The 54,846-nt window shown below is 38.0% G+C and carries 52 protein-coding genes and 1 riboswitch; of the genes, 32 read left to right on the plus strand and 20 right to left on the minus strand.

From position 1 onward, the window contains the following. The first annotated feature begins 379 nt into the window (after nt 1-379). The 4 genes from FZF09_RS02370 to FZF09_RS02385 all read left to right on the plus strand — a co-directional run bounded on the left by FZF09_RS02370 (nt 380) and on the right by FZF09_RS02385 (nt 4,347). Complete coding sequence (locus FZF09_RS02370; RefSeq protein WP_158734939.1) at nt 380-2,263, plus strand: cation:proton antiporter; 1,884 nt, start codon at nt 380-382, stop codon at nt 2,261-2,263. A gap of 246 nt (nt 2,264-2,509) precedes the next feature. Beyond that, nucleotides 2,510-3,400, plus strand: a complete 891-nt coding sequence (locus FZF09_RS02375; protein ID WP_158734940.1) for a diacylglycerol/lipid kinase family protein — start codon at nt 2,510-2,512, stop codon at nt 3,398-3,400. A 128-nt stretch (nt 3,401-3,528) separates the two neighbouring features. Next, nucleotides 3,529-3,621: riboswitch (cyclic di-GMP riboswitch) on the plus strand. A gap of 28 nt (nt 3,622-3,649) precedes the next feature. Further along, the gene (locus tag FZF09_RS02380) at nt 3,650-3,781 is read left to right on the plus strand and encodes an anti-repressor SinI family protein (RefSeq protein WP_233269376.1); all 132 of its coding nucleotides are present in this window, start codon (nt 3,650-3,652) and stop codon (nt 3,779-3,781) included. 239 nt (nt 3,782-4,020) lie between these two features. Continuing rightward, complete coding sequence (locus FZF09_RS02385) at nt 4,021-4,347, plus strand: helix-turn-helix domain-containing protein (RefSeq protein WP_158734941.1); 327 nt, start codon at nt 4,021-4,023, stop codon at nt 4,345-4,347. A 162-nt stretch (nt 4,348-4,509) separates the two neighbouring features. Here FZF09_RS02385 and FZF09_RS02390 read toward each other — a convergent pair whose 3' ends face one another. After that, entirely contained in the window at nt 4,510-4,638 is a 129-nt protein-coding gene (locus tag FZF09_RS02390; protein ID WP_233269377.1) for an anti-repressor SinI family protein, read from the minus strand. A gap of 18 nt (nt 4,639-4,656) precedes the next feature. Further along, nucleotides 4,657-5,034: a helix-turn-helix domain-containing protein gene (locus tag FZF09_RS02395; RefSeq protein WP_158734942.1), complete on the minus strand. Its 378-nt coding sequence runs from the start codon at nt 5,032-5,034 to the stop codon at nt 4,657-4,659. A 312-nt stretch (nt 5,035-5,346) separates the two neighbouring features. On the opposite strand from FZF09_RS02395, the gene FZF09_RS02400 reads away from it, so the two are divergent. The 7 genes from FZF09_RS02400 to FZF09_RS02430 all read left to right on the plus strand — a co-directional run bounded on the left by FZF09_RS02400 (nt 5,347) and on the right by FZF09_RS02430 (nt 10,150). Next, entirely contained in the window at nt 5,347-5,901 is a 555-nt protein-coding gene (locus FZF09_RS02400) for a signal peptidase I (RefSeq protein WP_158734943.1), read from the plus strand. 154 nt (nt 5,902-6,055) lie between these two features. Beyond that, nucleotides 6,056-6,697 carry a TasA family protein gene (locus FZF09_RS02405; protein ID WP_091586048.1) on the plus strand — a complete coding sequence of 214 codons (642 nt, stop codon included), beginning with the start codon at nt 6,056-6,058 and terminating at the stop codon, nt 6,695-6,697. A gap of 101 nt (nt 6,698-6,798) precedes the next feature. Continuing rightward, nucleotides 6,799-7,713 carry a hypothetical protein gene (locus FZF09_RS02410; RefSeq protein WP_158734944.1) on the plus strand — a complete coding sequence of 305 codons (915 nt, stop codon included), beginning with the start codon at nt 6,799-6,801 and terminating at the stop codon, nt 7,711-7,713. Beyond that, a complete protein-coding gene (locus FZF09_RS02415; RefSeq protein ID WP_158734945.1) occupies nt 7,710-8,249 on the plus strand; it encodes a signal peptidase I in 540 nt (179 codons plus the stop codon). Before FZF09_RS02410 ends, FZF09_RS02415 begins: the two co-directional genes overlap by 4 nt. Before the next feature lie 36 nt (nt 8,250-8,285). Continuing rightward, nucleotides 8,286-9,203 (plus strand): LPXTG cell wall anchor domain-containing protein, encoded by a 918-nt coding sequence (locus tag FZF09_RS02420; RefSeq protein ID WP_158734946.1) that lies wholly within the window; start codon nt 8,286-8,288, stop codon nt 9,201-9,203. Nucleotides 9,204-9,226: 23 nt separating this feature from the next. After that, complete coding sequence (locus FZF09_RS02425; protein ID WP_158734947.1) at nt 9,227-9,886, plus strand: class D sortase; 660 nt, start codon at nt 9,227-9,229, stop codon at nt 9,884-9,886. 15 nt (nt 9,887-9,901) lie between these two features. After that, entirely contained in the window at nt 9,902-10,150 is a 249-nt protein-coding gene (locus FZF09_RS02430; RefSeq protein ID WP_158734948.1) for a hypothetical protein, read from the plus strand. Between the two features lie 137 nt (nt 10,151-10,287). On the opposite strand, the gene brnQ is transcribed toward FZF09_RS02430, so the two are convergent. Further along, nucleotides 10,288-11,595, minus strand: coding sequence for a branched-chain amino acid transport system II carrier protein (gene brnQ, locus FZF09_RS02435; protein ID WP_158734949.1), 1,308 nt, complete (start codon nt 11,593-11,595; stop codon nt 10,288-10,290). Nucleotides 11,596-11,914: 319 nt separating this feature from the next. On the opposite strand from brnQ, the gene nhaC reads away from it, so the two are divergent. Together nhaC and FZF09_RS02445 are read left to right on the plus strand one after the other, a co-directional pair. Next, entirely contained in the window at nt 11,915-13,306 is a 1,392-nt protein-coding gene (gene nhaC / locus FZF09_RS02440; protein WP_158734950.1) for a Na+/H+ antiporter NhaC, read from the plus strand. Between the two features lie 145 nt (nt 13,307-13,451). Then, a complete protein-coding gene (locus FZF09_RS02445; RefSeq protein ID WP_158734951.1) occupies nt 13,452-13,865 on the plus strand; it encodes a hypothetical protein in 414 nt (137 codons plus the stop codon). Nucleotides 13,866-13,920: 55 nt separating this feature from the next. On the opposite strand, the gene FZF09_RS02450 is transcribed toward FZF09_RS02445, so the two are convergent. Together FZF09_RS02450 and FZF09_RS22595 are read right to left on the minus strand one after the other, a co-directional pair. After that, a complete protein-coding gene (locus FZF09_RS02450) occupies nt 13,921-14,859 on the minus strand; it encodes a DMT family transporter (RefSeq protein ID WP_158734952.1) in 939 nt (312 codons plus the stop codon). A gap of 386 nt (nt 14,860-15,245) precedes the next feature. After that, nucleotides 15,246-15,419 (minus strand): SE1832 family protein, encoded by a 174-nt coding sequence (locus FZF09_RS22595; RefSeq protein WP_199256742.1) that lies wholly within the window; start codon nt 15,417-15,419, stop codon nt 15,246-15,248. Between the two features lie 457 nt (nt 15,420-15,876). Between FZF09_RS22595 and FZF09_RS02455 the strand changes: the two genes are divergently transcribed. From FZF09_RS02455 to FZF09_RS02465, 3 genes are all read left to right on the plus strand, one after another. After that, nucleotides 15,877-16,716 carry an ABC transporter ATP-binding protein gene (locus tag FZF09_RS02455; protein ID WP_158734953.1) on the plus strand — a complete coding sequence of 280 codons (840 nt, stop codon included), beginning with the start codon at nt 15,877-15,879 and terminating at the stop codon, nt 16,714-16,716. A gap of 2 nt (nt 16,717-16,718) precedes the next feature. Then, nucleotides 16,719-17,498: a hypothetical protein gene (locus tag FZF09_RS02460; protein WP_158734954.1), complete on the plus strand. Its 780-nt coding sequence runs from the start codon at nt 16,719-16,721 to the stop codon at nt 17,496-17,498. 77 nt (nt 17,499-17,575) lie between these two features. Further along, on the plus strand, nt 17,576-17,722 hold the full coding sequence (locus FZF09_RS02465; protein WP_158734955.1) for a hypothetical protein: 147 nt from the start codon (nt 17,576-17,578) through the stop codon (nt 17,720-17,722). A gap of 226 nt (nt 17,723-17,948) precedes the next feature. On the opposite strand, the gene FZF09_RS02470 is transcribed toward FZF09_RS02465, so the two are convergent. The 3 genes from FZF09_RS02470 to FZF09_RS02480 form a co-directional block, all read right to left on the minus strand. Then, nucleotides 17,949-19,985 carry an iron ABC transporter permease gene (locus FZF09_RS02470; RefSeq protein WP_158734956.1) on the minus strand — a complete coding sequence of 679 codons (2,037 nt, stop codon included), beginning with the start codon at nt 19,983-19,985 and terminating at the stop codon, nt 17,949-17,951. Between the two features lie 7 nt (nt 19,986-19,992). Then, nucleotides 19,993-20,991 carry an ABC transporter substrate-binding protein gene (locus tag FZF09_RS02475; RefSeq protein WP_158734957.1) on the minus strand — a complete coding sequence of 333 codons (999 nt, stop codon included), beginning with the start codon at nt 20,989-20,991 and terminating at the stop codon, nt 19,993-19,995. 573 nt (nt 20,992-21,564) lie between these two features. After that, nucleotides 21,565-21,996: a hypothetical protein gene (locus tag FZF09_RS02480; RefSeq protein ID WP_158734958.1), complete on the minus strand. Its 432-nt coding sequence runs from the start codon at nt 21,994-21,996 to the stop codon at nt 21,565-21,567. A gap of 97 nt (nt 21,997-22,093) precedes the next feature. Between FZF09_RS02480 and FZF09_RS02485 the strand changes: the two genes are divergently transcribed. After that, nucleotides 22,094-23,029, plus strand: a complete 936-nt coding sequence (locus FZF09_RS02485; RefSeq protein WP_158734959.1) for a ketopantoate reductase family protein — start codon at nt 22,094-22,096, stop codon at nt 23,027-23,029. 102 nt (nt 23,030-23,131) lie between these two features. Here FZF09_RS02485 and FZF09_RS02490 read toward each other — a convergent pair whose 3' ends face one another. Next, nucleotides 23,132-24,067: a peptidoglycan-binding protein gene (locus FZF09_RS02490; RefSeq protein ID WP_158734960.1), complete on the minus strand. Its 936-nt coding sequence runs from the start codon at nt 24,065-24,067 to the stop codon at nt 23,132-23,134. 423 nt (nt 24,068-24,490) lie between these two features. Between FZF09_RS02490 and FZF09_RS02495 the strand changes: the two genes are divergently transcribed. Next, nucleotides 24,491-25,861 carry a hypothetical protein gene (locus tag FZF09_RS02495; RefSeq protein ID WP_158734961.1) on the plus strand — a complete coding sequence of 457 codons (1,371 nt, stop codon included), beginning with the start codon at nt 24,491-24,493 and terminating at the stop codon, nt 25,859-25,861. 101 nt (nt 25,862-25,962) lie between these two features. Here the strand turns inward: FZF09_RS02495 and ytvI are convergent, their stop codons facing one another. After that, nucleotides 25,963-27,081 carry a sporulation integral membrane protein YtvI gene (ytvI, locus tag FZF09_RS02500; RefSeq protein ID WP_158734962.1) on the minus strand — a complete coding sequence of 373 codons (1,119 nt, stop codon included), beginning with the start codon at nt 27,079-27,081 and terminating at the stop codon, nt 25,963-25,965. 253 nt (nt 27,082-27,334) lie between these two features. Between ytvI and FZF09_RS02505 the strand changes: the two genes are divergently transcribed. Both FZF09_RS02505 and FZF09_RS02510 read left to right on the plus strand, forming a co-directional pair. After that, nucleotides 27,335-28,951 (plus strand): long-chain fatty acid--CoA ligase, encoded by a 1,617-nt coding sequence (locus tag FZF09_RS02505; protein ID WP_158734963.1) that lies wholly within the window; start codon nt 27,335-27,337, stop codon nt 28,949-28,951. An 18-nt stretch (nt 28,952-28,969) separates the two neighbouring features. Continuing rightward, nucleotides 28,970-30,535, plus strand: a complete 1,566-nt coding sequence (locus FZF09_RS02510) for a fatty acid--CoA ligase (protein ID WP_158734964.1) — start codon at nt 28,970-28,972, stop codon at nt 30,533-30,535. Between the two features lie 197 nt (nt 30,536-30,732). Here the strand turns inward: FZF09_RS02510 and FZF09_RS02515 are convergent, their stop codons facing one another. The 6 genes from FZF09_RS02515 to FZF09_RS02540 all read right to left on the minus strand — a co-directional run bounded on the left by FZF09_RS02515 (nt 30,733) and on the right by FZF09_RS02540 (nt 36,319). Beyond that, complete coding sequence (locus tag FZF09_RS02515) at nt 30,733-31,170, minus strand: DUF6884 domain-containing protein (protein ID WP_158734965.1); 438 nt, start codon at nt 31,168-31,170, stop codon at nt 30,733-30,735. A gap of 110 nt (nt 31,171-31,280) precedes the next feature. Next, nucleotides 31,281-32,216, minus strand: a complete 936-nt coding sequence (locus tag FZF09_RS02520; protein WP_158734966.1) for a PD-(D/E)XK nuclease family protein — start codon at nt 32,214-32,216, stop codon at nt 31,281-31,283. A gap of 220 nt (nt 32,217-32,436) precedes the next feature. Beyond that, nucleotides 32,437-33,447: an ABC transporter ATP-binding protein gene (locus FZF09_RS02525; RefSeq protein WP_158734967.1), complete on the minus strand. Its 1,011-nt coding sequence runs from the start codon at nt 33,445-33,447 to the stop codon at nt 32,437-32,439. Continuing rightward, complete coding sequence (locus FZF09_RS02530) at nt 33,419-34,453, minus strand: ABC transporter ATP-binding protein (protein ID WP_158734968.1); 1,035 nt, start codon at nt 34,451-34,453, stop codon at nt 33,419-33,421. The genes FZF09_RS02525 and FZF09_RS02530 overlap by 29 nt, the downstream gene beginning before the upstream one ends. A gap of 35 nt (nt 34,454-34,488) precedes the next feature. Beyond that, a complete protein-coding gene (gene nikB, locus FZF09_RS02535) occupies nt 34,489-35,409 on the minus strand; it encodes a nickel ABC transporter permease (protein WP_158734969.1) in 921 nt (306 codons plus the stop codon). A 19-nt stretch (nt 35,410-35,428) separates the two neighbouring features. Continuing rightward, the gene (locus FZF09_RS02540) at nt 35,429-36,319 is read right to left on the minus strand and encodes an ABC transporter permease (protein WP_158734970.1); all 891 of its coding nucleotides are present in this window, start codon (nt 36,317-36,319) and stop codon (nt 35,429-35,431) included. Between the two features lie 263 nt (nt 36,320-36,582). Between FZF09_RS02540 and FZF09_RS02545 the strand changes: the two genes are divergently transcribed. Continuing rightward, complete coding sequence (locus FZF09_RS02545) at nt 36,583-38,223, plus strand: glutathione ABC transporter substrate-binding protein (RefSeq protein WP_158734971.1); 1,641 nt, start codon at nt 36,583-36,585, stop codon at nt 38,221-38,223. 100 nt (nt 38,224-38,323) lie between these two features. Here the strand turns inward: FZF09_RS02545 and treR are convergent, their stop codons facing one another. From treR to mreBH, 4 genes are all read right to left on the minus strand, one after another. Then, nucleotides 38,324-39,037 carry a trehalose operon repressor gene (gene treR / locus FZF09_RS02550; protein ID WP_158734972.1) on the minus strand — a complete coding sequence of 238 codons (714 nt, stop codon included), beginning with the start codon at nt 39,035-39,037 and terminating at the stop codon, nt 38,324-38,326. 23 nt (nt 39,038-39,060) lie between these two features. After that, nucleotides 39,061-40,740, minus strand: a complete 1,680-nt coding sequence (treC, locus tag FZF09_RS02555) for an alpha,alpha-phosphotrehalase (protein WP_158734973.1) — start codon at nt 40,738-40,740, stop codon at nt 39,061-39,063. A gap of 146 nt (nt 40,741-40,886) precedes the next feature. After that, nucleotides 40,887-42,308 carry a PTS system trehalose-specific EIIBC component gene (gene treP, locus FZF09_RS02560; protein ID WP_158734974.1) on the minus strand — a complete coding sequence of 474 codons (1,422 nt, stop codon included), beginning with the start codon at nt 42,306-42,308 and terminating at the stop codon, nt 40,887-40,889. Between the two features lie 890 nt (nt 42,309-43,198). Then, nucleotides 43,199-44,206, minus strand: coding sequence for a rod-share determining protein MreBH (gene mreBH / locus FZF09_RS02565; RefSeq protein ID WP_158734975.1), 1,008 nt, complete (start codon nt 44,204-44,206; stop codon nt 43,199-43,201). Nucleotides 44,207-44,812: 606 nt separating this feature from the next. Between mreBH and FZF09_RS02570 the strand changes: the two genes are divergently transcribed. The 11 genes from FZF09_RS02570 to FZF09_RS02620 all read left to right on the plus strand — a co-directional run bounded on the left by FZF09_RS02570 (nt 44,813) and on the right by FZF09_RS02620 (nt 54,774). After that, on the plus strand, nt 44,813-44,950 hold the full coding sequence (locus tag FZF09_RS02570) for a hypothetical protein (protein WP_158734976.1): 138 nt from the start codon (nt 44,813-44,815) through the stop codon (nt 44,948-44,950). A gap of 505 nt (nt 44,951-45,455) precedes the next feature. Then, nucleotides 45,456-46,163 carry a phosphoadenylyl-sulfate reductase gene (locus FZF09_RS02575; RefSeq protein ID WP_158734977.1) on the plus strand — a complete coding sequence of 236 codons (708 nt, stop codon included), beginning with the start codon at nt 45,456-45,458 and terminating at the stop codon, nt 46,161-46,163. A gap of 27 nt (nt 46,164-46,190) precedes the next feature. Then, nucleotides 46,191-47,333 carry a sulfate adenylyltransferase gene (gene sat, locus FZF09_RS02580; RefSeq protein WP_158735042.1) on the plus strand — a complete coding sequence of 381 codons (1,143 nt, stop codon included), beginning with the start codon at nt 46,191-46,193 and terminating at the stop codon, nt 47,331-47,333. 34 nt (nt 47,334-47,367) lie between these two features. Beyond that, nucleotides 47,368-47,964, plus strand: coding sequence for an adenylyl-sulfate kinase (gene cysC / locus FZF09_RS02585; RefSeq protein ID WP_158734978.1), 597 nt, complete (start codon nt 47,368-47,370; stop codon nt 47,962-47,964). 42 nt (nt 47,965-48,006) lie between these two features. Then, the gene (cobA, locus tag FZF09_RS02590; protein WP_158734979.1) at nt 48,007-49,446 is read left to right on the plus strand and encodes a uroporphyrinogen-III C-methyltransferase; all 1,440 of its coding nucleotides are present in this window, start codon (nt 48,007-48,009) and stop codon (nt 49,444-49,446) included. Nucleotides 49,447-49,475: 29 nt separating this feature from the next. Beyond that, a complete protein-coding gene (locus FZF09_RS02595) occupies nt 49,476-50,240 on the plus strand; it encodes a sirohydrochlorin chelatase (RefSeq protein ID WP_158734980.1) in 765 nt (254 codons plus the stop codon). Then, nucleotides 50,227-50,685: a precorrin-2 dehydrogenase/sirohydrochlorin ferrochelatase family protein gene (locus tag FZF09_RS02600; protein WP_158734981.1), complete on the plus strand. Its 459-nt coding sequence runs from the start codon at nt 50,227-50,229 to the stop codon at nt 50,683-50,685. The genes FZF09_RS02595 and FZF09_RS02600 overlap by 14 nt, the downstream gene beginning before the upstream one ends. A 259-nt stretch (nt 50,686-50,944) precedes the next feature. Next, nucleotides 50,945-51,250 carry a hypothetical protein gene (locus tag FZF09_RS02605; RefSeq protein ID WP_158734982.1) on the plus strand — a complete coding sequence of 102 codons (306 nt, stop codon included), beginning with the start codon at nt 50,945-50,947 and terminating at the stop codon, nt 51,248-51,250. Beyond that, a complete protein-coding gene (locus tag FZF09_RS02610; RefSeq protein WP_158734983.1) occupies nt 51,186-52,661 on the plus strand; it encodes a M20/M25/M40 family metallo-hydrolase in 1,476 nt (491 codons plus the stop codon). The genes FZF09_RS02605 and FZF09_RS02610 overlap by 65 nt, the downstream gene beginning before the upstream one ends. Nucleotides 52,662-52,730: 69 nt before the next feature. After that, on the plus strand, nt 52,731-53,372 hold the full coding sequence (locus tag FZF09_RS02615; protein ID WP_158734984.1) for a thiamine diphosphokinase: 642 nt from the start codon (nt 52,731-52,733) through the stop codon (nt 53,370-53,372). A gap of 94 nt (nt 53,373-53,466) precedes the next feature. Next, nucleotides 53,467-54,774 carry a Na+/H+ antiporter family protein gene (locus FZF09_RS02620; protein ID WP_158734985.1) on the plus strand — a complete coding sequence of 436 codons (1,308 nt, stop codon included), beginning with the start codon at nt 53,467-53,469 and terminating at the stop codon, nt 54,772-54,774. The last annotated feature ends 72 nt before the right edge of the window (nt 54,775-54,846 follow it).

Here is a 54,846-nt window from a genome sequence, read left to right on the forward strand (position 1 = left end):
ATCGTTTTTGCATACTCACGCAACTGCGCAAGGAATTGATGGCAAAAAGGTCAGCCAGTGTGTCTGAGAAAAATAAATTAGCGATCTGTTTTTCTTATTATATAATTGACTTCCACTACGATAATGCTTTGTCTGAAAAGTTAATTAGTATAAAATGACCAAGAATAGAGTCTAATTTATTGCAAAGTAACGGTGAAATATTGTATTGTTTTGTTTCGGGAATACGGAGACATTATCTTTATTCCTTTAATAAAAAAAATACATATCGGCCGCGGAAGCTTATATGTGGAGTGGAGAGAAGCAGCAGTACCATAACAGTTTTTACGGGAAAGAAAAAAGAAGCTTCCGTTAAAAAAAGAAAAAAAGAAAGGAACCTGATATGTTTCATTCAATATTATCTCATCTCATGCTTATTGGCGTTATAGGTATCGGTTCACAATGGTTTGCTTGGCGCTTTCGTATGCCGGCTATTGTCGTAATGTCTGTTGCTGGTTTGTTAATTGGTCCTGTATTTGGAATTATGAATCCAAAAGAAGATTTTGGATCACTATTTAATCCCATTATTTCGATGGCTGTAGCCATTATATTATTTGAAGGCAGCTTAAATCTCGATTTTCGAGAAATTAGAGGGTTGGGGAAGTCAGTATTTCGAATTATTACATTAGGTGCGTTTCTTGCATGGATTCTAGGTTCATTAACAGCTTTTTTTATAGCTGGTTTATCTTGGGCTGTTTCCTTTGTTATTGGAGGGCTATTTATTGTAACTGGTCCAACGGTGATCCTTCCGCTATTACGGCAGGCTAAGCTAAAGCCTAGGCCTGCGGCGATACTAAAATGGGAAGGAATTGTCGTAGACCCGTTTGGAGCTTTACTCGCCGTATTTGCTTTTGAAATTATTCAATTTTTAACAAATGAATCGGTTACTGTAGAAGCTTTAATATTATTCTTTTTAGCCTCTCTTTTTGCTATAGCAGTAGGCTGGGGATGCGGTAAAGGAATCGGTACTATGTTTGAGCGCGGCTATGTACCTGAGTTTTTAAAATCTCCTATCGTATTTGCTGTGGTCATTGCTTGTTTTACTCTCGCGGATGAAGTGATGCACGAAACCGGACTGCTTGCTGTCACAGCCATGGGGATGACACTTGCCAATATGCATATTGCTTCGTTAAGTGATATGCGCCATTTTAAAGAAAATATATCAGTGCTGCTTATTTCAGGCATTTTTATAATGTTAACTGCTTCTTTAGAGAGAGAAACTCTTATGCAAATATTTGACCCTAATATTATTGCATATGTGATTCTCATGTTAATTGTCGTAAGGCCGCTTTCTATTTGGCTATCTACCATGAATACAGAACTGTCCTTCAAGGAGAAGGCGCTGGTAGGGTGGATTGCTCCACGTGGCATTGTAGCTTTAACCGTAGCTGGTTATTTTGCCAATGTTCTTGCAGAAGCAGGGTATCCAGGGGCATCTATTGTAACGCCGCTGACGTTTGCGCTTGTGTTTGCTACCGTTTGTGCTCACGGTTTTACACTCGGACCGATGGCAAATAAACTGGGATTATCACTTGAAGGCAAACCTGGTGTGCTTATAGTGGGTGGCAGTGCGTTTAGCACAGCTTTAGCTAGAGTGCTCAAAGAATCAGGTATACCTGTTTTGATTGCGGATACTTCCTTTGAATATCTTTTTAATTCAAGAAAAGCCGGGGTGCCGTATTATCGTGGAGAAATTCTTTCAGAACAGACAGAGTATTATTTGGATATGACCCCGTATGAAAAACTTATCGCTGCTACGGATAGGGACTCATATAATTCTCTTGTATGTACGACATTTGTACCCGAAATCGGCCGTAACGATTTATATCAGTTAAGCTGGCATGATGACGACCGCGAACATCCGAATGATCTGGTACAACGAATAGGAGGAAGAGTTTTATTTAGAAAAGGAGCTACGTATGAAGAGCTTAATCAAAAGGTGAAAAATGGATATATATTCCGTAAAACCAAATTAACGAAACAATATAGTTTTGGGAAATATAAGGACGAAAGAGAGCCAGATACCCTTCTTCTCTTTATCCTCAAGCATACAGGAAAAGTTGAGTTTTTTACTACGGAAGTCAATAACTTTAAACCCGAGCCTGGTGATACCATCATCAGCTTGAGTCCACCGGTCAAAGAACAGCAAAAAATAGATGCAAAATTAGATTCTCAACGTCAGAATGGAAATAATAATAATGGAGCAAAAAACGGACAGTCTTCTTAAAACTGTCCGTTTTCTCTCTTTTTCGCTTTATTCCGGAGGTAAATGTGCATCAGAAGGAGCCAATGCTTTCGTTGCGTAATGATGGATTCAGCAGTTAAACTGAAATATAATCACTGGTGTTTAATTTCTCGAATTGAATGTCTCTAGAATAAATGAATAAGAAGTAGGTGGATGCCCTGAAACGTAGGTGTTTCATTCTTATGATTTAGAGGTACAACGAAAATAAACTCAAAGGATGACGTGTAAATGTTTAAAAGTGCGCTTTTATTAATAAATGGGAATTCCGGTCAAGATGTGATTCAAAAAAACATAGAGCTGACAGCTGGCATATTAGCTTCATACATAGAAAAAGTAGTTATCCAACAAACGAAATATAAAGGTCATACAGAAAAAATTTGTAAAGAGGCAGCCAATCAGTTTGAGGTTATTTTTATAATCGGAGGAGACGGTACTCTTCATGAATGCGTGAATGGTTTAGCAGAGTTGGATAATCCACCTGTCACTGGGATATTGCCAGGAGGCACCTGTAATGACTTTTCAAGGTCTCTTCAGATTCCTCAGCCATTAAAAAGAGCGGCGGAAACATTAATCAAAGGCAAGGTGCGATACTTAGATATAGGAAGAATGAATGATCGGTATTTTTCAAATTTTTATGGAATAGGCTTAATTGCGGAAACATCTGAAAATATTAATGAAAATTGGAAAGGAGTACTTGGAAAAGTTAGTTATTTTATCAGTGCAATGCAAATGGTCAATAATACAAGGCCTTTTTCATTTACTCTAGAAACAAAAGAACAAACAGTAGAAGGAGAAGCGGTTATGGTACTTATTTCTAATGGGAATTTTATAGGGACGAATCAACTTCCATTTCAAAATAACGTAATGGATGATGGAGAATTTGATATTTTTATCATAAGCGAAGGAGGAGCAGCTTTATTACGGGAGTACTTTAATGCCAAAAATCCATTTGTGTGGGAAGCAGATCAAAGTGATGTACAACATTACCGCAGCAGTTATGTTCGTTTAGAAACCTCACAGCCAATGACAGCCGACACAGACGGGGAGTTATATATGACCACACCCGTTACTATAAATAATCAGCATCAAAAACTTCCTTTTCTAATTCCAAATGAATAAAATTTTGACAATCTTTTTTATGGTTTGGAGCATATTTTGACATTCTTTTTGCAGTTGCCAAGGTATAATAGTAGTAGGACAATTTAAACATAAGTGAACAAGGGGCTAACGTGATTTTTGCAGCGACCTTTAGTAAAGGGCAGCTCTGTTGAAAAAAACATATGCAAAATCACAGGTTTAAGGGTTGAAACGAATAAAACGAAGGTTGCTGGACTGCCTGGGAAATCATGTGTAAAAGGCGGTGGGAGGTTGAATGAAATAATGGTGCCAGCAAAGTTGGATCTAGAATGGGTGAAATTGATTAAAGAAGCGAAAGAGGCTGGACTAACAGTTGAGGAAGTGAAAGAGTTTTTATATCAGGAATATAAAAGTAAAAACTAAATAGTCTTGCTACAAGCCAAAGCGATTCAACTTGGCTTTTTTTTTATACTTTATTCGCTTGCCGCCATTTGGACTTGGCGGTAAGCCAAGTTTTTCTACTACTATAATAAAAGGCTTATTTAAAGTCATCTTTTTATTCCTATTAAAATTATTTTGAAAAGTCGTTCACTATATCATACTTTCATTCGTTATATGTTATAATATATTAATACATATGGATAAGTAAAGGAGTTTAAGAGATGATTGGGGACCGGGTGAAGAAATATCGCAAAGAGAAAGACTTGTCATTAACGGAGTTGGCTGAAAAAGCTGGGGTAGCAAAATCATATTTAAGTGCGATAGAGAGAAATATTCAAACGAACCCTTCCATTCAATTTTTAGAAAAGATTTCAAAAGTATTAAATGTATCTATTGATGCTTTAATAAAAGATGAACTAGATGTTGACGAAAAAGACTTGGATGATGAGTGGCTGGCAATAGTCCAAGAAGCAATGGATTCCGGAGTTTCAAAAGAGCAATTCAAAGAATTCCTGGAATTTAATAAATGGCGCACTCATAAACAGTAAATCTAATTAAATCTGATTGGAAAAACACTTTATCTCAGCGATCAAAGGATAAAGTGTTTTTACGTTTTATATGGATATTTAAAAGCATCGTGGTAAGAAAAGAGAGGTGAAAAGGCCCTCTCGAAGTTGATGTCTTTTTATAAAGGCATGGAACATAATAAGTTATTTCTTATTTTGTTCAAATCTTAAAAAAGATAGCACATCATATGGCGTTAATCCTATGTTTTTTGCTTCATTTATAAGCACGATCCACTCCTCATCAAGCTTCATATCGTGATTATTACCACTCATGCAAGACTTCCTCCCTATTTAGTTTATATTTTCCGTGCCACCTTGTTTTTTCTTTCTATTGTGTCTGCTCCATTTTTCATACTTGATGTATTCTTGAAAGTCTTTAAACTGCTGTTTACTTATCCCCGCATCAATGGCTTCTTGAATTAAGTTCAACCATTCTTCATCGAGGTCATGAGCTTCTTCATATATTGAAGGAAGAGAATCTTCTATTAATTCTTCTACAGTAATATCCATGACTGCTGCAATTTTTTTTAAGACTTCAATCGAAGGATTTTGTTTTACGTCTCTTTCAATATAGCTTAAATATGATTTAGATACGTCTGCTTTTCTAGAAAGCTCTGTAAGAGACATTCTTTTCGTTCGGCGGTAAAGTCTAATTTTCTTTCCTATCATATTCCCCCTCCCATTAATGAATGTTCAAAAGATTAAGATAATAACTGATCTCCTATGCGAGACATTACTATAATCAGTATTTAAATAAATCTAAATGAACATTGTGCTGCACCTTTATTGTTCATTATATAAAACAAAAATAATTTTTTAAAAAATGAAATAGTGAGAAAAAAAGAGTAAATACGTTATAAAGAACATTTCATGTGCTATATAAAGGAAATTTGGACTTTTTTCACGTTTTTCAAGAAAAATCATTCGTTATATACTGTGTTTGTATTCGATAAAACGAACGAAACAACAGGAGGTGACAAGATGGTCAAACGCTTTGTCAGCGTATCATTCAATAGTTTACTAGTTGTTCTCTTTGTTCTCTTTTTAGCAGCTGTATTTCTTATAGTGCAGGGGAGAATGAATCCAGATCAAGTACCATCGTTATTTGGCCATCACCCATTAACTGTCTTGTCAAATAGTATGGAGCCGGAGTTCTCGGCAGGGGACATGGTCATAGCAAAACAAGTTAATCCTGAAACAATTGAAACGGGAGATGTCATAACCTATTACGATGAGGAAAGTCAGATAATCACACACAGGGTGATAGAAACGACCACCGAAAATGGAGAGGCCGTCTTTCAAACCCAGGGTGATAACAATAACGTAGAAGATGATTACGTTGTTGCTGCAAATCAAGTAATAGGAACGGTTAATTTCTCGCTTCCATATGGAGGATATGCTGCTGAATTCTTAGGAAGTCCGCTCGGTATGGTGTTGTTCATTATCATTCCGGTGTTTGCTTTAGTAGGTATAACCATTTATGAACGTCTCGGAAAAGACGAAGAAGATAGTGAACAATCAGAGCAAACAATCTAGGGGAAGTCAACTTTATCTTACATAGGAGGTGAAATAGTTCTAATCGAAAGAAAGTCCCTGGATTTATACATCAATTTTTAAAGCATCTGCTTTAAAATGTCATCATCATCAAGAACTATAAACTTTTATTTAAAAACAATGAGGAGGAATTACAATGAAAAAGACAAAAAAAGCATTGATTGCAACAACAATGGCTGGGGTAATGGCAGTAGGAGCAGGTTTTGGAACATATTCTTGGTTTACCGATACTCAGTCTACTGATGGGGAAATTGAAGCAGGTACTCTCACGTTAAATGACCTCTCCGGATACACTGTTTTCGAAGATGATAACATTCAACCAATTGATCCTAATGTAACTCCGGACCTGATCACTGAAGGAGAAACTATCAAAGTAGAAAATACAGGTTCCCTTGAAATGGTACCACGTTTACAACTGGACGTTGACATTAAAGACGCTGATGGAAATGATGCTAATAGTACATTAAGTGATGAATATATGATTACAATGAATTTTGAAAGAAATGACATGAATTGGTCTGAAACAATTTCTGCAGATCAAGTAATTAACAACAGAGGATTTGTAGATCCTGACTGGTTCCCATCCGATGCTGGATTCAAGTATCCGTTAGGATCTGGAGATTCTTTTGATGTGAGTTTTGATGTATACCTAAATAAAGATGCAGAAAATGAATATCAAGGATCTTCTCTTACTGGTACGCTTACTGTAGAAGGCGGACAAAGTGTTGATGGTGCTGAATTCGAAGATGGTACTGAAACAGATGGTTCTGGAAACTAATAATAAATCAATATAAGTTTAAAAGACAAAGTAGCTGGTCTTCAGCTACTTTGTTCCATATCACTAGCACAGATTCACTTAAAGATTGGAGGTGCTGGGTGTTGAAAGGCTGGTTATCCCTTTTTATAACAGGAATATTTATGATTGCATTTGTTATCAATGGATTCGGAGCGTTCTCTTATTTTACGGCTGATACAAAAAGTTCTCCTGGAACGGTAAAAGCGTTTATCCCAAAAGATGGTATTGATATTGATAAAGAAGTAGATGGCTGTGCAGTTACCTTAACTCTCACCAATAAAACACACGTAGCCATTAATGATGTGCATATTAAAGCCGGACAAAAATCTCATCCTAAAAACAACTATGTCATTGATCCAGAAGAAATAAAAGATCTTTCTATCAGTGCCCATGATTCTGTTTCTACAACCTTTTTTACAGATCATCGAGAAGGGGTGCACTGTAACATTCAATGGGTATACTTTGACGTAACAGCCTTTGATGAAAAATTTGAAGACCATTTCCGGGTCAAAGTTCATAATCCACCTCCAAAAGAGGAGAAAGATGAGGAAGAGTCTGAGGAAAAATTAAAAGAAACAGAAGAAGAAACAGAAGAAGAAACGGAAGAAGAAACCAATGAAGAAATAGAGGAAGAAGAAGAGGAAACTGACGAAGAAAAAGATGATTCCGAAAAAGAAGAGAAAAATAAAAAGGAAAAAGATAAAGAGAAAGAACAAAAGAGCAAAGGTAAAGAAGACAATAATCAAGATAAAATCTCTAAGGAAGATAACAAAAATAAAAAAGAAGTAACAGATGAAAAGAAAGATAAAGCTAAAGATGAAGGCAAAGAAAAAGACAAAAATAAAGACAAAGATAGAGATAATGAAAAAGGTAACAAAGAAAGCAATGAAGGCAATTCACAAGAGAAAAAAGATACCGCAGAAAAAGAAGTGAAAAGCTCTGAGTCGAAAAGGGAAGACGACGAAGAGAATAATGGCGAAGATGAGGATGACCAATGAAGCTGATGAAAAAGCTGCTGGTGATCCTCAGCCTTTGCACCTTTTTATATGCAGCTTACCTATTCATATATAACAGTCAAAACCCGGACGAAATTCCAAAACTATTCGGATATCAGGCAGTAAAGGTATTGTCAGGAAGCATGGAACCGACTTTTTCTGCTGGAGACTTATTGTTTCTAAAGGACCCGGAAGAGGTGAAAGTTGGGACGATCATTCTTTTTAAAGACAATGATGCTCTCATTACCCATCGAGTAATAAATTTGGAATCTAATGATGGTTTTATCACAAAAGGAGATGCAAACTCTGTCCCGGACGCCAGTATCGTTGCTCCCCATGACATAAAAGGAGTTTATGCTTTTCATCTTCCTATGATGGGATACGTTATCGAGAGTGTTGCTAGTTTTTCCGGTGTGTTGGCAGGTGCGGTATTTATTCTAATGATTTGGTTTGGCAGCAATTATTCCCGCATTCTTAAATTAGTAGGGCTTAGAAAAAAATATGTTCGTTATAAACCGCAAGATATCGATATGTTATAAAAAGTTATATCATAAAAAACGAAAAGAGGGAGTGACGTGAAAAATATATTCCGAAATAAATGGGTTAAAGCAGTTACCTGCGGATTGCTTTTTTATTTTCTTTCTATTCATTCCGTTTATGCTGCAAAAACATTAGTTGAAGTTAACGATGATAATTTCATGAATATTAGCAATTTTGCCCCGGGCGGTTCATATGAGACAGGAATAGCTGTAAAAAATGTGAGCGAAAATCAAATAAAATATTCTATCACTGTAGAACAAAAAGGTGGATCCAAAAAATTCTTTGAAAATCTGCAGGTGGTTATAAAAACCAACAACGTTACACATTACGAAGGAAGCTTTGCTGAGGCAGATAAAATTGCGATGGGAACATTGAATAGTAACAACAGCATTCCTGTCACATTCAATGTACATTTTCCTGAAGAAAGCGGGAATGAATATCAAGGTCTTTCTGCTAATCTTTCTGTCAGAGTCGATGCTAAGAAAACCAACAACGATCCTGACCCAGATCCCCCTAAAGATGACCCTGATGAACCAGATAATCCTGGAAAACCGAAAGATCCAGAAGACCCAGAAGTCCCTTCCGATCCAAATAATCCAGAAGACCCTGAAAATCCAGGAAATCCTGATAATCCGGATGATCCTGCACCAGACAATCCTGATCAGCCAGATGAACCTGAAACGCCTAGTGATCCGGAGAATCCAGACAACCCTGAAAACCCACAAGATGATCCTGAAAAACCTGAGGAACCAGAAACAGAGGAGCCGGAAGAAGATAGATCTATTATTCCAGGAGGAAATGAGGGGCCGGGACCGGGACCTCTACCACAAACGGGTGAAACGGGCAGTATGCTGTTTTACTTGATTGGAATATTAGGAATGGCTGTGGGGGGTTACTTATATCACCACTCCCTGAAAGTTACATCGAAGCTGCGTTTAATGAGAAGAATATAACGGGATACAAAGGTGGCGGAAAAATGAAAGCAGCAGCAATCATAATTTTTTTGGCAGGGGCCTTTGTGTTTTTGTATCCCGAAGTGGAAGAATACACGGCTGATTCCAAACAGAAGCAGTTGTTGGAAGAATGGGATAGAGAACAAGAACCATTAGAAACAGAAGGTCAAAATGATGTGAGGAAAAGTTATAAGAAGCTAAATGATATTTTTGATAAAAATGAGAACACCACTTCAGCTGAAGAAGAGGTTGATGAATCTTTAGAACAAAATAAGCATTCACTCCCTTCAGCTATTGGTATCCTGCGTATTCCAGCTATAGATGCAGAACTTCCTGTGGTTGAAGGAGCAACTGAAGAAAAGTTACGTACAGCTGCTGGACATTTGGAGGGCACCGCTTCATTAGGAAAAGAAGGGAACAGTGCTATTGCGGCGCATCGAAGTCATACACACGGTCGAATGTTTAACAGGTTAGATGAAGTAGAGGCTGGGGATGACATTGTAATAGAAGATGAAACAGGAGAAAAAACGTATTCCGTTATTAATAAAATAGTCGTTTCTCCTGATGACACCTCTGTTTTAACGCAAGATACAAATGGGGAATCGATTGTAACACTTATTACATGCACTCCTATGAAAAACCCTACTCACCGTTTAATCGTTCAAGGCAAATATAATGATTAAGGAAGGTAGATAAATATGGTAAGACTTAGGGGAGGGAACTATTATACTTTTCTTTATGGACATACCATTAAACTCGTTTATTTAAAAAACAATGTCTGTGAGCTTCATATTAATGAGAAATATTTAGGGCTTTGTTCGTTTCAATATATTAAACGGCGAATAAACAACATAGAAAAACGTGTGAAAAAAAGAAAAATTATTTATCAAGGGGCTAATTTATGGGAAGAAGCCAAAACGGGAACGATGGTTAACATTATTATTTAAATAGAAGAATGCCCCTTACAGAGAAAATCTGTCAGGGCATTTTTTAATAGGTTGCAGTAAATGTTTTAAGATCGTCTTAGGGAGTCTTAACATGGTCTTTTTTTGCAGCTATTTAACTTTGCAGAAAGCTATTTCGTTCAGTCTGCTTGTGGTTTTCTTATAAAGCGGCTGATTATTATTCCAGCTGCAGCGGGCCAGATCCAGCCTAATCCTAGATCATATAAAGGCAATAAGCTATAGAGATGATTTAAAAAGGTTAATTCTATTCCTAATTCACGCAGACCATCATAAACGCTGATAAGAGCAGCTCCTATAACCGCACCTCTATAATAGGTTTTGCTAAGTGATGCTTTGTATTCAATTAATGACAACAGAATAAGAACAATTGCTATCGGGTAAATAGCTACAAGTACAGGAATAGAAATAGATATGATAGTATTAAGCCCTAAGTTGGCAGCGGCAAGGCTAATAATAGTAATGATTAATGTTAAAATATTATAACGTACCTTCGAAAAAACGCTATGAAAATACTGTCCGCATGCAGTCACAAGTCCTACGCAAGTGGTTAAACACGCAAGTGTAACGATAATTCCAAGTATGAGTGTACCTGTTATTCCAAACGTTTGGTTCGCAGCATACGAAAGGATTTGGCTTCCATTCTCAAAAGTTTGCTGCGGGGCACTCTGCACCCCTAACCATCCAATAGCTGCATACACAACAGCCAGTCCGATTCCGGCAATTATTCCCGCCATAGATGCCGTTTTAAGAATAGATTGTTTATTATTTATACCATGTTCTTTAATGGAAGAGATAATTACAAGACCAAATGCTAAAGCAGCTATTGCATCCATCGTAAGGTAACCCTCTAATACTCCACTTGTTAAAGCATTAGTGGAATAACCTTCTCCTGGAGCTTGTCCACCTGTAACAAATCCGCTCACGGCACTTCCAGCTACTAATAATACAATAGCAGCGAGCAGAATCGGTGTAATGATATTACCGATCCGCTTAACCATTTTTGATGGATTAAGACTAAGCCAGTAAACAACAATAAAAAACAAAATCGCATAAATAAATAAAGCCGCATCATATACATGATCGGAAAGAAAAGGCATAGCACCCATTTCAAATGACACATTCATAGCTCGAGGAATACCAAAAAATGGACCTATTGCAAGGTACAAAATAAAAGTGAAAATAATTGCAAAACGAATACTGACTCTTTTGTTAATCGTCTCCATGCTGCTGCCGTTAATGGCAATTGCTATAATTCCAAGGACAGGGAGGCCTACACCTGTAATGACAAACCCCAAAATGGCGATCCAGTAATTTGTCCCGGCTTCTTGACCGAGAAAAGGAGGAAAAATTAAATTTCCGGCTCCGAAAAATAACGCAAAAAGCATTAGCCCTATTAATACAGTATCTTTTCTATTTAGTTGTTCCATCTTGATAACCTCCAGCGTTTTAGGGTGATTCATTATTCCAAAAGACCATACTATCCTAACGCCGTACAAATCTTTTGTAAAGAAAATGTTTTCGGAAAAATATATTTTAGAAAAAATTGGTTTTGCTGAGTTTATATAAAAAATCAGTTTCTGTTAATAGTGTCTATTATAAAGATAAGGGGCTTTCTTTCATATTGACAAAATGGTAAATTATCATTACTTTAAATAAGGTGTTCATTTTACTTTAATACTAAAAAGTAAATACGTAAGCGGTTAAATTAATATATTAATATACATATTTTATCTAGGAGGAGCCATTATGGAGGACAAGCCTATAAAACCTCGCATTGGAAAAATAGAAGCTTTTGCTATATTATTAATTATTTTGCTTATTATTGGAGTAAGTTTAATTCGTTTTGAAGCACCTCCACACATTCCGATCTTTGTATCGATTGTTTTACTCATTTGTTATTCATTTTTAAAAAAAGTCAGTTGGAAAATCACAGAAAAAGGAATTGTTGATGGGGTAACTTCAGGAATCCTCCCTATTCTCATATTTATTTTAATTGGAGTTCTTATTAGCATTTGGATTAGTGCTGGTACTATTCCGACACTAATTTACTACAGCTTTGTCCTCATTTCGACTGATTTTTTCCTGCCAAGTGTTTTTGTCGCAACAGCAATTATCGGTGTATGTATTGGAAGCTCCTTTACTACTGCTTCTACGATTGGAGTGTCTTTTATGGCACTTGGGGGACTGCTCGGTATGAATCCTGCCATGACTGCTGGAGCTGTAGTATCTGGTGCTCTATTAGGAGATAAAATGTCTCCTTTGTCTGATACAACGAATCTGGCGTCGTCTGTTTCAAAAGTAGATCTGTTTGAGCATATTCGCCATATGCTATGGACGACCATCCCGTTATTCATCATCACGTTAGCCTTATATTTTGCCATAGGCAGCACTTCAGCTGACGCGGATACAACGACTATAGATGCACTAATGAACGAATTATATGGATACTACCCCATTCATCCGCTTACGTTGTTACCAGCAGTGGTTATAGTGTTTTTAGCGGTGCGTAAAATATCTGCGATTCCTTCTATGATTGCAGGTATTATATCTGGAATAGCAGTAGCAATTATTATGCAGCCTGGATATGCTATTGGGGATTATATGTTATTTATGCAAGATGGATTTACATCGCAGTCGGGAAATGAACAATTAGACGAAATGCTAAGCCGTGGCGGGATTCAAGAAATGATGTGGCCGGTGTCCTTATTACTTCTTACCCTGAGCATGGGTGGGCTGCTTTCGACGCTTGGTATTATTGACAAAGTGTTAGAAGCCATTTCATCTTTTGTGAAAACAACTGGCAGACTTGTTCTTTCTACTGCTTTAACAGGTATAGGAATTAATATATCACTCGGCGAACAATACATGTCCGTTATTTTAACAGGGGAAGCATTTGAACAGAAATACAAACAGATGGGCTTAGCAAGAAAAAACTTATCAAGAGTACTAGAGAATGCAGGCACACTCATAAATCCATTAATTCCTTATGGAGTAAGCGGAGTTTTTATGGCAAGCGTGCTTGAAGTTGATGTGTTGCAATATCTTCCATATGCATTTTTCTGTCTTTTAGGGCCTGTTATTGTAGCAGTATACGGTTTCACCGGTTTTAGTATGGTGAAAATGAACGCTAATAAATAAAATATTGCGTTACTTAAACGAATTTAGTGATAAACGCCATTTCTCTGACTATAATAGTAAAGAGTAAATTTTGTCTATAATCAGAGTTTGTGGTATAGGTCTTTTAACAGCGTGTGATGCTTCTCAGAGAAAAAGGAGGAGGCCTATGTTAATCACCATGGAAGACGAGTTGATTTATTTTTATTTTCAAGCTAAATCCTCTGCATCTTTACCAGTCGGTACGTATCCGGATGTTAATGGATATTTGCTGTATGACCAAAAAGGACGCTGGCTCGGCTATCGAATGTTTCGCACAGTACGGGGAAGAAAGCAGGTTCCTGTAGCTATTCCAAAAATTAGGAAAATAGACTATCCGATTTTTAACGCAAGTATTGAAGATGGAAAAGAGTATATAGAAATTAAATTTGACAAAGATACTCCTGTGTATCAAATGAGAGAACAAGAGTGTATGCTTGATTTCAACGAACATGGATTATTCGGAATTGAAGTAATAAGAAAACCGGAAAACCCAGCCGGAAACGACAGTTTAGTCCAAAAATTTCTAGAACCAGAAATATAGCAAATTAATGCACATATACAAGTATCACAATCTAACTTGATATGTGCATTTTTACTTAAAGCCGTTGTTCTTTTATCTTACGTGTAAAACGAAATCTTTGGAAACCTGCTTGGCTGATGAAGATACCGGTGAAAATGAAAAAAGCTCCAATTAACATAGACAAGGTGAGTACTTCACTCAGCATTAAATGTCCAAACATTACACCGAACACTGGGACAAGCAATGTGGAGATTGCTGCGGTTACAGTGTTAATGACAGAAAGAAGGTAGTACCAAATTGAGAAACATAACGCAGAAGCAATGACCCCTGTAAAAAGAAGTGAAAAAATACTTTCTTCGTTCCATTGTACAGCCTGTCCGCGCTCGAATAAAAACGCTAGAATCGCTAATCCTAGAGAACCAATCAGCATTTGAAAGGCAGTAACAGATAATTGGTTTAAACCAGCAAGTTTTAATCGAAAGTAAACATTTGAGACTGCCCAGCATAAAGAAGCAATTAGAACGAGGGTAATTCCTAATATATTTTGCCACGTTGCTTGTTGGAAAATGTCTGCTCCTATTATAAGAGATAATCCTGTAACCCCAAGCAGCAGGCCAATGATATTTTTTCTAGATATCGTTTCTTTTAAAAAGAGAGCAGCCAAAACGCTTGACCAAAGGGGCATAGTATATAAAATGATAGAAGTTTTGCCTGCATCAACAAATAACATAGCATACGTTATTAAACCAAAGACAGCAAACGTTTGAAGCAGGCCAAGTATTATAATATGTTTCCATTTTAAAGATTGTAATTCTTTCCATATTGCATGTTGATAAACCGCAAATAGGAATAAGAGTAGAAATAAACCGCCGATAGCAAAGCGCAGAAAAGAAAAAGTAAAAGGACCAATGTATTGCAAACCTATTTTCATCAAAGGCCAGGAGTAACCCCAAGCCACTGCTAAAAATAGAATGCTAATTAATATTACGGTTTTGTTTATTGGCATTTTATTCATTTTAAGTCATCCTATTCTAAATATCTTTAACAAATAATATTAGAAAAATGATTGACACAAGCTGCAGTGATATAGAGAATAACAAAAGAGAGTTTTTTATTAAGTTTGAGTTTGACGCCAAGCCAAGTTGGTACATACGAAAAATGAGGAGAGAATGATATTGTTTCAAAGATTATTAGTTGCATGTTTAATAATGATTGCTGCCATTTTTGTAGTGATTTATCTTAATGAAAATTCAACTACATATTCGCTAGGTTTTATCCTCTCACAGTAAATACCATGTGCCAAACGACGCACATGGTATTTTTCTAACCCCCAAAACGATAAGTATATGATTTAAGTTCAAGCACTCTATCAAATACAGCCAAATTAATGATCTTTAACTTTTAAACTGCTAGTTTCTGATTAATGGCTTGAATTTCTTTTTCAATCATTTCAAGCTCTTTAGCAGCTGGTTCTGCGTTGCCGCCAACAGATTCTAACTTTTCTAAATCGCCTTGTACTCGAATGTAGTCTGCTTTTAACATTTGTAATTTATTTTCTAATTCGTCGCGGTTCATTATTACACCTCTTTTGATTATTCAATAAGGGAACAATATCATAACTGTTTTACTTTCTCAAACGTTATACTGTAAAAGATAGACAGGGAATGAAATTTTCAAAAAACTTGTTATATGATATTGATATTTATTCTCAAACCCTTTATAATTTTAAATGAAAATGATTATCAGTTTTATTATTTTTACTTTAGCTAAAGGATCAAAATATAAGTAAAGCTACGTCTTCTGCCATAAGGACTTGGCGGCAAGCCGAGTTTTTCTAAAAAGGGAAGAAAGTATAAATATTTGGCGTTTTTCATGTCTAGCTTCAGTGCCCGGCCGCTCGAGGTTCCATAACCTCCAGTCACATAAAAGTCAAAAAACGACTTTTTGCCTGAAGAACATTGACTTGTCGCGGTTGACCAGGGCGCTTAAGCTTTTCTTATGATCACAGGCGAGAGGGAAAGGGGTTTGAGACGTGTCGAAACTTATCGCACAACACATTGCCGTCTCCTATAATGAAAACACTATTTTAAAGAATATGAACATAGAAGTACCTGAAGGAATGATTACATCCATTATTGGACCTAACGGCTGCGGAAAGTCTACCGTACTTAAAACAATGTCCAGGATTTTGAAACCGGAACAAGGTGCCATTTATTTAAATGGCAAAAGTATTCATGAAATGAAAACTAAAGAAGTAGCTAAAGAAATGGCTATTCTTGCCCAAACTCCGGATATCCCGCAAACGTTGACTGTTTCGCAACTTGCAGCATTTGGCCGTTATCCACATCGCCGTGGGACCGGCCGCTTAACAACAAGAGATAAAGAAGCTGTAGCGCAAGCATTGGATGATACCGGGATGAGTGAATATAAAGATCGCCCGCTTGAAGCTTTATCTGGAGGACAAAGACAAAGAGCATGGATCTCCATGGCATTAGCTCAGGAAACAGATGTACTGCTTTTAGATGAACCAACCACTTATTTAGATATGGCGCATCAATTAGAAATATTAGAGCTTTTGCAAGATTTGAATGAAAAAGAAAAGCGGACAATCGTAATGGTTATTCATGATTTAAATCATGCCGCACGTTTTTCTGATCATTTGATTGCTATGAAAGCAGGAAAAGTGCAGGATATTGGTTCACCATCTGAAGTGATCAGTAAACCAGTTCTTCGTCGTGTATTTGGGATTGATGCATATGTAGTACCTGATCCTCGAACTGGAAAACCTATTTGTATGACCTATGATCTAGTAGACCGGCATTTAGAATCTGTACCTAATCCCCAAGTTCAAACTCAAATAGCGAGGGTTTAGAAATGGCAATTGTCCTTACGAGAGAATCTGAATCAAAAATATATGATACATTTGCTGTAAGGCAGCACGAGCCAGTTTCCTTTGAAATGGTTTATAAATCATCCGAATGGCTTCATCAAAATTCTCTAATGGATTTTATGGTAAATTACGGAACGTTTATTAATGCACCAAGCCGTGACATGACAGCAACATTTTGGGCGAACCGTTATAGTCGTTATATTGCTTTTTTTCATTGGGCTGTTGCAAAAGGCTGGAATGTTAATACGTCATTAGAGATGATAAAAGTATACTTTTGTGCGCGTCCTGATAAAAAAGAACCTGCTTTTGAATTTTATTCGTCATTTGAAGAAGGAACTCATTTTACTGACAAAAATAGCAGACAAAAAAGGCTTTCCGCTTTTTATCGTAATCATGCTGCGCCTTTAATGCATGCATTTGCGGATGAAGCCGGTGTGCGCACCCGGGAATTATGGGGGCAGGTATATCATGCTGTGCCTTATTTTATTAATTTGGCCAAAGTGACAGAATCACATGATTTACAAAATCGTTTAATGGACGATTGGGATTTTATTACAAAAGAAGCAGCGCCATCCCTTTTTAGGGAGAACAACTCTCCATTTCAATTTAAAGTAATCCCTATTCCTAACCCAGCTAATGACAAACCAATGTACACAAAACCGACGTGCTGTCTGGCGTTTAAAGCCTCTGATTGCTATTGTTACCGGTGCCCGCGAATGAAACCAAAACAAAGGCAGATATTATATGAACAAAAGAAAAAATAAGAGCGGACAAAAAGGCAAAACACCTTTGAGTCCGCTTTTTTTAAAAGGTAAGAAATTATAAATATTTGGCGTTTTACATGTCCAGCTCCAGCGCTTACTCGCTCGAGATTCCTTCGGTTCGTCAATGGAAAGCAAAGATCAGCTTTCCATATGCCGCCCCTCCAGGACTTGTCGCTCGTGAGCAAGGCGCTTGCGCTTTTCTTATTTTAGAAATTGTTCCTTAACAAACCAATTATGAGAAAGCTTTGGCAATCTATCCATCCATCAAAGTTTTTATTCGTCTTCAAATCCCTTTTCCATACATATCAAACCTTCCATTTAATATTTTCTTTTTGCAAATACAGGGAAGGTCCTATTTTTTAAAACATATTATCAGTAAACCAGGACGATTTTTTGACAAAGAACTGAGTGATAAGCTGAAATATTCTAAAAGGATTTCCTTAAACGGCTTTATGAATTTTTTGATGTTTTATTCATAAGCCATAGAAAAAATGGGGCGCCTATAACAGCTGCCACAAGACCAGAGGGGATTTCTTTTGGCGCTAACACCATTCGCCCTGCAGTGTCAGCTATAACAAGCAGCGCTGCTCCTAACATCAAAGAGACAGGTAGTATTTTACGATGATCATGCCCGATTAGTAAACGTGCTAAATGAGGAGCGACCAGGCCGATAAAACCTATTGTACCAACGGCCGCCACAGCCATAGAGGCAGAAAACGTTGCTAGAAGCGCTGCAAACCACCGCACCGTAATGGTTTGTACTCCAAGTCCAATAGCTGTTTGATCTCCAAGAGAAAGTATATTTAATTTATTCATTAACACAGCACTTAAAGGAATTAGTATGACAACCGGCCAAATAAGAAATTGCTGTAATTCGGAAAAACCAGAGGCATACGTGCTTCCAGATAACCAAGTAAGAGCAGAGGCAGCATTCATATTGGAACGTGTAATTAAAATTTGGGTAACAGCACCGCCGACTGCCGAAACACCAATTCCCATAAGAGCAAGGACAGCAGGCTGGAATTGTGTTTTCCAAGAAAAAAATAATACAATCCCAACTGTTATAAAAGAACCAGCAATTGCTCCTGCTGGAATCCATGCAGCAGAAAAGCCTGATAGTAAAAACATGACAGTAAGTGCGCCAACACCGGCACCATGAGTAACGCCGATTATAGAAGGATCAGCAAGAGGGTTACGCAAAATTCCTTGGAAAAGCAATCCACTTAAAGCAAGTAGTATGCCAGCAAACATGGCGGCCAATACTCTTCCTAATCTAAGATCAAAAATAATAAACTTCTGTCCGGATGATTCATCTGTAAAAAGAGCATTCCAAGTAGAGACGAATTCAAATCCATTTCCCCCGCCAGCAAGTCCACTAAAAAACGCTATACAAAGCAGTAGCAAAGAGCCGATTATCACCCAGGAATAAGGCAATTTGAACGACAAGCTGCCAGGTGACAATGATTCTTTGTTTCCTGATCCAATAAAACTATTTCGGTTCTTTAGGATCAGCCAAATCAGCCACGGGGCACCGATAAGAGCGGTAATTGATCCCACCGGAAGTTCAGTGAGAGATGGATCAAGATAACGGCCAAGCACATCGGCTCCTATTAAAATGTTAGCTCCCCAAAGCATAGATGCAGGAATCAACATACCATGAAGCTGATAACCTGCCAGTTTTATTAAATGCGGTGCAATAAGCCCGATGAAAGCAATTGGACCTACTACACTGACGACAAGAGCTGTGAGGCCAACTGCAGAAAAAAACATTAATACTTGAACAACTCTTACTTTCTCCCCTAATGTTTTAGCTTGGTCTTCACCTAGCAGTAAAAGATCCATTTTCTTTCCAATCCAGAGAACAACTATTAATAGAAAGGCAACCCATGGAAGGGAGAAAGTGACTCCATTCCAGTCCTGCTGTACTAATGTGCCATTTCCCCAAAGAAAGAGTCCTGCTGTTTCATATTCAAAAAATATTTGCAGAGTAGAAGTGAAGGAAGTAAACATTAACGTAAGCACCATACCAGCCAGAGCCATTCGAACCGGAGTCGCAGTATGACCACCAGCTAGCAGAAAAACGAGCATTGCAGCAAACGTTCCACCTGCTAATGCTAATAAAAAGCCGTTGGCCCCGAGCCAGGACGGCCCAAAAATGGTTCCGGCAACGAGAAAAAAGTAAGCACCAGAATGTACTCCTAACGTGCTAGGGGAGGCAAGCGGGTTTTTTGTTAAGGTTTGGAAGATAACACCTGCAGCAGCTAGAGCAGCACCTGCTATGATTCCAATAACAATTCGCGGCAGGTATATTGATTGGACAATGTTATGCTGCAGGGAGTCTTCCTTATTCCAAACAGCTTCCCAAACAATGTGAAAAGGCATTTCTCTGGAACTTTGCAATAAATGAAAAGTAATAAGAAATAGCAAGAGGGCTGTCCCTCCACCAAAAATGAGGACAGCCTTCTGCTTATGTGATAAAGATTTCATATATTAGTTACTCTCCTATAAGAGCCTCCGCAGCCTGTTCAGCAAAAACTTCAGCGGCTAGAGGACCGCCAAAAGTCCAAGTATCACCTGGCAATGCATGCGTACGGTCTTCCTCTACAAAGTTTAAATTTTCCCATACTGGGTTGCCGCTTAGCTGGTTTTCAAATACATTATCGTCTTCTTGCACAATATACATAAACTCAGCATCTTGATAAGGCTCGAGACTTTCTACACTGGTTTCTGTATAACCGTATACTTCAAATTCTTCACCATCATAGGCGTTTTCTAAGTCAATGTTATTTAATATTTTCATGGCCATTGAGTTGTCTGTAAATAGACGAAGAGAAGCATTTTCATTGGCACTGAATGCTTGAGTTAAAACTAGTTCTGTACCCTCTAATCCTTCTTCACTTAACTGGGATGAAATTTCTTCATAAGATTCATCTAGTTCACCAAGCACTTTTTCGGATTCTTCTTCTTTATCTACAGCTTTGGCAATTTCTTTAAACGTAGTCTCCATTTCTTCATACTGATCACCTTCTCCTTCTTCAGGATAAGGTTCAAACATGAGAGTAGGAGCAATTTCATTCAGTTCGTCACTAATGGCTTCATGTCTATATTGTGCGGTAATAATAAGATCTGGTTCTAATTGGGCAATTTCCTCAAGGCTAGGCTCTTGCCGGGTACCAACATCAGTTACGCTTTCAGAAAGTTCAGGCTCTACGTTAACCCACTGATTGTATCCCTCTATGTCAGCAACGCCAGTTGGTTGAATTCCTAAAGCGAGCAGATCTTCTGCATAAACCCATTCTAGCACAACTATGTTTTCCGGTGTTCCGTCAATTTCCTGCTCTCCGCGTGCATCTTCCACCGTTGTGGTTTCATTTTCTGAAGCATCTTGTTCCTCATTGTTATTCTCCGCAGAATCTTCTGATTCCCCTTCGCTGCATCCGACAATCGCAAGCATAAAAAATAAACTTAAAACAAATATGTAACATTTTTTCATAACCATCACCCTTTATTGAAAAAGATTCTCATTTTCAGTAAAAATATTACTATGGAATCAGTAAACAGTCAATATAATTTTGTTAAACATTTATTGACTAACTAATCAGAATTTTTTTATAATTACAGTGTAATATAGTTTGAATAGCAGCATAGAAGGGAACATATATTTAATAAACATCTAAGGATCACAACCTGACAAACTAAGGGCAGGAGGGATTCAAGATGGTTGTAGAGCTGGTAGCTATAATTGGCTTGGCGTTTGGTTTAATTTTCTCAAGTGTTGCTATGGCTGTTGCACTTTTAAAGCAAGCATCAACAAAAGATAGATAATGGTTTTACAATCGGGTTTGGAAACGTATGACGTCTCCAAACCCTCTTTTTATTACGGTTATAAACAAATCTCTGCCAGATAAGACAAAAAAACGAGGGTGAAAACGTCCGCCTGGAGCTAAAGTCGAACGATAATGAGGGAATTTTATATAATGTTCGTTTATAATGATATGGAAATAAATGATGAAATTCATTCACGTACAAAAATATGGGCAAAAAATAAAAGTAAAACTAAATTTTCTTAAAGCAAAAGGCGAAAGTATATTAAAATAAAAAGATAGAAAGCTAGCAGCAATATAGAAAAAATCATAATTCCCCACATATAAGGGAGTTTTACATATTTAGATTGTTTTTTAATCGTAATGGCTGAAAGAGTAAAAGAAATAAACAAGGCACCTAAAAGGAAAAAAACAAACCATTCTGCTATTTGTTCCCATGGAAGAAAATAAACGAACGGCATGAGGGCTAACACTGCACATATAATTGCAAAAGCAATTAATGAAGCCCGAAATAGACTATTGTCCGTTTTGGATTCCTTTAGTTGTCTTCTTCGTTCCATCCGGCTGAGGGCATCCATTGGGTCAGCTTTGGCTGTTGCAAGCGACCAGCGTTTGGACCATTTTTGAAACAATGATTTTGGATGAAGGGAACGGAAATCAAACTTCATATTCATATATTTCTCTCCTAAACTAGGCCAGTATATTGAAAGATAGGATCATTGCAATTCTTATGATAACATACGATACTAATAGATAAAGAGGAGGTTAACAATGCATATCACCGTGTATGGAGCAGGAGCATTAGGCATTTATTTTGGCGGAAGATTTCTTGAAGCAGGGATCGATGTTTCGTTTTTTGTGAGAGAAAAACGAGCAGTACAACTTCGCCGTGAGGGTCTGAAAATTAATAGTATACAAGGTAATTTTGAAAAACAAAACATTACAATACATACAGACCCAAAAAAGATAGATAAAGCAGATATAATAATTCTTGCTATAAAAGGATACCATCTCGAACAGGCATTACCCCAAATTAAAGAGATATCGAAAAAAACGAATGCATTTATATTACCGCTTTTAAATGGTGTGGAGCATATACAAATATTACAAGAAGCATTAGGGAAAGAAAAAGTAATTGGAGGTCTTGCTTTTATTATTGCTACGCTGGATAACAAAGGCCACGTCGAACATACCAGCAAACAACACGATATTCTTTTCGGACCGCTGCATGAAAAACAGCAAAACATATGTAAAAAGTTAGAAATAGAAAGTGAAAAAATAAATGCCAAAAGTTATATGAAAGAGGATATTTTAGCATATATCTGGAAAAAGTATATGTTTATTACAGCTTTTTCTGGGATCACTTCAGCAGCCCAGCGCACGATAGGAGATATTATGGGGTCAAGGGCTTCTTTAAAGGCAGCTGAAAACGTCCTAAAAGAAATGAAGACGTTAGCAAATAAAGAAGGAATAAGCCTAACAAATAATGACGTTGTTCAAGCAGCAAATCAGCTGCAGAGTCTTCCAAAACATGCTACTTCTTCTATGCACCAAGATTTGAGAAAAGGCCTGCCCCTAGAAGTAGAACATTTGCATGGCGGTGCTCTTCGGATTGCTGCAAAGCATATTGAAACAGTACCAGTCATTGAAACACTTTATGGCATTATAAAAACACATGAAAATGGCACGCCGCAAAATTTCAAATAAAACAGCACCGAGATATTCTTTGATTATGCTCGATGAACCATTTTGTAAGCCGAAGAAAAAGACACCCTCAGGTCTAACTGCAAGGGTGTCTGTAATATGTTTTTACTCTAATACTGTAACTTCTAAACTTTGACGGCCAAAGCTTGTAGCTTCACTTTTGTTTGGCATAAATATATCAATCTTGTTGCCGTTGATTGCTCCACCAGTGTCAGCAGCCGTGAAAGTTCCGTGTCCTTCAACTTGTACTTTAGAGCCTAGTGGAATAACATTCGGATCTACAGCGATGACATTTGCATTAGGATTTGCGTTCAAGTCTACTCCAGTAGCTGTGACTCCTGAGCACCCAGAGCAATTAGCAGTGTAGGCAGTAGCTTCCACTCGTAAGGTGCGTCCTTCACCGTTAGAAGATTGTTCAGAAGCAACATCTTTTTTCTGAGCTTGTTCATTATCATTGTTACTGCTGGTAGAAACCTCAGCATCTTCTTTTTCCTTGCTATCTTTTTCTTTGCTGGATTTAGACTTGTTGTCGGCGTTTATTAAAGCACCAAATGTTTGAGGTCCTGCTAGTCCATCTACAAGAATGTCCTCAGATTTTTGGAAGTCAATGACTGCATCGTGAGTATTTGGGCCAAATTCTCCGTCAGCTTTCTGATCATAAAAACCGAGGCTATTTAGTTTATCTTGCAATACTTTAACTGGCTCTCCGTCATCTCCCTGTCCTAGAATTTCAAGCGCTCCGATTGTATGTGCTCCGGCAATACCATCTATACCCAAGTCATGCTCGTCTTGATAGTTTTTAACCGCATCGGCCGTTTCTTCATCGAATGTGCCATTAATGTTTTCTTCTTCTAGAAGACCCTCTTCTTCTAAGAGTTCTTGCAACTCTTCAACTTGAGAACTTTCTTCTCCGATTGATAATTCTTTATCTCCTAATTCGTTAGCGTCCGTGCCAACAGGGCTCGCAAAAAAAGCGAAACCGGCTGCTAACGCAGGTATACCTAATGTTTTCCATGTAATAACAGTTGGTTTTAGTTTCAAGATACAAAACCTCCCACTTCTAAATTGAGATGTTGTCGTATTGACGATTCACATCGTACCAATTGTATAGATAGGAAATCAATGAAAATGGAAGCTTTTAAACAAAATGAAAAGTCAGCGTAATCAGTGAAATCTTCCTATAATAATCTGCTTTATTTTGAGATGAATGTAGTAATATTGTCACGGGGAAATAACGGATAGAAGAAATTACAAATAGAGGAATGGTAACTGGCCCAGGACGTAGAAGATATTTTAAAATCAGAGTGCTCCTTTTCATTGCGGTGAAAACTTCTCTTTTTTTACAGAAACAGACAAATTCTATACCAAAATGATTGTCAATTAACATGCCTAGCAAATGAATTCTATTTTAAAACTATATATGTAAGAATAAAGATGAAGGGGTGGGAAAAGGAGTTTTGAAGCATGTTGGGATATTTTAGCAATAAACGATATATATTGTACACGGGAGTATTAGGATTATTTTTATTAAATGTTTTTATCAAAAGCGAGATTTTAGGTTACATAACTGGACTGTTAGCCATACCAATGTTTGCTGTTTCTTTTTTAGCGGCAGCACGTCTATTTCAAATATTAGGCAGCTTGTTTATGGGAACAGGAGCCATTTTATTTATAATTAGTGGTATGTCTGTCCATGTTATTCCTTTCTGGTTAACGTCTAACATGCAGCTGCTTGCTTTTTTAACTGTTCTTCCATGGATAAATAGTGTCGTAAGGGCAGGGAGGTTTGATCGTCGTATTAATCAAATACTGCGGGCAAATGTGTCTGATTTAGGAAAACTATATCCGAGAAGCTTCCTTACAACGTATATTCTCGTATCTTTTATTAATCTATCAGCAATCCCGTTGTCACATCATGTATTGTTGGAAAATCTATCAAAAGTAAAAAAGAAATGGAAGGATTCTTTTATTAGCAGAACGACGCTGAGAGCATTTTCTGTTGCCCTTGCATGGAGTCCAATGGAGATCATGGTAGCGATTACTATTGACGCAACTGGAGTTGGCTACTTATCTTATTTACCTTGGCTGTTGTTGTGCTCTTTGTTGGTTATGATCATTGACATCTTGTGCGGGAGAAAATATTTTGCAAATCAACCTTATGAACCGGCCGGAAGCGGGGTGAGCCGATCTATACATATGCGTTCCCTAATCTTCCAAGTGGTTCAATTATTTGTTGCCCTTGCTATTTTTTTAGTTGTTGTTGTACTGCTTGGAAATTGGACTGGCTTAAACTTTATTCTCACCGTGACATTTGTCATTATACCGTTTTCCTTTATATGGGCTATGGTGATAGGGCGTTATAGAAGTTTTCGTAAGATAGGGTGGCCGACATGGAAATTCAGAACAAATGGAATGCAGAATTTTGCAGTGCTGTTTTTGTCTTTAGGCTTTTTTTCTAGCAGTTTAAATCATACGCCGCTGTTATATTTTATTCAAGAGCCGTTTATGGCAGCCGCAAATTTTCCGGTCGTTATATTGCTTCTTATTCAATTCTCATACTTATTAATGTCTATGTTTGGTGTTCATCCAATTGCTACTATTGGCGTATTAATGGAAGCAATTCCGCCACTTTATGAAATAATAAATCCTATCAGTATTGGTATGGTGTTAATTACTGGTGCTTTAGCAACAGCTGCTGTCGGCACATACGGGGTGACGGTAACAATTACAGCTCAAAATACAAAACAAAATCCGTATTATATAACGCTGCGTAATATGCCTTTTGCTTTCCTTTATGGAGGAGTTGGAACGCTTATCGGCTGGCTGCTACTGTAAACACTTAAAAAGCTAAGTTGAGACAGAACGCAAAATGTTAGAGAAAGATAAAATTTATGCTGCACTTTTTCTCTAAAAAATGCAGCATCATAGATTATGAGCTAAGAGCTGAAACCATCTCTTATAAAACGCTTTATATCTTCTGCCACTCCAATGTCTACTAATATAACAATTATCACGAGTAAAACAGGTCCAAAAAGCAGTCCAACTGGGCCGAAAAGCTGCAGCCCAGCAAACAAGGAAACAAGAACAGCAATAGGATTTAAATCCATGCTTGAAGAAAGTACTTTAGGTTCTATCGTTTGCCGCACAATCATAGTAACTCCATATAAGACAGCTAAACTGATACTTAAGCCGATGCTTCCAGTAACAAGCAGATATAAAGACCATGGCAGCAAAATAGTTCCTGTGCCGAGATAAGGAAGAAATTCAGCGATACCAACCACGATAGCTAGAGTGACTGCTCCATCTACTCTTAACAAAGATAGACCGATAAATACAATGATCCCGGTAACTGTCATCAGTATAAACTGGGCTTTTAAATAACCGAACACTCTTATCCACATGGCCTGATGAAAAGCGTGTGTCTTTTTATACAATACTAGGGGGGTATATTTTCGAAGAGCATTTGTCATTCTTTCCCAATCTTTACCTAAAAAATAAATGGCTAACAAAATGAAGAGAAAAGCGACAAGAAACGTAGGAACACTTAAAGCAATTTGAGTAAGTCCGTCAGCTATTTTTTGAGCGAACTGACCAAGTGCAGTTCCTATCTGTGTGCCGATTTCTGAAATGCCGTCGTTAAATGAGAAGCCCTCTCGTCTACTGAAGTTTTCGGCTGCACCGCTTACCTCTCGCCAGGCAGGTAATATCGTTTGATTAATAAATTGCTGTATGTTATGAAAAGCATCTTCCATCCAGGTGGGTGCTTTATCGGCAAATCGCTGAATTCCGTCAATTATTAAAAAAGTCAACCCTGTGATAATTCCTCCAAAAATGGAAAGGCCGATTAATAAAGAGGTTAAGGCAGCAAGCCCTGGAGGGAATTTAAATTGTCGCTGCAACAATCGTGAGAGCGGTTTTAGCATCCACGCAAACAATGCGGCTATCCAAAAAGGGTAGGTGAGCTTAAATAAAGTTACTATGGCCCAAATGATGATAACAATGGCTGCTGTCACCAAAAAAAATCTTGCTATCATCCATCCTGTTTCTTTTTTCACTTATATCTCCCTCATTTCCACCTGCACCAACTATTTTTTTGCCTTATTGACTACCCTTTATTTATTTTTATCAAACGAAATAGCAATATATTAATTATATTTTACCCATCTTATGGGTGGAATTACCAGAGCAATCAATAATACAGAAGAATATTTAATCAATTTTTATAAAAAGCAGGAAAAATGACTGTTTATATAAAATATTGAAAATATTCTATTTTTTCTCAAGAGGAATTTTAAAGGGGGAAAGCTTATGATGAATACACAATTATTGATACCGTCTATGATTGAACGAGCTGAAAAGTATTTTCCTAAAAAAGAAGTGATTTCCCGTACTTCAAATGGGATTCACCGCTATACCTATAAAGAAATAGGAAAAAGAACAAGACGTCTCGCCGACGCCTTGGAGAGGTTGGGTGTAAATAAAGGGGATCGTGTGGCAACATTTGCATGGAATCATCACCGCCATTTGGAAGCGTATTTTGCAATACCGGGAATGGGTGCAGTTCTTCATACGATTAATATAAGACTGGCAGAAGAGCATATTTCTTATATCGTCAATCATGCAGAAGATAAAGTCATTTTAGTTGATGCAGAACTGCTTCCACTTTTAGAAAATGTTAAAGAATCGTTACACACGGTAGAGGCATTTATCGTTTTTGGTGATGGTGAAGCTCTTCCTGAAACTTCTCTTTCTAACGTGTATGCCTACGAGAAGCTTCTTGAAAAAAGCGATCCCAAGTATGAATTTGTTAAAGATTTAGATGAAAATGCTAATGCTGGAATTTGTTATACTTCAGCGACTACTGGTAATCCAAAGGGTGTCATGTACAGCCACCGCGGCATTATTTTACACAGTATGGCTTTAGGTCTTGCTGACAGTGCAGCGTTATCGGAAAAAGATACAATTTTACCGGTTGTGCCAATGTTTCATGCAAACGCATGGGGACTGCCATTTGCAGCAGTGTGGTTTGGTTCTACTCAAGTGATGCCAGGTCCTCAATTTACACCAGGTATTTTAGCAAAACTAATTGAAGATTACCAAGTTACATTGAGTGCAGGTGTTCCAACCATATGGCTGGGACTACTAAAAGAATTAGAGAGCAAAAGCTATGTTACAGAAAGTTTACGGGCGGTATTGTGTGGTGGATCCGCAGCACCTGCTTCAATGATTCAAGCTTTTGAGTCTAAGTATAATATACCTTTCCTGCATGCATACGGTATGACCGAAACCAGCCCTCTTGTAAGTGTGTCTACTCTTAAAAGCTATCATGAAAATTTAGAAGAGGATAAAAAACTAGCTATTCGTGCTACGCAAGGGCTTGTTATACCAGGTCTAGAAGTGAAAGTTGCAGGAAGTAACGGTGAAGTAGAGAGAAATGGCGAGGAAATGGGTGAATTAATGATAAAAGGTCCATGGATTGCAAGTGAATATTATAAAGATGAACGAACTAAAGATGCATTTCGAGATGGGTGGCTTCACACAGGAGATGTCGCAACAATGGATGAAGAAGGTTATATAAAACTGGTCGACCGAACAAAGGATTTGGTTAAAAGCGGAGGAGAGTGGATATCATCGGTCGATATTGAAAACGCTATCATGGCGCATGAAGATGTGTTTGAAGCTGCGGTGATTGCTGTCCCTCATCCCGAGTGGCAAGAAAGGCCGCTAGCATGTGTGGTTCTTAAAGAGTTGGAAAAGCAATCTGTCACAAAAGAAGAGATCATTGATTTTATTCGTCCGCAATTTGCAAAATGGTGGCTTCCTGATGATGTTGTCTTTATGAAAGAATTACCGAAAACTTCTGTGGGGAAATTTTTGAAAAGAGCGTTAAGGGAACAATTAGAGTCTTTTTATGCCAAATCATAATTAATATGGAGGTAAGCGATGACTACGATACGTGATGTGTTTGAACAATCCGTTAAACATCATTCGGAAAAAGAAGCTTTAGTAGATGTGCGTTTATCAAGAAGATGGACTTTTTCTCAATGGGATAAAGAGGTAAATCAATTGGCACAAGCCTTTATAAGAGCAGGCGTGAAAAAAGGGGACAGAGTGTCAACGGTTTTGTTTAATACAAGCGAATTTGCGATGACCTTTTTAGCTTGTGCTAAGCTTGGAGCTGTATTTAATCCTATAAATTTTAGACTGACCGATAAGGAAATAGAGTTTATTATAAACGATGCAGAGCCGCGAATTGTTCTATTTGAAAAAGCGGTGGAAAATCAAATTCGTCCAATAGCAGATCGCCTTCCGAACGTTCAATTTTGGTACATTGATGAAGATCCTCCAAGTTACGCTGAACCCTACTATGAAAGGCTCTCTAAAGAAGAGGCTGTACGCCCTGATGTTTCCTTAACAGAAGATGATATATATGCCATTATGTATACAAGCGGTACGACCGGCAAACCTAAAGGAGTAGTACACAAACACCGAGATATGGTTGATCAAAGTGTACTAATTATTGCTTCTCAAAAAATTTCAACAAAAGATATAGGTCTATCTGTTGCTCCTTTATTTCATTGTGCAGAGCTTCATTGTGCTTTTATTCCTCGTCTTCACGTGGGGGCAAAAAATGTACTGCTTCATCACTTTGACCCAGAAGCTGTACTGAACAATGTGCAAAAAGAAAACATCAGTATATTTTTTGCAGCACCAACCATGTGGAGTATGCTTATTCAAGAGAAAAAAGACTCAATGGATTTGTCCTCTTTGAAAAAAGCGTTATATGGGGGAGCACCTATGGCTCCAGCCCTTGTAAAAGAAGTTCACGGTATGTTTGACGTTCAACTCGTTCAGGCATACGGGATGACTGAAATGGGGCCTGCAATAACGATATTATCGGATGAGGCACAATTAACCAAAGCTGGTTCTGCTGGAAAGCCTTTAATAAACCATGAGATAAGGGTAGTCAGAGCAAGAAATAACGGACAATTAGATCCGAACGACGAAGCGGCAGCCGGGGAGCAAGGAGAAATAATTGTACGCGGCCCCAGTATGATGAGTGAGTATTATAAACGGCCGGAGGCAACCGCTGAAGTACTTTGTGATGGATGGTACTACTCTGGTGATGTGGGGTACTTTGATAGTGATGGGTATTTATGGGTGAACGATAGAATAAAAGACATGATTGTCAGCGGTGGAGAAAACATTTACTCCCGTGAAGTCGAGGATGCTTTATTTGATCATCCAGGTGTTCTTGATGCTGCTGTTGTCGGGGAGCCTGACGAAAAATGGGGAGAGAGGGTTATGGCCTTTGTTGTAAAAAAGGAAGAATCAGTGACAGCTGAAGAGCTTGAAAAGTTTTGCAAAGAAAGTGACAGACTTGCTAATTATAAACGTCCGCGCAGATATGAGTTTGTTAATGAGTTACCAAGAAATGCGAGCGGTAAACTCCAGAAATTTAAATTAAGAGAACGATTAAAAAAACAAGAAGGTTCTTCTAAAGTGTGATGAGAATTGCTTGCCTTGCCAGCAAGTCCAAATGGTGGAAGCCTTTAGCAAACCCTGAAAATTATGTTATATTCCTACTATCGATGGTATACTGTTAAATACATGTTGTCTTAAGTATAAATATAGGAGCTGTCCGGCAAGTCGACAGCTCTCTTTTTAATGGAAGAAGAAAACTCCAGGCAAAAAGAGCCGGAAACTCATGGTATTGTCAGCTTTTGCAGGATTTCTCCTATGCCGCGCGCCCCTTTTAACGGCTGTTTCCATTCATAAGCATCCTCATCTTCAACTATTCGTTTTATTACTCGTTCGTATTTTTTTCCAGTCAGTAAAATAATACAATCTGCTTTATATAAATTTTTTTCGAACCACTGGTAACGCAGAGTTTCATCACTAATAACTTTATGTTTTGGAAAATGAAAGCCTTTATCATAATTCCCTGGCACAACGTCATAAGGAAACAAGAAGCCGTGTTTTGCTGAAAGGGTAACCCAGGACCAGCCATGGTATTCTGCATATTGCTGGCATTTTTTATGCAGCGTGCTATAATAGGCATCTTTAGCATATACTGGACCACTTTCTGGATTGATGTCCCATATTTTCTTTTTGCCGCAAGGAATAATACAGATGTTGTTCATTCGTTCACCCGGCCTATATGTTAAATCTAATACGTTATGAAGGAAAAAGTCGTATCGATTGCTTTTATGGTTTTTCGGGACAAGATATTTAATTCATATGCCGATTCTTATTAAGAAAAACACAGTTCGTAAAAATTGCAATAACGGCATGCTCTTTGATCAGAGGTTTTCGGGAAATTTTCTATCGAAAGCGGTTTGTTTTCAGAAGGTTCTTCTAAATATCCTGTCATCCATTCTACACTTGTGCCAATTAATTCTTGGACTTTTTCAAGGGTTACTTGGTCAAGCTGATGTTCTACCGAATTTCCTTCTAGTAAATACTCGTTTCGGATAACAATACTATTTAAGTCTGGTATAGAATAAGCTTGTAATAAATAAAGAACATATAGTGCGAGCTGATAAGGATCTTCCTCTGATTGTTTGCCCGTTTTCCAATCTACGATAACCCATTTATTACGGTCTAAGTCTTTATATAATAAATCCAAGACGACAAAAACTTTTAATTTGCCAACTTCTAAAATGCGGAATTTCTCTGCTTCTAAAAACTCAATTTGTTCATTGTACGCTAGTTCTTGCATTGTTTTACTTGATAAAAAGTGTTTCATCGCTACGTTTAATCGGTGCGTAATTTTTTCCACTTTCTCTTTTGGAAGCTGTTTGGTTTGCCCGTAATATAGCTCATGGAACATGGTAGTCTTTTTCGGACGTTCTATCCAATAATTATAATGGCGTGTGGAATCAATAAATCCTTTATTTAAAAGCATTCTAACGTTTTCGGTCAACTCGGTTTCCTCTGGGAGAATACCAGTATTCAAATAATTTTCGATGACCTGTTCAATGATGTCATGTACAACAGATCCGAAGTACATTTCTAGATTCGTAAGGTTTTTTAAGCGATACGCTTGTTTATTCCATTCAGGAGCATTTCGAAGCCATCCGTTATGCGAAGTATAGTACTGATGGGCATATTGACGTGCGCAGTGCATTAACGTTTTATGCCGGGAAAGCGACCAAGAAAATTCAGGATATGTTTTTATCTCAAACAAAGCACCCATCATCCTTTCTGAAATTCATCTTTTCATAGATTTAAGTTTATCATAAGGGTACTCTTGAACTAATAGAGAAAACTAAATTAGTAAGGTCCGGATCAGAGCACGGGAATGAAATGCCCATATTTATTGTACCAAAAACAAAATGTGAAACATACGACATTAGCAGCACCAACCATTGCCTTGAATTGTGCTGCTTGATTAATATTCTATTTATCTAGTAAGAAGGGTGTTTTCGACCGGATTCTATTTCTTCGATAAAGTGACAGGCCGCCGTATGAGTGCCCTCCATAGAATTTGTTTGGCGAAGTTCAGGTGTAACTGTTTCACAAATGTCAGATGCAAAAGGACAGCGTGTATGAAACCGGCATCCAGAAGGAGGATTAATCGGTGAAGGCACATCTCCTTTTAAAATGATTCTCTCTTTTTGTTTGCGGGGATTAGGAACAGGGATAGCTGAAAGCAATGATTTAGTATAAGGGTGTTTTGGATTATCAAAAATAGCCTCTTTTTCTCCAATTTCCACAACTTTACCTAAATACATTACAGCTACACGGTCAGATATATGCCGAACTACTCCCAGGTCATGAGAAATAAATAAATACGTAAGATTTAAATCGCGCTGCAATTGTTTCAGTAAATTCAACACTTGTGCTTGGATAGAAACATCCAAAGCAGAGACCGATTCATCACAAATAATAAATTTAGGATTTACCGCAAGAGCTCTAGCAATACCTATTCTCTGCCTTTGCCCGCCACTGAATTCATGTGGAAAACGATCAAGCTGATGAGATCCTAATCCCACTGTTTGAAGCAGCTCCATCATTCGGTCTAACCGCTCCGGTTTTGGAACGACATTTTGTATATCCATCGCTTCATCCAGGATTTGTCGAACAGTTTGCCGAGGATTAATAGAAGCGTAAGGGTCCTGAAAAATAATTTGCAAGTCTTTTCGTTTTTTTCGCATTTTCCGTTGGTTTATGGAAAGCAGGTCTTCACCTTGGAAAATAACTTCACCAGAGGTAGGTTTATCAAGGCGAAGGATAGCTCGTCCAGTAGTTGATTTTCCGCACCCTGATTCCCCAACGATACTTAACGTTTCTCCTTCGTTTACATAGAAGCTAATATCGTCTACGGCTTTTACCTGGTTTATCGTACGTCCCAATATTCCGCCTTTAATAGGAAAATATTGCTTTAAATTATTCACTTCGAGCAGTTTGGTAGTCATTGTTTACATTCACCCCCGGTTCACCATCCCATTCATCGGAATAAATCCAGCATCTTACGTCATTTCCCGAATTCGTTTTTTCTAAAGATGGCAGACGTTCTTTACATATATTACTTACAAAAGGACAACGAGGAGCAAACCGGCATCCTTCAGGCATGTCATCAGAGTTGGGCACATTTCCTTCTATAACACTTAACTCTTCTTGTTCAATGTCATGGCGTGGAATGGATTGAAGGAGGCCGACAGTATAAGGATGTTTTGGAGCATCAAACAGAGAATGTACGTCAGCATGTTCCACAACTTTTCCAGCATACATTACCGCAACTTCATCACAAGTTTCTGCTACAACTCCAAGATCGTGAGTAATCATAATAATGGTCATATGCCTTTCTTCTTGAAGCTTTTTCATTAATTCTAAGATTTGGGCTTGAATTGTCACATCAAGAGCTGTTGTTGGTTCATCTGCAATGAGCAGTTCTGGCTTACAAGCTAATGCCATTGCAATCATTACTCTCTGCCGCATTCCTCCCGACAATTCATGAGGATACTGTTTAACTCTTTCTTTAGGAGAAGGTATTCCTACCAGTTCAAGCATCTCTACAGCTTTCATTAAGGCTTGCTTTTTTTTCATCCTTTGGTGAATTTTATATACTTCTGCAATTTGGTCGCCAATCGTATAAACAGGATTAAGAGATGTCATCGGCTCCTGAAAAATCATAGAGATTTGGTTACCCCGAATCGTTCTCATTTCGGCAGAAGTTTTACGCAGCAAGTCATCTCCGTTCCATTCTATCGTCCCGCCTACCACTTCTCCAGGTTTTTGTATAAGTTTCATAATAGACAAAGAAGTGATGCTTTTACCTGAGCCGGATTCACCTACAATGCCAAGTGTTTTTCCTTGAGGGACATTTAAGGAGACACCATCAACTGCTTTTATCTCTTGTCCTTCTACAAAAAAGGATGTACGTAAGTTGGAAATATGAAGAATATCATCCGTTTGACTCATTTCTCAGCCCGCCTTTCTAAACGTTTCTAACGAATTTAATTGAAGTCAATTCGTTTGTTTAAGAAACGATACGAGATATCTACTAGCAGATTAACAATGACAAATACAAGTGCGATGACTAAAACGGAACCTTGGACGACCGGGAAATCTCTAGCACCGATAGATTCAACAATATAGCGCCCAAGCCCGTTGATAGAAAAGACCGTTTCTGTTAGAACAGCTCCTCCAAGAAGAGTTCCGAACTCTAACCCTATCACGGTTACGACAGGGATCATTGCATTTTTTAATGCATGCTTATAAATGACATATTTCTCTTTAACTCCTTTAGCGCGCGCTGTTCGAATATAATCCTGGCTTATTACTTCAAGCATACTTGAGCGGGTCATACGTGCAATAATCGCAGCTCCTGCTGTTCCTAAAGCAAGTACCGGCAAAATAATTCTGTCTGGGGTTCCCCAGCCTGATACAGGAAGCCAGCCAAGATTTAATGAAAAATATTGCATGAGCATTAATCCAAGCCAAAAGTTAGGCATCGACAAACCGAAAAGGGCGGCAATCATAATACCTACATCTGAAAATGTATATTGACGCACAGCAGATATAATCCCTGCTATTAAACCTATGAAAATGCTAAGAAGAGTACTGTAAAAAGCCAGTTCAAACGTAACCCAAAATCTGCTGGAAACTTCTGCAGTAACCTCTCGTCCGCTGCGAATTGAATCACCGAGATCACCTTGGAGGGCGTTCATTAAGTACGTTCCATATTGAACATATAAAGGATCATTTAAGCCCAGTCGTTCTCTCATTTGTTCAACTTGTTCTTCATTGGCTGCTTCACCTGCTATCACTTGAGCCGGATCCCCGGGAATAAGGTGCATCATAAAAAATACTAAAATTGTTACCCCAAGCAATACTGGTACCGTTTGCAGGATTCGTCTAATAATAAATTGAATCAAATAGATCACTCCTTTCTTTTTACGATTTCATTTTCGGATCGAGCGCGTCGCGTAGTCCATCGCCAAAAATATTAAACGCTAATACAACAACCACAATAGCTATTCCTGGAAAAAATGCAACATGGCCGGCATCCCACATATAGTTTCGGCCATCGCTGAGCATGGCTCCCCATTCAGGAGTTGGCGGCTGGGCCCCGAGACCAAGAAAGGAAAGACCGCTTGCTGTAAGTACAGCAGTAGCCATTCTTAAAGTTGCTTGCACTATGATTGGGGACATAACATTAGGCAGAACATGTCGAAAAATTATTCTGAAGTGACTTGCTCCTAACGCGCGCACTGCATCAATATACTCGAGCTTTTTAACGGATAGTGTAGATCCCCTGACGATTCTTGCAAAAGCGGGGACTGAAAAAATACCGACAGAAATGATCACGTTATTCAAACTTCCTCCGAGAACACTTACAATCCCCAATGCAAGTAAAATACCAGGAAACGCAAGCAGTACATCCATTATTCTCATAATAACGGCATCCATTTTTCCTCCAAAATAACCGGATACTATTCCAAATAAAACACCAATTACTGCTCCAATTAACACAGAGAAAAAACCAATATACAATGTAATAGACATTCCATGGATAATACGACTGAATATATCACGACCATGGTGATCCGTTCCAAACCAGTGTTCTAATGATGGTCCCGCTAACTTATTGACATGGTTTTGCTCCGAGGGATCGAAGGGTGTAAAAAAAGGACCAATAATAGACACTACGATAAAGAAGAGTATTAAAAACCCTCCGACCATAGCTGCTTTATTTTTTTTAAGTCGTTTCAGAACATTTTTAAAACTTTCTACATGTGGGTTAGGAGGTGTTGTAACTGGGTAATTCACTGTTGTTTCCGGCATGATATTTCATCCTTTCGAATTTTCTAACTTTTCGATGAATTATATCATGTTAAAATCAGATTACAATATATTATATCAGAAAAACAGGTAACATAGTGAATAGATATTCATTAATTAGGTAAAAAGGCTTAGTGATACCGCTTTAAAGTGAAAAAGTATGAAACTACTATTACAAAAATTTCAAAAAATGGGTTGATTGAAATAATTCTATAAGTTATATTAAAAATGATTTTATTCAAAATTACTATAGGGGGGTTAAAGGGATGAAAGTATTGCCTTCTAGTATTTTCAGAAAATTTTTTATGATCAGTTTATTTTCTGTTCTATTGGCAGCTTGTGCGAGCGAGCCAGATGAAGGCGGAGGAGAAGATGCTGGAGGAGAAGGAAACGAAATGACAGAGGAAGATGGAAGTGAAAGCGGGGAGGCATCTGATGGGGGTGATCTCGTTATTGCCACTTTGTCAGATATAACGGGAATGGATCCGCATGATTCTAATGATGTCCCATCAAGTAACGTACAGCATAATGTTTTCGAAACACTGGTTATACAGGATGAAAATATGGAGTTGCAGCCCAAACTTGCAGAAAATTGGGAACAAACAGGAGATACGACATGGGAATTTCACCTTAGGGATGATGTTACCTTCCATGATGGAGCAGAGTTTAACGCAGAAGCTGTAAAAGCAAACATTGATCGTATTCAAGATGAAGAGGTAGCTTCTCCGCGTGCTTTTTTATATGAAATGGTGGAAGAAGTAAATGTGATAGATGAATATACAGTAGAATTTGTTACAGAATTTCCATTTGCACCGCTTCCAGCACATTTGGCACATAGCGGTGGCGGAATTATTAGTCCCGAAGCGATTGAAGAGGATTATGCTGCGATGGAGAATGGCGAACAGCCAGGGGATTATATTAATGATAACCCTCATGGTACAGGTATGTTTAAATTCCAAGAATGGGACAGCGGTAATGAAGCTGTGCTTGAAAAGAATGAAGATTATTGGGGAGACGTGCCAAATGTCGATACGGTAACCTTTAAAGTAACGCCAGAAGATTTAACAAGAGTTGGAGAATTAGAGAAGGGACAAGCAGATATTATTTTCCCGGTCAGTCCAAGTGACATGTCAAGAATTGAAAATACGGACGGGATGAATATGTATGTCCAAGACAGTTTAAGTCTTGAATATATTAGTTTTAATATCCAAAAAGAACCGTTTGATGACAAAAAAGTGCGCCAAGCGATATCAATGGCTGTAGATAAAGAGGCTATTGTTGAAGGGGTAATGGATGGAGCTGCTACGGAAGCTGTAGGCCCTATTGGAGAAAATGTATTCGGTTTTAGTGACGAAGTAGAAGGGCTGGAATATAACCCGGAACAAGCCAAAGATTTGTTAGCAGAAGCTGGATATGAAGATGGATTTTCTACTACCCTTTGGACAAATGATGATCGTGAACGACAAGATATAGCGGAAGTAGTACAGCAGCAGCTTAAGGAAATTGGCATAGAAGTTGAAATAGAAGTGCTAGAATGGGGAGCATATCTAGACAGCACGGCAGAAGGCGAGCATGACATGTTCATTCTAGGCTGGAGCACAGTAACCGGTGATGCAGACTATGGTATGTATCCACTGTTTCACTCTGATAATCATGGTGATCCTGGCAACCGCTCTTTCTTAGAAAACGAAGAGATTGATGGTGTACTTGAAGAAGCAAGAAGAGCAGAAGATGAAGAAGAGAGAAAAGACTTTTATAAAGAAGCGATGGAACTTCTGGTAGAAGAAGCACCGATGATTTATTCTCACCATGATGATTATCTTGTTGGGGTAAGAGATGAAGTAAAAGGGTTCTGGAAACATCCAAATGGCATTTATCAATTACAAAATGTATCGATTGAAGAATAAACAAAAGAGCCCTATCTGTTAATAATGCGATAGGGCTCTTTTTGCCTTTCATTAACCTCTGTCTTGCCACTAATCCTTATTAATCCGGCGGTAGTTTATTTTAATGGTTACGACGGGCAAAATCGACAAACTTAAATTTATCAGGCCGGTGACGTGATTCGGTGTATTGAAATAGAGTAGTATCGTCTAGGTAAACATGGTTTTTGACCACCACAATACTTGAAAACTCGTCTAGGTCTAACAGTTCTTTATCCTCACTACTTGGCTTTTCAATCGTAATTTCTTTTTTAGCAAAGCTAATAATTAAACCTAAAACGGATTCTACATAGTGATAGATCGAATCAGCACAAATTTCTTTTGTTAAAGAAGGAACAATGTCTTTTAATAAGTAGTCTTTATCATAAATAATTTTTTCGCCATCAATTTTTCGTACCCTGCCAACTTTCCAGACCATTTCTTCAGCAGTTATAGAAAGCTGCTTTTTAACCTCCTCGTCTGGAGCTATTTCTTGAAACGTTGTGACGTCGGTTGACACCCTTCCTTCCATATTTTGAGCTAACTCTTTAAAGCTGACCAAACCGGAAACCGGAAAAGTGACTTTGTTAATATCTAATACGACAGAGCCCTTTCCTTGAATTTTTTGAATGTACCCGTGCTCAGATAACAATTTTAATGCTTTCCGAATGGTTTCTCGAGACGTAGAATACTCTTTTACCAGCTGGTTTTCAGAAGGAAGGAGCTTTCCTGGTTGATAAAGACCATTCTTTACTTTTTCTGCAATGCTATCGTAAATATAAATATACTTTTTTTTCACGGTAATCACCAAATGTACGTTTATTAGGTTAACATGTAAACCACCGATTCATATGGACGAAGAACTACGTTATCTATTTTGTTTTTGGAATCATCATAATTAGACAATAAAATGCTGCTATCTTTTTGTAACAAATGCTTTTGACTTTCTGGAAGTTGAAATATCGTTTCTTGTTGATAAAAGTTATTCAATACTAATAACGCTTGATTTTCTGTATTCCGGACATATGAAAAGATCTGCGGATGATGATCAAGCAGTAACTGGTAATCTCCTGTTGTGATTATGTCATATTGCTTTCGTAACTGAATTAATTGCTGGTAATGATAATAAATAGAGTTTTCATCCTCGAGAGCCTTTTCAGCATTTATTTCTTTATAGTTTGGAGCCGCTGCAATCCATGGTGTTCCAGAAGTAAAGCCTGCATGAGGCCCCTGATTCCATTGTACTGGAGTCCTGGAATTATCTCTGGATTTCGCTTTTATAATGTCCATAATTTCTTTTTCACTAACGCCTTTATCTTTTAATATTTTATAATAGTTGAGTGTCTCCACATCCCTGTATTCTTCAATAGTATCAAACTTTGGATTTGTCATTCCAAATTCTTCTCCTTGGTATATATAAGGAGTGCCCTGCATCAGATGAATGGCGGTAGCAAGCATTTTAGCCGATTCATTATGGTACATTTCATCATCACCAAAACGAGTCACTACTCGCGGTTGGTCATGATTGCACCAAAATAAGGCATTCCATCCGCTTCCTTTATGCATTTCAGTCTGCCAGGTTGATAAAATGTTTTTCAACCGAAGAAAATCAAACTCAGCTAATGCCCATTTTTCTCCGTTTGGATAATCCACTTTAAGGTGATGAAAATTAAATGTCATACTAAGTTCATTACGATCGGGACGAGTATATTTAATACAATCATCAATAGTAGTAGACGACATTTCTCCTACAGTCATGACGTCATATTTAGCAAAAACATTTTTATTCATTTCGTTTATAAATTCGTGGATCCGCGGACCATCGGTATAGAATTTACGACCATCTCCCGGCGCTTTGCTTCCATCATCATTTGGAAAATCTTGATCTTTGGATATTAAATTAATAACATCTAACCGAAAGCCGTCTACGCCTTTTTCAAACCAAAAATGCATCATCTCATAAACGTCCTCGCGAACCTGTTCATTTTCCCAGTTTAAGTCAGCTTGGGTGACATCAAATAAGTGAAGGTAGTATTGTTTTGTTTTTTCATCATAGTTCCAAGCCGTACCGCCGAATTTTGATTCCCAATTGTTTGGCTCGCTGCCATTTACAGGATCTTTCCATATATAATAGTCACGGTATGGATTATTCGTTGAAGATTTTGCTTGCTGGAACCATTTGTGTTCGGTAGAAGTATGGTTGACGACAATATCCATAATAACTTTTAAATCTCTATTGTGCGCTTCTTCTAGTAACTGATCAAAGTCTTCCATCGTTCCGTATTCATGATGAATCGAATAATAGTCACTTATATCATAACCGTTGTCTTTTTGGGGGGAAGCATAAATCGGTGTCAGCCACAAAACATCAATACCTAATGTTTTCAAGTAATCAAGCTTTTCTATAATGCCTTGAATGTCTCCCATGCCATTACCGGTCGTATCGTTAAAACTTTTCGGATATATTTGATAAACTACAGATTTTCTCCACCATTCGTTCATGGTAAACACCACCTCATTAAATGTTATAAAGGATATTCAAATGAAGCAAACCATTGACTCTCTCTAAGGAAAGCCAATGGTACAATGTTTGATCATACGGGTTTTCTATGAAAACAAGCGGTAAGACACTCTTCCCCTTTTATTTACTACACTTTAACCTTTTTCAATTTAACATAAAGGTATGTGAGGACAAACGGCACGACGATGGATATAACCATACCGATAGCAAAAGCGAGCCAGTATTGTGTGTAAATAGAGAAAATGCCTGGAATACCTCCAACACCGATTGAAGTAGCAAGTACGCCATTAACAGTGATAAAAATCGCAGCTATTGCTGAACCAATGACGGCACAAACAAACGGAAAACGATAACGCAGGTTTACACCAAACATAGCTGGCTCGGTGACGCCTAAAAAGGCAGAAATACCAGAAGACAAAGACAAGCCTTTCAGTTTTTCATCTCTTGTAGCTACCATAATCGCAAAAGCAGCTGCACCCTGTGCAATATTAGATAACGCAAGAATAGGCCATAAGAATGTACCTTCTAAATCACTGCCGATTAATTGAAGGTCAACAGCAAGGAATGTATGGTGAAGACCTGTTACAACCATTGGGGCATAAAGCAGTCCGTAAAGCAGTCCGCCAATAGCTGCAAAATTATTAAATGTATTTACAAAGAAATCTGTAATGACATTGCTTATTGTAAACATAATCGGCCCTATTACGATAAAGGCAAGAAATCCAGTAATCAAAAGGGCTCCTGGTGCGACGATCAACATAGAAATGGCATCTGAAACTCTTTTTTTAAGGAAAATTTCTATTTTAGCTAATACATAAGAAGCAAATAAAATAGGCAGGACTTGTCCTTGGTAACCTATTTTTTCAATGTCCAAACCAAATAAATTCCAAACAGGTACTTCGCCAGCTTCTTTTGCTTCCCCGTAACCATGTGCATTAAGAAGATCAGGGTGCACGAGAACCAAGCCCATTACAATTCCTAGTAAGGGGTTGCCTCCGAATTTTTTAACAGCGGACCAGCCGATTAATCCTGGTAAAAACACAAATGCTGTACTAGCAATAACGTTAATAATATCAGCAAGATCTGCCCATTGAGTGTGTACATCTATCACAGATTGCCCTTCGTAAAAAATATCCGGTCCAGTCAATATGTTATTGATACCTAACAGCAGACCGGCTGTAACAATGGCTGGAAGGATAGGAATAAATATATCAGCAAGCATTTTTACCAGCTTTTGCAGCACATTCATGTTTTGTTCTGCGGCAGCTTTTGTTTCTTCTTTAGAAGATTCTTCTATTCCCGTTATTTTTATTAGTTCTTGATATGCTTTTTCTACTGCTCCTTGTCCAATAATAACTTGGAACTGGCCGCTCGTGGAGAAAGCTCCTCTTACAATGTCTATGTTTTCTAATTTTTCTTGGTCGACTTTGTTTTCATCATGAAGTGCAAAGCGAAGCCTTGTGACACAGTGAGTGACAGATGCAATATTATCTGTTCCGCCTATGGCTTCAATAACCTGTTCTACTGATTTTTTAGTCACCTTTGCCATTCTTTTAACCTCCTGGGAAACGTTTTCATAAACTGTCTAAAATGTAGCGAATTATTATCCTATTCCCGTTTATTAAAATATAAATCCGCTTACATATAAGCTTGTATATACAAATTTCGAAGTTAATATGTAGTGTAACTTGTATATACAAATAGGTCAAGAAATAAATTTTTACGTAGGAAGTGTACGGGGGATCTTAAAAAATTGCTATTTACGAAATAGAGCGGCGGCATGTATAGCTGAATGAAAAATATGTATGCAATTTTCGTGTTTGTCTGCTTGGTACTTAAATTTTATATAGATGGACGGTGAGGATTTTAATTGATGTGCGGAATGGCAGGATTTATCAGCTATAAAGCTGGAGGAAGATTATAAACGCAATCGCTGCTGTTATCAGGTGTCATGATGCTGTATTAACCTGGTCGTTTCTTTTAAAAGAAAGTTTGTTGGCGATCGTTGTTATTCTAAGCATAGTTAGTATCATTTCTATTATTGTATTTGCTATTTACATCTTTGAATAATATTTACTTTCTGTGAATGGTTCTAAAGATAACCCGGCTTCGGTTTTTGATGCTCTAATGGGAACTGGCATGCAAGCAGCCCGTTCTTTTTGTGATAACAACGACCGATTCGATGATTTACACCATATCTATGGAATAATGGGGGGAAATCCGAAATGCGGTATCCGAATAATTTTTAGCAGTGTTAATGGAAAATAATTATGCTATACATTAAGAACGAAGTGTAGAAGTATTATAGAACTTTATCGGTGGAACAGTAGTACCGGTTTCTATTTTTCTTTTACCCACGATGTGGCTTGCACCGAAAACAACTAAAAAAAGAGTAAAAAAAACTGTTCGGAAAGATACAAACCGAACAGTTTTTCTGTTTTAAACAGATGCTTTTTGTAATTTGTCGATCATTTTTAGAGATCGCCCTGTTCCAATAGCAACGGCTTCTAATGGATGAGGGGCTAAATGAACAGGGACTATAATTTTATCACTAAGCCATTCTTGCATACCGTTTAACAAGGATCCGCCGCCAGAAAGAATGATCCCCTGGTCAACAATATCTCCGCTAAGTTCAGGAGGACAATTTTCCAACGTTCCGCGAATTGCTTCGAGTATGTGCTCAAGTGACTCTGCGATAGCTCCATGGATTTCACTAGAATGTAAAACAACAGATTTAGGAAGTCCAGTCACAAGATCACGGCCGCGAATTTCTAGTGACTCTTCTTGATGGTCAGGTAAAGCGTTGCCGATATTTATTTTAATATCTTCTGCTGTTCTTTCACCAATAAGCAGATTATATGTTTTTCGTACATAATGGACGATATCTTCGTCTAAATTGTCACCTCCCCGGCGAATGGAATGAGATGATACCACGCCTCCGTAGGAGATGATACCCACTTCAGTTGTTCCTCCGCCAATATCAACAATGACATTTGCTTTTGGTTCTTCTACCGGTAAATCTGAACCTAGTGCTGCAGCAACAGGTTCCTCTATTAAATGTACATCTTTTGCACCGCAGCTCATTACCGCGTCCCTGATAGCTCTTCTTTCGACTGATGTCGATCCACAAGGAGTGCAAACGATTACTTTTGGTTTTCGGACGGAAAAACCGACATTTTTACTTGTTTTTTTCATGATTTGTTTTAACAACGTGGAAGTTACATCATAATCAGCAATCACGCCTTGTTTCAGCGGTCTCATCGCTACTATTTGACCAGGTGTTTTTCCAACCATTTCTTTTGCTTCCGTTCCTACTGCAAGTACATCTCCCGTATCTGTATTTATAGCTACTACGGATGGCTCATTTAAAACGATTCCTTTTTCCTTAGTATAAACGAGGATATTTGCAGTACCCAGATCAATTCCTATCTCAGTATTTGATATCATTATAATTCACCCTTCTTCAGGTTAATAGTTCCCACTCGTCATTTTATCGGGAAGTAAATGGTACAGTAAGGGTCTAATAGATTAGAAAAACTAAGCAGATGAATGAAACAGGAAGTTAAACACAGAAAAAAAGACTCATTTTATATGAATGCAGAATATTATTATATTAAAAATAGTTATAAAGAAAGAAGAGAAGGAGAATGCGCATAGGTAAAAGGGGCCTTTTTTAAAATTACAATCAATTTTTTTAAAGAAAATGTAAGTTTTTGAGGAAATATGTAATGAAATAGAAATATAAAGAGAAGAAAATAAATTCCTGTCAAACTAAAGCCATCCTTTTTAGGCAGGTTAAATGTATAGATAGGAATACCTCTAAAAAACAATCATTTTATATGGCTTAAGCCATTCATATCATATCGTTCTTAATATAACAATTTAAAAAGATAGAAGAGCTTAAACGAGAAAATTTATATTATGGACGTGTGAAAAAGACTGGATCTTTATTATGAAATTTTAACGTCTAATATATAAATGAATGGGATTTGGTACATAGATGATGGACTATTATAATATGAAGTAACTAAAAAAAGAGAAAGTGGGGGGAAAATGAAGCGTTTGCTTCTTATTCCGTGTTCTATATTAATTGGATTTTTTCTGCACGTAAACATGGATAAACCACTGATACAAGAGCCGTTTCTGACACCAGTAGAAGAGACGGCTGCATTGGTTGAACATAGCGATTAGTTAAAACGATGCCAAAAACGGCATCTTTTTTTTATCTGCGAAATTATATTCTCACGGACTATGGCTAACTATCTCCATGTGTTCGCAACGCAAAAGTAAGAACATCCAGTGCAAGCCAGTTCGCATATGTCACAGGACGAGTTGATATCGCCAGTGCCACAGGACGTGGTGTTTTTGACGAATTTTAAGGATATCTAAGTTCGCGAACGTTCTGTTCCGGGCGCAAAGGGTGAAAGAGTATTTAAGCTTTAGAAAAACTTGGCTTGCTGCAAGTCCATATGGTGAATCCCTAGTTTTTCTTATACTTTAACCCTTTAAAAAAGTTAAACTTTCCTGGAGGGAAAAACTTTTGGGACAGTCCTTTCTTCTATTTTAGCATTGACTTTTTATGACATACTAACTAAAATACTGTTTAACAAGTAAACATATAATCCTTATAAACATAGTATGAATTAAAAGTGGAATTCAAGGGTGTTCAATCCAGCAAACGAAAGGGAGGAAAGCGATGCTGACCTATCAAACTGCAGAAGATAATCGTTTAAAAGAAATTAATGATCAGGTACTGGCAAGAAAAGAAGCGTTAGATGTTATCCGCTGGGGATACGAGCAATATGGAAATGACTTAGTATATGCTTGCAGTTTTGGAGCAGAAGGAATCGTCTTAATAGATCTAATTAGTAAGATTAAACCAGATGCTGAGATTATATTTTTGGATACAGATTTTCATTTTAAAGAAACGTATAACCTTATTGACAGAGTAAAAGAAAAGTATCCATCACTAAATATTAACATGCTGAAGCCAAAATGGACACCAGCTGAACAAGCGGAAAAGGAAGGGGATCGTTTATGGGAGACTAATCCTGACCGCTGTTGTCAAATCCGTAAACTAGAACCACTTGAAAATGCTCTGAATCAATATAGTGCATGGTTATCAGGTTTAAGAAGAGAGCAATCACCAACTCGTCAAAACACACAATTTGTAAATAAAGATAATCGTTTTTCCTCTATTAAAATATGCCCTCTTATTCATTGGACCTGGGAGGATGTATGGATGTATATTGAAACATTTAATCTACCATACAATCCGCTCCATGACCAAAATTATCCTAGCATTGGCTGCATTCAATGCACTGCTGCTGTACTTGAAGGGGACGATTTAAGAAGCGGCCGCTGGTCAGGACAAGGAAAAACAGAATGCGGTCTGCATAAATAAAGGTAATAAAGAAAAGGGAGTGAAATGATGACTCTTAGCAGCCCTCACGGTGGAACGTTAGTAAACAGAAAAAATTTGTCGAGGGATACGGCAAATATAGATGCAGTCATTGAACTGGATAATATTGCATTGGCTGATTTGGAGCTTATTGCAAATGGAGCGTTCAGCCCGCTGACGGGTTTCTTAAACCAGAAAGACTATGAATCTGTAGTGGGTAATATGCGTTTATCGGATGGTACGGTATGGAGTATCCCTATTACTTTACCAGTTCCAAAGGAATCCTCACTCTCCTTAAACGCAGGAGATGAAGCTCGTCTTGTATACGAAGGAACGACCTACGGTACGATTCAAATTGAGGAATTTTATACTCCAGATAAAGAAAAGGAAGCAGCTAATGTCTATAAAACGACAGAAGATGCTCATCCAGGTGTCAAGAAACTGTATGAACGTCCGAACACTTATGCAGCAGGCCCAGTGACCTTAGTAAGAGAAATACCTCATCAGCAGTTCCAGCAATATTATCTTGAACCTGCCGAAACAAGAGAAACTTTTGCTCAAAAAGGCTGGGAAACAATCGTTGGGTTTCAAACGAGAAATCCAGTGCACCGTGCTCATGAATACATTCAAAAAACGGCTCTCGAAACAGTGGATGGGTTATTTTTAAATCCGCTTGTTGGGGCAACAAAAGCAGATGACATCCCAGCAGACGTTCGAATGGAAAGTTACGAGGTTTTATTAAAAGATTATTATCCTGAAAATCGTACCTTCTTAGCGGTTTTTCCAGCGGCAATGAGATATGCAGGGCCGCGTGAAGCCATTTTCCATGCAATGGTTCGTAAAAACTATGGATGCACCCATTTTATAGTTGGAAGAGACCACGCAGGGGTAGGCGATTACTACGGTACCTACGATGCCCAGCACATATTCAAGGAATTTACAGCGGCAGAACTAGGAATTAAACCGTTATTTTTTGAACACAGTTTTTATTGCAGTAAATGTAAAAATATGGCTTCTGCAAAAACCTGCCCGCACGGTAAAGAAGATCACGTAATCTTGTCAGGCACGAAAGTGAGAGAAATGCTTAAAAACGGAGAGTATCCACCGGCAGAATTCAGCAGGCCCGAAGTAATTGATGTATTAATAAAAGGGTTGAAAGAGACTGTTTCATAATTTCATAACGCCGAAGGAAGAAGGGAAATACAGCATGGGAACAAGGAATATTGTTTGGCATGATGCTTCGGTTACACGGACGGAAAGAAATAAGAAAAATGAACATGAGAGCTTTGTACTGTGGTTCACTGGTTTATCTGGATCAGGTAAATCAACCTTAGCTAATGCTGTTTCTAGAAAGCTATTTGAAGATAATAAACAAACGTACGTATTAGATGGTGACAATGTACGTCACGGATTGAACAGCGATCTTGGTTTTTCACCAGAAGACAGAAAAGAAAACATTCGCCGTATAGGTGAAACAGCAAAGTTATTTGTAGACAGCGGCCAAATAGTCAGTACTGCTTTTATCTCTCCGTATCGTGAAGACAGACAACAAGTTCGCGATCTTTTATCTGAGGGAGAATTTATAGAAGTCTTTGTGCAATGCAGCTTGGACACTTGTGAAAAAAGAGATCCAAAAGGTCTTTATAAAAAAGCACGAAACGGAGAAATTCCATCTTTTACAGGTATTAGTTCTCCATACGAGGAACCGGAAAAACCAGAAGTTATCGTGAATACAGAAGAATATACCATTGAAGAAGCAGCCGATTTATTGATAAGTTATCTTAAAGGAAAACATCTTTTATAAATTAACCAAGGATGAATGGCAATAAGATGGGGAGGACCAAAAATGAAAGAAGGAAAAGTATATTTGGTAGGGGCAGGTCCAGGTGACGCAGGCTTAATTACAATAAAAGGGGAAGAATGCTTAAAAAATGCTGATGTCATTCTATACGACCGGCTTGTTAACCCTCTTTTACTTGAAAAAGCAAAAGAAAATGCAGACCGAATTTATTGCGGAAAGCTGCCAGACCGTCACCACCTCCGTCAAGATGCCATTCAGCAAATTATGGTTGAAAAAGCGAAAGAGGGGCTTGACGTTGTCCGCTTAAAAGGGGGAGACCCGGGAATCTTTGGGAGATCGGGCGAAGAAGCTGCGGCATTGAAGGAAGCCGGTATTGTATATGAAGTCGTTCCAGGAATAACATCGGGCATAGCGGCTCCTCTTTATGCTGGTGTACCAGTTACTCACCGCGACTTTTCGGGAAGCTTTGCTGCAGTTACTGGTCACAGTAACTCAGAGAATGGACAGCCTTCTCCGAATTGGAAAGCACTAGCCAAAGCAGTGGATACGATTGCTTTTTACATGGGAGTAAAAAATCTTCCGGTTATTACAGAAAAGTTAATTTATTTTGGAAAGCCAGAGAATACTCCGGTGTTGATAATAGAATGGGGAACTACAGAAAGACAGCGGGTGGTAGAAGGAACACTTGCTAATATTTCTGAAAAAGCAAAAATGGAGCAAGTACAGAATCCTGCGATAACACTAGTTGGGGAGGTAGCAGCTCTGCGTGAAAATTTGTCTTGGTTTGAAGATAAGGTTTTACATGGCAGATATGTATGGATAGTTAAAACGTCCCCACAGCCAGGGAAAATCGCTAAAACCTTGATAGATAATGGTGCAGAGGTACTGGAAGCTCCGAGATTCATCGAAGAAGCCTTTAAGACACCAATTCCTGACGATTTACGTCATTTTGACTCTCTTGTCTTTTATTCAGATGATAGTGTCCCTTTATTTTTTGAAACAATGAGAAGGCAAAAATTAGATATCCGCCACCTGCCAGAAAAGGTTTATGCTCGTTCTAAACGAACGAAAAAGAAACTAGAACAACATGGAATTTTTCCGTTACTAGAGGAAACATCAGCAGAAGATAAGTCTTTACTTATCGGAAAAAAAGAAGATCTACCATCAATTAATGATAAAAAAGTGTATTGGATAAGCCATGCATTAAAGGTCAGTCCCCAAACTCGTAAAACAACGGCAAGAATCGTAAATGATAATCTAATTAATACAATTGTACTGCCTTGTGCTAGAGCGGTAGATACCCTTCTAACTGAACTGGACGTTTTAGGAGTATCTGCAGTAGAATGGGTAAATAATAAAACAATTATTTGCTATGGACCGCAAACAAAAGAAAGAGCTCAAGCTGCAGGCTTAAATGTCTACTGTACACTAGCTAAACCAAAAAGCGAAGAATTGCTTCATAGTTTTTCTGCTTTAAAACGATAACTTTCTATATATTTAAAAAGGGTGATCCGATGCAAGGAGTACTTTACGTAGGCCACGGCAGCAGGGTTAAAGAGGGAAATGACCAATTAAAAGCGTTTGTCGATACGGCAAAAAAAGAGATTGATGTTCCTATTCAAGAAACATGTTTTTTAGAATTGGCGGAGCCCTCCATATTAGAAGGAGTTCGAAGGTGTATAGAACAGGGAGCGGAGTCATTAGCAGTGGTTCCGGTTCTATTGCTGGCAGCCGGTCATATCAAAAAAGATATTCCTGAAAAATTGGCCGCAGTGAAACGGAGGTATCCGGATTTAAACCTTCAATACGGTGAACCATTTGGCCTGGAAACAAAAATACTGCAAGTACTAAAGCAGAGACTCGAAAAAATGGGATGGACGCATGAACAATCGGCGGATATTTTGCTTGTTGGCCGCGGCAGCAGCGATGAAGAAGCGATTGATGACTTTCATGTTATTGCCTCACGACTTAAAGAAATAACGAAAGCTCATAAAGTAGAAACAGCTTTTCTGGCTGCAGCTCGTCCTACTTTTGAAGAAGGGATCGAAAAAATAAAGCAGAGCTCTTCCGCTCACGTTTTTGTGGTGCCTTATCTTTTATTTACCGGTATACTTATGCAAGAAATGCAAACGGAAATTAATGCCGCCAATCAAAAAAGTGATACAAACATTCACTTGTGTGATTTTTTAGGGTTTGATGAACAGTTAATCACAATTCTGAAAAAACGGACAGAAGAAACACTTCAACAACCAGAATTTTTAGTAGATGAATATGTTTAATTTCCCTGTATTTATCAACCTTGAAAATAAAGATGTTGTCGTGATCGGCGGCGGTAGTGTTGCGAATCGAAAAGTAAAAAAACTGTTATCTGCATCTGCAGAAGTTACCGTGGTAGCACCAGAACTCCATTCCGAGTTAGAATCTCTTTATACGAACGGAAAGATTCATTGGTTAAAAGAGAGTTGCAAACCAGAACATTTAACATCTGCTTTTATGGTCATATCTGCATCTGGTAATAAAGAAGCTCAACATATTATTAATAATACCGTTGCACCTCATCAGTTAGTAAACGGGGCAGATAATCCATCCATCGGAAATATAGCATTTCCGGCTTCTTTTGAAGAAGAGGACTATCATATTGCTATCTCAACAAAAGGAAAAAATCCATCTGCAGCAAAAAAATTAAAACAACAACTTCAAAAATGGTTTCACCCTAGAGAATAAAAGGGAAAAAGGAGCCCCCAGCTTTTGGGAAGGCTCCTTGTTTGGTTTGAGGGCTGTACCGGTAAGCACATTGAAAGCATAATATATCAAAAATCTTTTCTTGTACTTTAGAAAAGTTTAAACTTGCTAAAGGATCAAAGTATGAGTGAAACCACGTCTTCCGCCATAGGACTCGACGGCAACGAGTTTTTTTAACGGCTTAACAATGGGGAAAAATAATAAAAAAAGAAGCTTTGGAAGGAATGGAGGGAGCGGCAAGATGAATCAGATAGAGGCAGAAAAGCGAACAGCTCTTTCTCCTAAAGAATTGTTTCAGGTTATATCTCTATCAAATGATATGTCTGACAGTTTAGAACGGATAACAACTGCTTTAATGAATATACCAAGCGTTACGGATACAACAGGTGAAAAAGAATTGGCAGACTATCTTTTTGCCTTTTTACGAGAATTTCCATATTTTCAAAGGTACCCAGCTCAATTATGGGAGCAGCCCCTTCCTAATGACCGACTACATCGTAAAAAATGTGTTTGCATTAGTAAAAGGGGAAAATACGTCGTCAAATAAAACGGTAGTGTATCACTCACATATGGATACCGTAGGCATCAAAGACTTTGGCTTTTTAAAAAAGTGTGCCTTTGATTCAAAGAAGCTGTCCCAACATTTTGCCACCTTTAGTCAAGATGAAGTACTAAGAGAAGAAGCTGAAAGCGGAGACTGGTTATTTGGCAGAGGGTCTGTTGACATGAAAAGCGGCATCGCAGTTCATTTAATGAATCTGTTTTTGTTTAGTGAACAGATAGAAGAACTAAATGGAAACGTTTTACTTCTGCTTAACCCAGCAGAAGAAAATGATCATTCTGGAATTATGGAAGCGGTGAGGGAATTTCAAAGACTGGAAGAAGAGGAGTCATTAGAGTTATCCCTTGCCATCAATAATGATTACACCACCGCTCTCTACGATAACGATCCAAACCGCTATATATATACAGGCTCAGCTGGGAAAATTCTTCCTTGTTTTAGTATTTTTGGAAGAGAAGCACACGTAGGAGAAACATTATCCGGCATTGATCCGACGTTCATTTCATCTGAGTTAAACAGGCGAATTAACTACAATATGAATTTAACAGAAAGAATGGAAGGGGAGCTTGTTTTGCCCCCGACTTGTTTATATCAAAGAGATAATAAAGATTCTTATAATGTACAGACTGCGCTTAGCAGCAGATTATATTTTAATTATTTTATTTATAAAGAAAGCCTTAAAAACATATTAGACGCTCTCCTCAAAGAAACTAAGACAGCTTGTGAAGAGGTTAAGAATCATATGAAAGATCAGCACCGTAATTTTTTGGCCTATACTCACATGCCTGCCTCTGAGCATCTTGACTGGGAAATTGAAGTGATGACCTTGAAAGAATATTGTTTACGCTTAGAAAAGAAAGGTATACATTTAAGCCCGCTGTGGGATGAGATATTAAAAAACAGTGACACTACTGATAAAAGGGAACTGTGCTTTGAATTAGTGGAGAGACTGTATGAAGAAGATCCAGATAAGAAAGCAATGGTGATATTGTTTTTAGCCCCGCCATTTATCCCTCATAATCATTTGGATGAAGATATTAGAATTGAAAAAGAAATACTGGATCTATTACAAGAAACAATAGAAGAAGCAGAAAGGGAATTTGGAGAAACGTTTGTAATGAAACGGTTTTTTCCGTTTTTATCGGACAGCAGCTTTTTATCTTTAAAAGAAACAGGAGAAGAAGCGAATTACCTGACAGAAAATTTTCCTAAGATGGAAAAAATTTATCCGATTCCGATGCAAACTATTCAAAAATTGAATTTACCTGCGATAAATCTCGGTGTTTATGGCAAAGATGCGCATAAACGTTCGGAACGGTTATTTAAGCCATACAGCTTCAATACGCTGCCGGACTTGATTCAAAAAGTAACACTAAAAATGCTGAACCATGAATGATGACGCTGACCTTGAGCGGCGCTCAGTACTCAAAGTCAGCGTCACTTTGAAATAGAAAGAGGGATATTAATGAGAGTACTATTGTTTGCCGGAGGTGCTTTGTTTCCGGAAGCATTTCGAGAAATTACTGAAGATGATCTATTAATCGGAGTAGACAGCGGAGCCCGTGCTTTACTAGAGCACGGTTTCTCTCCTGATGCAGCTATCGGTGATTTTGATTCAGTTACTATCGAACAAACAGAATTTATTATTCAATGCTCCAAAGAGGTAGTTAGTTGCGACGCATATGATAAAGACAAAACGGATACGGAAATGGGGCTTGAATTTGCTTTAGGTAAAAAACCGGACAGTATAAAAATGTTTGGTGTTACAGGTTCAAGACTGGATCACACCTTAGCTAACATACATCTTTTAGAAAAAGCGTTAGAAAAAGGGATTGAAACAGAGATCATTGATCAGCAAAATAAAATGATTTTAGTAGAGGATTATAAAATCATAGAAAAGGATACTTATTCTTATATATCCATTCTGCCAATGACTGAAAAGGTGGAAGGAGTAACATTAAAAGGTTTTTTATATCCATTAAACGAAGATTTGCTGCTGCGAAAGGAAACTTTAGGTATAAGTAACAAAATAGTAAATAGTGCAGCAGAGATATTTGTAAAAAGTGGACTGCTTCTTGTCATAAAAAGCAGAGATGGGAAAGAATGACACGTTTAAAATAACAATTTTGTATTGCACCAGGTTAATATGGCCCTTATACTTTAATTTGGCAGAGAGCTAAATGGAAAAGGGGTCTTTTTTTATGATTACCGTTATTATATCTGTACTAGTTATGATTCTTCTTAGTCTTTTCCGCGTAAATGTAGTACTTGCTATACTTGCTGCTGGTATTACAGCCGGGCTGATGTCAGGATTAGGTTTAAATGAAGGTCTTGATCTGTTGATTACGGGAATGGGCGGTCAAGCGGAAACGGCCTTGAGTTATATCCTGCTAGGGGTTTTTGCTATGATGATTGGCTACTCAGGGATAACTGGGGTATTGGTTTCATCTCTTGTACGCGTGCTAAAAGGAAAGCGCGGCTTCTTAATTATGGTCATAGCAGCTGCTGCTTGTTTATCTCAAAACGTTATACCGGTGCACATTGCTTTTATCCCGATACTCATTCCTCCATTACTAAAGCTATTTGATGAAATGAATATCGATCGGCGGGCTGTAGCATCGGCTTTAACATTTGGTTTAAAAGCACCGTATGTTATGCTTCCCGTTGGCTTTGGTTTTATATTTCATAACACGATTGCTCAAGAGATGGCAGCAAGCGGTATGGAGATAGCAGTAAATGATATTTGGAAAGCGATGTTTATTCCAGGTCTAGGGATGATTGCTGGACTTCTCATTGCTGTCTTTGTGACGTATCGGAAACCAAGAAAATTAGAGACAGAACCCAAAGCATCGACGGACCCTTCAAGTTATCAGGATGCAGAAAGTTCTCCATTCACTATGAAACATATCTTTACGATATTAGCAGTCTTTGCTGCTCTTATCATTCAAATCGGAATGGATTCTCTTATATTTGGAGCGTTAAGCGGCATTATTCTTATGTTTATTTTTAGAGTTGTCCCCTTCCGTCACGGTGATGACATGGTCAATGATGGTGTCAAATTGATGGGTATGATTGCTTTTGTTATGCTGATTGCTTCAGGTTTTGCAAATGTGCTTGAGGAAACTGGAGCTGTAGACGACATGGTTTCTAATGCGGTAAGTGCAGCAGGGGGAGCAAATGTAATGACAGCTGCTATTATGCTGCTTGCAGGTTTGGTTGTGACAATGGGTATTGGTACTTCCTTCGGTACGATTCCTATATTAGCAGCTTTGTTTGTACCATTTTGTATGAGTGTAGGTTTTTCTCCGCTAGCTACTGTTGCGCTTATAGGAACAGCAGGTGCTATGGGGGATGCCGGATCACCAGCTTCTGACAGTACGTTAGGTCCTACTTCTGGCTTAAATGCAGATGGAAGACATCATCACATTTGGGACACATGCGTGCCGACGTTTCTTCATTACAATATACCATTGTTTTTATTCGGTTTAATAGCTGCCGTTGTATTATAATAATAGAGGCTGGGACAAAACCCAGTAATTAAAAAGAGTGGTCCTCGCCAATACGTTGGTGAGGACCACTCT

This window comes from Alteribacillus sp. YIM 98480 (assembly GCF_009765375.1).
Lineage (GTDB): Bacteria > Bacillota > Bacilli > Bacillales > Marinococcaceae > Alteribacillus.

Bases quoted from the DNA above. Each gene is read 5' to 3' on its own strand.
- FZF09_RS02570 (WP_158734976.1), top strand. From the start codon at position 44,813: ATGAAGCGTTTGCTTCTTATTCCGTGTTCTATATTAATTGGATTTTTT.
- FZF09_RS02465 (WP_158734955.1), top strand. From the start codon at position 17,576: ATGTCCAGCTCCAGCGCTTACTCGCTCGAGATTCCTTCGGTTCGTCAA.
- FZF09_RS02445 (WP_158734951.1), top strand. From the start codon at position 13,452: ATGTTAATCACCATGGAAGACGAGTTGATTTATTTTTATTTTCAAGCT.
- FZF09_RS02450 (WP_158734952.1), bottom strand. From the start codon at position 14,859: ATGAATAAAATGCCAATAAACAAAACCGTAATATTAATTAGCATTCTA.
- FZF09_RS02540 (WP_158734970.1), bottom strand. From the start codon at position 36,319: ATGCCGGAAACAACAGTGAATTACCCAGTTACAACACCTCCTAACCCA.
- FZF09_RS02430 (WP_158734948.1), top strand. From the start codon at position 9,902: ATGGTAAGACTTAGGGGAGGGAACTATTATACTTTTCTTTATGGACAT.
- FZF09_RS02415 (WP_158734945.1), top strand. From the start codon at position 7,710: ATGAAGCTGATGAAAAAGCTGCTGGTGATCCTCAGCCTTTGCACCTTT.
- FZF09_RS02575 (WP_158734977.1), top strand. From the start codon at position 45,456: ATGCTGACCTATCAAACTGCAGAAGATAATCGTTTAAAAGAAATTAAT.
- FZF09_RS02605 (WP_158734982.1), top strand. From the start codon at position 50,945: ATGAATCAGATAGAGGCAGAAAAGCGAACAGCTCTTTCTCCTAAAGAA.
- FZF09_RS02475 (WP_158734957.1), bottom strand. From the start codon at position 20,991: ATGAAAAAATGTTACATATTTGTTTTAAGTTTATTTTTTATGCTTGCG.
- FZF09_RS02595 (WP_158734980.1), top strand. From the start codon at position 49,476: ATGCAAGGAGTACTTTACGTAGGCCACGGCAGCAGGGTTAAAGAGGGA.
- FZF09_RS02470 (WP_158734956.1), bottom strand. From the start codon at position 19,985: ATGAAATCTTTATCACATAAGCAGAAGGCTGTCCTCATTTTTGGTGGA.
- treC (WP_158734973.1), bottom strand. From the start codon at position 40,740: ATGAACGAATGGTGGAGAAAATCTGTAGTTTATCAAATATATCCGAAA.
- FZF09_RS02600 (WP_158734981.1), top strand. From the start codon at position 50,227: ATGAATATGTTTAATTTCCCTGTATTTATCAACCTTGAAAATAAAGAT.
- FZF09_RS02620 (WP_158734985.1), top strand. From the start codon at position 53,467: ATGATTACCGTTATTATATCTGTACTAGTTATGATTCTTCTTAGTCTT.
- FZF09_RS22595 (WP_199256742.1), bottom strand. From the start codon at position 15,419: ATGAACCGCGACGAATTAGAAAATAAATTACAAATGTTAAAAGCAGAC.
- treP (WP_158734974.1), bottom strand. From the start codon at position 42,308: ATGGCAAAGGTGACTAAAAAATCAGTAGAACAGGTTATTGAAGCCATA.
- FZF09_RS02400 (WP_158734943.1), top strand. From the start codon at position 5,347: ATGGTCAAACGCTTTGTCAGCGTATCATTCAATAGTTTACTAGTTGTT.
- nhaC (WP_158734950.1), top strand. From the start codon at position 11,915: ATGGAGGACAAGCCTATAAAACCTCGCATTGGAAAAATAGAAGCTTTT.
- FZF09_RS02545 (WP_158734971.1), top strand. From the start codon at position 36,583: ATGAAAGTATTGCCTTCTAGTATTTTCAGAAAATTTTTTATGATCAGT.
- FZF09_RS02610 (WP_158734983.1), top strand. From the start codon at position 51,186: ATGACCGACTACATCGTAAAAAATGTGTTTGCATTAGTAAAAGGGGAA.
- FZF09_RS02495 (WP_158734961.1), top strand. From the start codon at position 24,491: ATGTTGGGATATTTTAGCAATAAACGATATATATTGTACACGGGAGTA.
- cysC (WP_158734978.1), top strand. From the start codon at position 47,368: ATGGGAACAAGGAATATTGTTTGGCATGATGCTTCGGTTACACGGACG.
- FZF09_RS02515 (WP_158734965.1), bottom strand. From the start codon at position 31,170: ATGAACAACATCTGTATTATTCCTTGCGGCAAAAAGAAAATATGGGAC.
- FZF09_RS02375 (WP_158734940.1), top strand. From the start codon at position 2,510: ATGTTTAAAAGTGCGCTTTTATTAATAAATGGGAATTCCGGTCAAGAT.
- FZF09_RS02395 (WP_158734942.1), bottom strand. From the start codon at position 5,034: ATGATAGGAAAGAAAATTAGACTTTACCGCCGAACGAAAAGAATGTCT.
- FZF09_RS02390 (WP_233269377.1), bottom strand. From the start codon at position 4,638: ATGAGTGGTAATAATCACGATATGAAGCTTGATGAGGAGTGGATCGTG.
- mreBH (WP_158734975.1), bottom strand. From the start codon at position 44,206: ATGATATCAAATACTGAGATAGGAATTGATCTGGGTACTGCAAATATC.
- cobA (WP_158734979.1), top strand. From the start codon at position 48,007: ATGAAAGAAGGAAAAGTATATTTGGTAGGGGCAGGTCCAGGTGACGCA.
- FZF09_RS02505 (WP_158734963.1), top strand. From the start codon at position 27,335: ATGATGAATACACAATTATTGATACCGTCTATGATTGAACGAGCTGAA.
- FZF09_RS02530 (WP_158734968.1), bottom strand. From the start codon at position 34,453: ATGAGTCAAACGGATGATATTCTTCATATTTCCAACTTACGTACATCC.
- FZF09_RS02480 (WP_158734958.1), bottom strand. From the start codon at position 21,996: ATGAATATGAAGTTTGATTTCCGTTCCCTTCATCCAAAATCATTGTTT.
- FZF09_RS02510 (WP_158734964.1), top strand. From the start codon at position 28,970: ATGACTACGATACGTGATGTGTTTGAACAATCCGTTAAACATCATTCG.
- FZF09_RS02460 (WP_158734954.1), top strand. From the start codon at position 16,719: ATGGCAATTGTCCTTACGAGAGAATCTGAATCAAAAATATATGATACA.
- FZF09_RS02525 (WP_158734967.1), bottom strand. From the start codon at position 33,447: ATGACTACCAAACTGCTCGAAGTGAATAATTTAAAGCAATATTTTCCT.
- FZF09_RS02485 (WP_158734959.1), top strand. From the start codon at position 22,094: ATGCATATCACCGTGTATGGAGCAGGAGCATTAGGCATTTATTTTGGC.
- sat (WP_158735042.1), top strand. From the start codon at position 46,191: ATGACTCTTAGCAGCCCTCACGGTGGAACGTTAGTAAACAGAAAAAAT.
- FZF09_RS02425 (WP_158734947.1), top strand. From the start codon at position 9,227: ATGAAAGCAGCAGCAATCATAATTTTTTTGGCAGGGGCCTTTGTGTTT.
- FZF09_RS02405 (WP_091586048.1), top strand. From the start codon at position 6,056: ATGAAAAAGACAAAAAAAGCATTGATTGCAACAACAATGGCTGGGGTA.
- FZF09_RS02370 (WP_158734939.1), top strand. From the start codon at position 380: ATGTTTCATTCAATATTATCTCATCTCATGCTTATTGGCGTTATAGGT.
- brnQ (WP_158734949.1), bottom strand. From the start codon at position 11,595: ATGGAACAACTAAATAGAAAAGATACTGTATTAATAGGGCTAATGCTT.
- FZF09_RS02615 (WP_158734984.1), top strand. From the start codon at position 52,731: ATGAGAGTACTATTGTTTGCCGGAGGTGCTTTGTTTCCGGAAGCATTT.
- FZF09_RS02385 (WP_158734941.1), top strand. From the start codon at position 4,021: ATGATTGGGGACCGGGTGAAGAAATATCGCAAAGAGAAAGACTTGTCA.